Source organism: Nonomuraea sp. NPDC050691 (assembly GCF_040654455.1).
Lineage (GTDB): Bacteria > Actinomycetota > Actinomycetes > Streptosporangiales > Streptosporangiaceae > Nonomuraea.
Map to the genome: position 1 here is coordinate 1 of NZ_JBFAIA010000004.1, position 57,159 is coordinate 57,159.

The following is a 57,159-nucleotide window of genomic DNA, read 5'->3' on the forward strand; positions in this document are numbered from 1 at the left end:
CTGTTGAACACGTAGGGGAGTTGCCTTGCCCTGCGCCCGCCCTCGATCGACCCGGCGGGCGGGTCCACCCGAGACGTGAGGAGTGGGGCATGACCGACGGCATGACCGAGCAGTGGCGCACCACCATGGCCGAGCTGGCCCGCGACCAGGACGTGCGCTGCGTCGTCGTCACCGGGGCCGGGTCCGCGTTCTCCGCCGGCGGTGACCTGTCCTGGCTGGGCGAGCGGAACGTCGAGCCCGTCCCCCGGCTGCGCGACCGGATGCTCGAGTTCTACCGCTCCTGGCTGTCCGTCGCGGCGCTGGAGGTGCCGACGATCGCGGCCGTCAACGGGCCGGCCGTCGGCGCGGGGCTCTGCCTGGCGCTGGCGTGCGACCTCGTGTACGCGGCGGACGACGCCCGGCTGCTGGCGCCGTTCACCTCGCTCGGGCTGCACCCGGGCATGGCCGCCACCTACTTGCTGCCCGCCAGGGCGGGCGTCGGGCTGGCGCGGGAGATGCTGCTCACCGGACGGGCTATTTCGGGCAGGGAAGCGGAGATTAAAGGTTTGGTAAATCGATCATTTCCGCGAGCTGACCTCATGACGGAAGTCTCCGCGGTGGCGGAAGAGATCATCAGGAACGCTCCCGTCGCCACCCGGCTCACCAAAGTCGCTCTGGCCGCCGGCCACCCCGATCTGGAGGCCGCGCTGCGCTGGGAGGCGCTCGCACAGCCCGTGACCATGGCTTCCGCCGACCTGATGGAGGGGCTGGCGGCGCGACGGGAAAGGCGTGTGCCCAAATTCACCGGGTCTTAATCATCTGACCTGGAGAAACAAGCACTCCCCTCTGTGGAATTTCGTCGGTGTCGGCTAACGTGCATATGTGCCCCCCGAGACAGTCGAGGTCCGTCGGAGTTCTCGTCGCCGGCGTACGGTCTCCGCATACCGCGACGGCGACAAGACGATCGTGCTGCTGCCCGCCTGGCTGACCGGTCAAGACGCGGACGAATGGGTGAGCCGGATGCTCGATCGGCTTGCTGCCAGGGAGCAGCGGAGAAGGCCGACCGACGAGGGCCTGCTCGCGCGGGCCAGGGAGCTGTCGGCGAAGTTCCTCGACGGCAAGGCCGATCCGGCGAGCGTGCGCTGGGTCGACAACCAGCAGCACCGGTGGGGCTCCTGCACTCCGGAGAACGGCACGATCCGGATCTCGACCCGGCTCAAGGGCCTGCCCGAATGGGTGATCGACTACGTGATCATCCACGAGCTGGTGCACCTGCTGGTGCCGAGTCACGGCCCCGCGTTCTGGACGCTGGTGGAGCAGTATCCGCGGGCCGAGCGGGCGCGCGGGTTCCTGGAAGGCTTCTCGGCCGCCGCCCACACCCCGCCGGAGGAATGTTGAGGCGGATCGCCGCGGTCCTCGTACGGCACAGCATGTCCGGGGCGGCCCCTGACGGCGTGGACCCGAGGGAGTTCCTGGAGGCGGTCGCCGAGGACGCCTATGAGGTGGTCGCCGGCCTCGACCTGGTGACGCCCGTGCTGGTGACCGGCGTCCCGGGGCTCGACCACCTGGTCTGGCCGGGCACCGAGGTGATCGAGGTGGACGAGGACGAGTCTCTGGCGGGGATCGCGCAGCGGCTGGACGGCGACCAGGCCGTGGTGGTGGCCGCCGACGCGCCCGACCTGCCGCCGCTGCTGATCGGCAAGCTGTTCCGCGAGCTGGGACGGGCTCAGGTGAGCGTGTGTCCCGCCGACGGCGGAGGGGCGGCCGCGATGGCGTTCGGGCTGCCGATGCCCGCGTGGGCGGGCGCCGGGCTCGACGAGGACGACCCGGTCGCGGCGCTGCGCGCGGCGGCTCCGGGCCGACGGATGGTGGCCACGGTGCCGGGCTGGCACCGGTTGCGTACCGCTGACGACCTCGTGCGGCTGGACCCGGGGCTGGAAGGGTGGGACAACACCCGGGCGCTGCTGTCCGGGTCAGGTCTCTCGTCGCTCCGCTGACCCGCCGCTCGCCCTACCGACACGAGCCTCACGATAACGACGCTCACGAGACAAACGAGCGTCACCCACACAACGGTGGCACGACAAACGCCTCACAACACGACGCCTCACGACACGATGCGTCACAACGCGACGCACATCACCACACGACGCGCGTCAAGGTACGGCGAGCTCGGCGAAGACCGCGCGGTGGTCCGTGCCCGGCACCGTGTGGACGCTGACCTCCCGCACCCCCACCCGCCGGTCCACCAGGACGTGGTCGATCGTGATGATCGGCGGCACCTTCTTGTTGGCCGGCCACGTCGGGACCAGCCCGGCCCCCACCTGGTCGGCGGCGTCCTTGTAGCCGCGCGACAACACGCCCCGCATCGCCGCGTGGTCGAGGGAGGCGTTGAAGTCGCCCGCCAGCACGCGTACCGCGTCCTTGGAGGCCGGCGGGAGCTGGCCGAGGGACTGGCTCCACTCCGCGGCCTGGCGGCCCAGCGGCGGGAAGGGGTGGACGTCGACGAACTCGATCGCCTTGCCGCCCGGCAGCGCGATCCTGGCCGCCGGCATGTGGTGGCCGACGGACGGCGCCAGCTCGGGCAGCGCCACCAGCGGATGCTTGCAGAACAGGCCGCTCCCGGTGGCGCTCCACTCGGCCTGCAGCACCCGGTGGGGCATCAGGGTCTTGAGCCCCATCGCGTCGAGCTCCTCGACGGCGCCGGGGGTGAGCTCCTGGGTGTTCAGCACGTCGGGGTCGAGGCGGTGGACGAGTTCCATGACCGCGGCCGGGTCGGCCCTGCCGAACAGCATGTTGAGGGTGAGGACCCGTAGCGGCCGGCCGGGGGTGGCGTCGGCCGTGCCGAGCGCCCGGGGCAGGACGCTGGCGCCGAGCGCGGTCGTCGCGATCAGGGCGACGGCGGTGACGGCGCGCCTGCGGCTGACCGCGGCCATGAGGAGCGGGATCAGTGAGCCCGCCGCGGCGTACGGCGTGGCGGTCATGAGCTGCGTGGGCAGCGATCCGCGTTCGAGGCCGGCGACCCTGGCCACGGCCCACGCCGCGAACGGCGTGACGGCGAGCCACGCCAGCGTGGCGGGCAGCCGGCGGCGCGGCCTGGACGCGGGCACGATCGTGCCTCCGACCGTGCTGTCGGCTGAGATCCCCACAGCTTCCCCTTTTGGAGCGTTCCTAGCTCCAGCCGGACACCGCTGACGCGGTGTGACGACGTGGAACGCTACGGACTCTAGCCGGACATCTGTGAACGCGGTGTAAGGCGTGACAGAAGTACGTCCCTGCCGCGGGCGGCCAGGCGGCGGGTGGCCTCGTCGGACAGCTCGGGGATCTCGTCGACGGGGAACCAGCGCAGGTCCAGCGACTCCTCGCTGATGACCGCCTCGGCGCCGGGCGGCGCCACGGCGGCGTACTCGACGTCGAGGTGCCAGCTGCGCGGCGGGTGGCACCAGACCTCGTGCCGGTCGAGCGCCAGCGGGCCCGGCAGCAGCTCCAGGCCGGGGATGCCGGACTCCTCGGTCGCCTCGCGCAGGGCGACGGCGGCCAGCGAGGCGTCTGACGACTCGCAGTGGCCGCCCATCGGCAGCCACATGCCGGCCTTGGGGTGCAGGGTCAGCAGCACCCGCCCGCCGTCGTGCGACAGCACCGCCGTGGTGGCCGTGAGGTGGCCGGGCACGCAGGCGCGCAGCATCGCGTCGTCGTGGTCACGCAGGTGGCCGAGGAACCCGGTGCGGAGCCGTTCCTCCTCGGCGGTGGGCGCCGTCCAGCCGGACAGGACGGCCACCGCGTCGCCGTGCAGGCTCACTTCTGGTCGTCCTCGCCCTTCTCCTGGTCCTTCGCCTCTCCCTGCCCGACTTCGAGGTGCGAGATGTCCCACGCCGACTCGCCGCGGACGAACGCCTCGGGGGCGTCGAGGTCGTCGGCCGACGGCATGAGGTCGGGGTGGGACCACAGTGCGTCGCGCCCGTCGACGCCGCGCGCCTCGCGGACCGCCTCCCACAGCGCCGCGGCCTCGCGCAGCCGGCGGGGACGCAGTTCGAGGCCCACGAGCGTGCCGAAGGTCAGCTCGGCCGGGCCGCCGGTCGCGCGGCGCCGCCGTACGGTCTCGGCGAGGGCTCCGGCGGAGGGCAGCTTGCCCTCGGCGGCGTGGCCGGCCACGGTGGCGACCCAGCCCTCGACCAGGGCGAGCGCCGTCTCCAGGCGGGCCAGCGCGGCCTTCTGCCGCTCGGTCTCCTCCGGCTTGAGCAGCGCGCCGCCGCTCAGCGCCTCCTGGATGGCCTGGGGGTTGTTGATGTCGAGCCCGCGGATCTGCTCTTCCAGGGCGGAGGTGTCGACCGTGATGCCCCGCGCGTACTCCTCGACCGTGCCCAGCAGGTGGGCGCGCAGCCACGGTACGTGCTGGAACAGCCGGTGGTGCGCGGCCTCGCGCAGCGCCAGGTAGAGGCGGATCTCGTCGGCCGGCAGTTCGAGCCCCTGGCTGAACGAGGCGATGCCGCCGGGCAGCAGCGCGGCCCGGTCGGACAGCGGCAGGCCGATGTCGGTGGTGCCGATCACCTCGCGCGCCAGCGAGCCGAGGGCCTGGCCGATCTGCTGGCCGACCATCATGCCGCCCATCTGCTTGAGCATGCCCATGAGCGGCCCGGCCATCTGCTGGGCCTCGGGTGGCAGGCCCGAGCCGCCGAGCGCGCCGCCCATGGTCTCGACCATGCGTGCGGCGATCGGCTCGCACAGCGTGCGCCAGACGGGGATCGTGTTCTCGATCCACTCCGAGCGGCTCCACGCCTCGGGGGCGCCGACGCCGCTGGGCAGCGTGGTCGCCTCGTTGAGCCACAGGTCGGCCAGGCGCAGGGCCTCGACGATCTGGCGGCGCTCGCCCTCCATGACGCTGGGGTCGCCCTCGGCCACCACGGCGTGACGGGCGATGTTCTTGGCCATGTCCCAGTTGACCGGACCGGATCCCTGAGGAGCCGACAGCATGTCGGCGAACTGGCGCATCGCCTGAGCCATCTGCTCAGGGTCGCCGAACATGGCGAACGGGTTTTCGTTGGGGTCGTTTTCGCGACCTGGCAGGTCAGTCACCGCTCTACCTCGTGCAGGATGGAGGAGTCCACATCCGCCACGTTAGTCGTCCTGCGGCGGATCAGTGCAAAGTGAGGACCTGGTGCCTACCTCGAAACGCCCGCGCCAACCAGTCGTCGCCGTCACCGGCGCGGCCTCAGGGCTGGGCCGCGAGCTGCTCGCAAGGCTCGTATCCTCCGCGGATTTCCGCAGGGTGGTGGCCATTGACGAGGAGCGCGGCGACGTCCGGGAGGCCACCTGGAGAGTCATAGACGTCCGCGATCCGCTCTTGGCGAACCGGATCTCCGACATCGACGTCATCGTCCACCTCGCCGGTGACTACGCGGTCGACTCCGACCCGCGGGAGCGCCGCGCGTACAACCTGAGGGCCGCGCAGACCGTGCTCACGGCCTCCGCCGCGGCGCGCGTGCGGCGGGTGGTGCTGGTCACGAGCGCGATGGTGTACGGGGCGGCGCCGGAGAACGACGTGCCGCTGCCGGAGGACGCCGCGGTGGCGGCCGAGCCCGACACGGGGGTCGTGGGCGACTACCTGGAGATCGAGGCGCTCGCGCGGCGGTCGCTGCGCAGCCATCCCGGCCTGGAGGTGACGGTGCTGCGGCCCGCGGCGGTCGTGGGCCCCGGCGTCGACACGGTCATCACCCGCCATTTCGAGTCGCCGCGGTTGCTGACGGTCAAGGGCTGCTCGCCGCGCTGGCAGTTCTGCCACCTGGACGACCTGGTGTCGGCGCTGGACCTGGCGGCGCGGGGCGTGGTGACGGGCGTGGTCGGGGTCGGCTCCGACGGCTGGCTGGAGCAGGAGCAGGTGGAGGAGCTGTCGGGGCTGCGCAGGTTCGAGCTGCCGGCCGGGCTGACGTTCGGCACCGCGCAGCGGCTGCACCGGCTGGGCATCACCCCGGCGCCGGCCACGGACCTGCACTACGTCGTCTACCCGTGGGTCGTCGACTGCGCCAGGCTGCGCGAGGCGGGCTGGAAGCCGTCGTGGACCAACGAGGCCGCGTTCCGGCAGCTGCTGGAGCTGCGAGAGAAGGCGACGACCGTGGTCGGCAGGCGCCTGCCGGTCAAGGAGGCCACGCTCACCGCGGCGGGCGCGACGGTCGCCGTCATCGGCACGGCCGCGATCGTCCGCCAGGTGCGCCGCAAGCGCCGCCAGTAGGGGTCGGACCGGGTTCGGTAGGCTTTCGTCGTGGACGTCATCCGATTGCTCGGCATACGTGACACCTCGCTCTCCGTGGAGGAGGTGCTCGCCGCCGTGGGCGACCACGCCGCCGGCGGCACGACGCTGTTCGTCGGCACCGTACGCGAGCAGGACCACGGCAAGCCGGTGACCCGCCTGTCCTACTCCGCGCACCCGACGGCCCTTGCCGAGCTGCGGCGTGTGGCCGAGAAGGTCGCGGCCGACCTCCCCGTCACCGCGCTCGCGGCCGTCCACCGGGTCGGCGACCTGGAGCTGGGCGACATCGCGGTGATCGTCGCCGTGGCCGCCCCGCACCGCGGGGAGGCGTTCGCCGCCTCCCGCAGGCTGATCGACGATCTCAAGGCCGAGGTGCCGATCTGGAAACATCAGGTGTTCGCCGACGGCACGGCCGAGTGGGTCGGCGCCTGCGAATAAGCTCGTCCTCATGTCGCGTCGCGCCTTGACTCTGCTGGTTGCGGGCTTCCTCGTGCTCTCGCTCGGTGTCGTGGGCGCGGTGATGAAGGTGCCGTACGTGGTGCTGAGCCCGGGGCCGACCGAGAACACGATCGGCGTGGTCGACAAGAAGCCTGTGATCACCATCACCGGCCGGCAGACCTATCCGACCAGCGGCCAGCTCAACCTGGTCACCGTCGCCTACCAGGGCGGACCGAGCAGCCGGATCGACCTGCTGACGGCGCTGCGCGGCTGGATCGACCCGACCGTCGCCGTGGTGCCCGAGACGACGATCTTCCCCGATACCCGCTCGCAGCAGCAGGTCGAGGAGGAGAACACCGTCGAGATGGCCAACTCGCAGGACTACGCGACGGCCGCGGCGCTCACCGAGCTGAAGATCCCGTACGGCACGGCCGTGGCGGTGTTGTCCACGGAGAAGGGCAGACCGGCCGACGGCAGGCTGCGCAAGGGCGACGAGATCACCGCGGTCGACGGCAAGCCCGTCACCGACGTGGAGAAGATCTCCGAGGCGGTCAAGGCGGTCAAGCCCGGCCAGAACGTGACGTTCGCCATCACCCGCGGGCAGGAGAAGCTCGACGTCACCGTGCCGACCGTGCGGGGCACCGGGGGCAGGACGGTCGTCGGCATGGTGATGCAGGCGAAGTACAAGTTCCCGTTCGACGTCGACATCAACGTGGGCGACGTCGGCGGGCCGAGCGCCGGCCTGATGTTCTCGCTCGGCATCCTCGACAAGCTCACGCCGGGCGAGCTGACCGGCGGCAAGGACATCGCGGGGACCGGCACCATCGACCCGTCCGGCACGGTCGGCCCGATCGGCGGGATCGCTCAGAAGATGGTCGGCGCGCGCAAGGCCGGGGCCACCGTCTTCCTGACGCCGGCCGACAACTGCGCGGAGGCCATGAAGGCCGTCCCCGACGGGTTGCGCCTGGTCAAGGCCACCTCACTGCACGAGGCGGTGCAGGCTCTGGACACCCTCCGCACGGGTAGGGGACAGGTGCCGGCCTGCTCCGCGGGATGACGCCTGATGAAACTTCCGCCGATCGCCGTGCGTTAGTCGAAGGGCTGGCACAGCGGTGTAGGTTGCCAGACACGGACCGTTTGTTCACCACGACGAGGGGTTGGCCTTGAGCTTCCGGACCCCAGGAGCCGGCCGGGCGATGCGCTTGCCCCGCCGGCCGAGATTGCTTCTGCCTGTCGCGATCGCGCTCGTGGCGATCGTGGCGTTGTTCTTCCTCTTCTCCGGCATCTACACCGACTACCTGTGGTTCGACTCGGTCGACTACACCTCGGTGTTCTCCGGCGTGCTGCTGACGGAGATCGTGCTGTTCCTCATCGGGGCGGTGCTGATGGTCGGCATCGTCGGCGGCAACATGCTGCTGGCCTACCGCACCCGGCCGATGTTCGGGCCCGCCGTGTTCGGCGGGGGCAGCGGCGCCGACCGTTACCGGATGGCGCTCGACCCCCACCGCAAGCTGATCTTCATTGTCGGCATGGGCGTGCTCGCGCTGTTCGCGGGCTCCTCCGCCGCCGGTCAGTGGGAGACGTGGCTGGAGTTCGTCAACGGGGTGCCCTTCGGCAAGACGGACCCGTTGTTCGGGATGGACCACTCGTTCTTCATGTTCGACTACCCGTTCATCCGGATGGTTCTGAACTTCCTGTTCACCGCCGTGATCATCTCGATCATCCTGGCGGCGATCACGCACTACCTGTACGGCGGGTTCCGGCTCCAGTCGCCGGGCGTCCACGCCTCGCGCGCCGCGCGGGTGCACCTGTCGGTGCTGCTCGGCGTGTTCGTGCTGCTGAAGGCCGTGGCCTACTGGGTGGACCGGTTCGGGCTCGTGTTCTCCGACCGGGGTTTCGTCGACGGGGCGTCCTACACCGACGTCAACGCCGTCCTGCCGGCCAAGACCATCCTGGCGATCATCGCGCTGATCTGCGCCGCGCTGTTCTTCGCGGGCGTGGTGCGGCCCGGCGGCATGCTGCCCGGCGTGTCGTTCGGCCTGCTGGTGCTGTCGGCGGTGCTGATCGGCGGCGTCTACCCGGCGCTGGTCGAGCAGTTCCAGGTCAAGCCCAACCAGCAGCTCAAGGAAGCGGCCTACATCGACCGCAACATCAAGGCCACCCGTGAGGCGTACGGCGTGGACGGCACCGAGATCATCCAGTACTCCGCCGAGTCCGACCCGGCCAAGGTGAAGACCGACGGCGACGCTTCGGTGAGCGGCGTGCGCCTGCTCGACCCGGCGCTGGTGTCGTCCACGTTCGACCAGACACAGCGCATCCGCGGTTTCTACGGCTTCTCCGACCAGCTCGACGTCGACCGCTACAAGGACGCGAGCGGCAAGCTGGTGGACCACGTCGTGGGCGTCCGCGAGCTGCTCGGCTCCCAGGACGGCACGGCCAACTGGATCAACCAGGCGCTGGTCTACACCCACGGCTACGGCATCGTGGCCGCGCCCGGCAACGAGGTCGACCCCGGCGGCCTGCCCGCCTACGACGCCAAGGACATGCCGGTCACCGGCCCGCTGGTCAGCTCGACGGGGCTGAAGGAGTCGCGCGTCTACTTCGGCGAGCACAACTCCACCGAGTACGTGGTCGTCGGCGGCGCCCCGGGCAAGAAGCCGCAGGAGCTCGACTACCCCGAGACCGGCGGCACCGGCCAGAAGGACACCACCTACGCGGGCAAGGGCGGCGTCCCGGTCGGCTCGTTCGTCAACCGGCTGGTCTACGCGGCCAAGTACGGCGAGAAGAACATCCTGCTGTCGGGCGACATCGACGACTACTCGAAGATCCTTTACGAGCGCAACCCGCGCGACCGGGTCCAGAAGGTGGCTCCGTTCCTGACCCTCGACGGCAACCCGTACCCGGCGATCGTGGACGGACGCGTCACCTGGATCATCGACGGCTACACGACGTCCAACGAGTACCCGTACGCCCAGAGCGAGAGCCTGGGCGACATGACCCGTGACACGGCCGTCGACCGGCGCGTGGTCGCGCAGCAGCCGCAGGACAGGATCAACTACATCCGCAACTCGGTGAAGGCCACGGTCGACGCCTACGACGGCACGGTCACCCTGTACGCCTGGGACGACAAGGACCCGATCCTGCGGACGTGGAGCAAGGCGTTCCCCGGGATCATCCAGCCGGTCTCGAAGATGAGTCCCGACCTGCTGAGCCACGTGCGCTACCCCGAGGACCTGTTCAAGGTGCAGCGCTACACGCTCTCGCGCTACCACATCACCAACGCCGCGGCCTTCTACAGCAACACGGACGCCTGGAACGTCCCGAGCGACCCGTCGCAGGGCAACCAGTCGATCAAGCAGCCGCCGTACTACCTGACCACCACGATGCCGGTCCAGGACGCCAAGCCGTCGTTCTCGCTGACGACGACGTTCGTCCCGAGGCAGGGCAGCGCGAACCTCGCGGCGTTCATGGCGGCCGGCTCGACGGTGGGCCAGGACTACGGCAAGCTGCGCATCCTGCGTATGCCGTCCAACACCGCCATCCCGGGTCCGGGCCAGGCGCAGAACAACTTCCAGAACAAGTTCTCCGGCGAACTGGGGCCGCTGGGCCTGGGCAACGCCAACGTCCGGTACGGCAACCTGCTCACGCTGCCCTACGCGGGCGGGCTCATCTACATCGAGCCGGTGTACGTCCAGACCAAGGCCGGCACCGGCCAGGAGCCGTACCCGATCCTGCGGCGGGTCCTGGTGGCGTTCGGCAACAAGGTGGGCTCGGGCGACAAGCTGGAGGACGCGCTCGCGCAGGTCTTCAGCGAGAGCCAGCAGACCCAGCCCAACCAGCAGCAGCCGCAGCAGAGCCAGCCCAACCAGCAGGCGTCGGCCCTCGCGCAGGCCATCACCACGGCGCAGAAGGCCTACCAGGACGCCCAGAACGCGCTGAAGGCCAACCCGCCGAACTGGGAGGAGTACGGCAAGGCCCAGAAGCGGCTGGACGACGCCCTGCGGGCGCTGCAGGGCATGGGCGCCCAGGCGCCCACCACGACGACGACCCCGGCGCCCACCGGCACTCCGGCGCCGACGCCTTCGTCATCACCCTCGTCCTCGCCGTCGCCGAGCTCGACGCCCACAGGCTCGGCCTCGGCGACCCCGCAAGGGGGGACGTAGACACCACGTAGACACAGCCTGGCTCTGTCGATTTGCCACTGCCCCGCAGTCCCTATAGTCTTTAGACACACACCGACGCGGGGTGGAGCAGTTCGGTAGCTCGCTGGGCTCATAACCCAGAGGTCGCAGGTTCAAATCCTGCCCCCGCTACCAGGTCAGAGGCCCGGAGGATTTCCTCCGGGCCTTCTGCTTTCGCGGATCGGCGGGCTGTCAGGCATGCCGCACGCCCCTGCCAAGCCAGGGACGCCGCGATGGGACTATCTTTCATCGCTTAATGTGAGCTGTCACACAAAAGGCTGAAATTTCGGCCGGTTTCCTGGTCATCCGCGCCCGTAATTACCCGCGGAACCGGCCTCCGCCGGTCGATTTGCCACCACCCAGCCGCCCCTATAGTCTTTAGACACACACCGACGCGGGGTGGAGCAGTTCGGTAGCTCGCTGGGCTCATAACCCAGAGGTCGTAGGTTCAAATCCTGCCCCCGCTACCACGACTGAAGGTCCGGAGGATTTCCTCCGGACCTTCAGCTTTTTGTGCGGCCGACGATTCCCTTGCCGGCCGGGATGTCGTGACGTGGCTGGCCCGAGTTCGCCATTGTCGCCTTTCGGGCGGCGTCATTCCTTTCACGGTCCCGGACGAGAGCCGGTCGGCATTCACTTCGCCCGCGACCGGAATACGCGCGAGGTCAGCTTTCGCCGAAGGTCGTCGCATAGATGTCGCGCGGCAGGCCGTGGTACATGGCCGTGCGCTCCAGGGTGAGCCCCAGCTTCGCGGCCACGCGCTGGGAGGGGACGTTGTCCGGGTGGATGATCGAGATCAGCCGGTCCACCGTGAGGACGTCGCGCGCGTGATCGCGGCAGGCCAGGGCGGCCTCGGTGGCGTAGCCTCTGCCCTGGAGCGCGGGCGGCACCAGGTAACCGACCTCGGTGAAGGTCTCACCCTCCACCTGCTGCCGGGTCAGGCCGCAGTTGCCGGCGAACTCCCCGGTCTCGCGCACGGTGAGCGCCCAGAGCCCGTGTCCGTACTCGGCGTAGCTGCGCTCGCTGGACTCGATCCAGCGCAGGGCCTCCTCTCGCGTACGAGTGCGGGGGTAGTAGCGCATCACCTCCGGATCACCCAGCAGGGCGGCCATGTCGTCGAGGTCGTCAGGCGTCATCTCGCGGAACGAGAGCCGGGCCGTGGGGGCCGGCAGAAGGCGTCGAGTGGTCACGGGCGGCCCTTCGGTCGGAGTTGGTGGGGAACCCCGGGATCTTACGCCGGATTCGGCCGATCGCCAGCGGGCTTACCACCTGACTGTGGTAGTAAAGGTGCCCAATGTTGCAGTTGAGGCAAGAGGGGACATTTATGACTACGCTGAGCCGACGACGCCTGCTCCAGACGGGCGCCGCGGCGGTGCCCGCCATCGCGCTCGGAACCCGGCCCGCGCGGGCGGCGTCCTCCTCCTTGCCGGTCACCGGTGTCGTGCCGAGCTCGATGGCCGGCTTCGACCAGGCGATGCAGAAGTACATCACCGAGCGGGACATCGGCTGCGCCCAGCTCGCGGTCGCCAAGAACGGCAAGATCCTGCTGGCCCGCGGTTACGGCACGTACAGCAAGACCACGGCCACGGGCAGGGTCTTCGCCCGGGTGCAGCCGACGTCGTTGTTCCGGATCGCGAGCCTGAGCAAGAACATCACCGGCGCCGCCATCGCCCGGCTCGCCCAGGACGGCAAGCTGAGCCTCACGGCGCCGGTCACGTCGCTGCTGGGCCTGTCGACCGCCGCCGACCCCCGGCTGGCCCAGGTGACCGTGACGCGGCTGCTCCAGCACCTGGGCGGCTGGGACCGTGGCGTGTCGCCGGACCAGCTCTGGGCCGACCACACGATCGCCGCCTCGCTCGGCGTCTCGCTGCCGATCGACCACGCCGACATCATCAAATGGGCCACGGCCAGGAAGCTCGACTTCGACCCGGGCACGAAGTCCGTCTACAGCAACTACGGCTACATGCTGCTCGGCCGGATCATCGAGAAGGTCTCCGGGATGAGCTACGAGGCGTACGTCAAGCAGAATCTGCTGGCGCCGGCCGGCATCACCCGGATGAAGCTCGGCCGCAGCCGGCTGGCGGAGACCGGGATGAGCGAGGTCACCTACACCTCGAAGTTCACCAACAAGACCGTGCTCGACGACTCGGGCACCGTCGTGCCGTACCCGTACGGCGGGTTCAACATGCCCAACCAGGACGCGAACGGCGGCTGGCTCGCCTCGGCCGTGGACATGGTCAAGTGGGGCTTCGTCTTCGACAAGGCCGGGACGGTGCTGAACGGCACGTCGATCTCGCGGATCTTCGCCAAGCCGGAGATCGGCATGAACTCCAACGGCTCGTGGTACGGCTTCGGCTGGAGCGTGCGCAACAACAACGTGGGCACCCTGAACACCTGGCACAACGGGTCGATGCCGGGCACGTTCAGCTTCTTCGCGCGGATCCAGAACGGCGTCAGCTACTGCGCGATCTTCAACCGGCGCGAGGAGACGGGCAGCCCCGACTTCGACTCGATCGACCCGATCCTGGGGCAGGCCACCGGCACCGTGACGACGTGGCCGACGACGGACCTCTCCCCCAAGTACTTCTGACACCCCCAGCACATTTCTGACACCCCCAGCGCAAAGGGGAAGGGCCGGGCGCGATGGTTCGCGCCCGGCCCCGGTCATTCATGGAGTGGCCCCGCGGGGACGGGAGATCCTGCGCCGGCGGCAGGATCTCCGCGTCACACCTGCCGGCTCAGAGCCCTGCGCAGCCGTTCGTTGGCTCGCTGGACCTGTCGCCGCGCCCGCTGCACACGCTGGACGCTGGCGATCAGCCGCTGCTCCTCCGCCTCGCGGTGGAGGGTTCGTATTCGGTCGTTGACCAAGTCATGGCTGAGATACGGGACTTCGAGGCTGTGGGTGGTTCCGATGCTCATTGCTTCGTCTGCTCTCTGGTGAAGAACTACGGTGCGGAAAGGTGTCAGGCAGCGACCGGGTGCTTGCGGGGACGCCCGCGGGGCCGCTTACGGGGGACGACGACGCCCCGGAGGATCAGTTCGCCGCCCCAGACGCCCCACGGCTCCTCGCGCTCCAGCGCGCGGGCCAGGCAGGCCTTCTGGATGGGGCAGCCGCCGCAGAGTGTCTTGGCGAACTCCACGTCCTGCGGCGATTCGGCGAACCACAGGTCAGGGTCGGTACGACAGGGGATCTTGGCTTCGTCGATCAGGTCCATGATCGTCTTGGCCCCCATCTGTGTCTCCTTTGATTCGATCCTGTTGATCTTGGTCGGGCACCTCGTAGGTGGTCGGGGATCACGGACAAACAAGAAGGCCGCGGATCCTTGGTGCGGATCCGCGGCCTGGGGGCTGCTGTGTGCCGGTCAGGTTGTGACCGGAGCATCCCTCCAGGGTTGCGGACCGCGCATTCCACCCTTGGTGATCTGCTGGGTCGGCACGTCGGCGCCTGCGGCGGCAGCCGGGGCACTCGGGGCGGCGGCGCCCAGGTGGACGCGCGCGTAGACGGGAGCCTGGCTACGGGCAGACTTCTCCTGCCGCAGCTTGGCCGGCCCATCGGCGAGCCTCACCGTGCTACGGCATGCGGAAGCGAGCCACTGCGTGGCCGACATGTTGATGCTGATCACTGGGACTCACCTCCATCTACGGATCGCCGGACAGGACCGTCCGACTTGCTTGACCATGACCCTAAACCGGGAACGCAGAAACCGGCAACCTATTTTCCACCTGCGATTTCACGACTTCGTGACACGGATCATCGCCTCCTGTACGACGGACACGACGAGGTCACCGGACGCGGTGAACATCTCACCGCGCGCGAGCCCGCGGGCCCCTCCCGCCCAGGGCGACTGCTGCGCGTACAGCAGCCAGTCGTCGGCCCGGAACGGCCGGTGGAACCACATGGCATGGTCCAGCGAGGCCCCCTGGATGTCGGAGGCGCCCCAGGCCATGCCGTGGGCGAGCAGGACCGTGTCGACGAGCGTGAAGTCGGAGGCGTAGGCGGCCAGCACCACGTGCAGCAGCGGGTCGTCGGGCAGCTCGGCGTCGTAGCGGAACCACACGTTCGTCTTCGCGCTGCGCAGCTCGGGGTTGCGGTGGGCCTCCCAGGTCAGCGGCGTGGCGTAGCGGGCGTCCACGGGCCTGGGCCGGGAGAGCCAGTCGCGGTACTCCGGCCGGTCGCCCACCAGCGCGTACATGCGGTCCTGGAACGTCGGCAGCGTCGCGGGGTCGGGCACCTCCGGCATGACCGACGCCTGATGCTCCAGCCCCTCCTCGAAGATGTGGAACGAGGCCGACATCGTGAAGATGGCCTTGCCGTGCTGGATCGCCACGACCCGGCGGGTGGTGAAGGAGCGCCCGTCGCGTACCCGCTCGACGTTGTACACGATCGGGACGGACGGGTCGCCGGGCCTGATGAAGTAGGCGTGCAGCGAGTGGACCGCGCGGTCCGCCGGCGCCGTGCGGCCGGCCGCGACGAGCGCCTGGGCGGCGACCTGGCCGCCGAAGACCCGCTGGATGCGCTCTTCGGGGCTGCGCCCGCGGAAGATGTCGAGCTCGATCTGCTCAAGGTCGAGCAGATCGAGCAGCTCCTTCAGCGCCTCGTTCACGGGTCCCCCTCAGGATGAGCCAGTTTGGTACGGCAAGTCTGACTTGTCGCCCATCTCTCGCCAAAACCGGGTCGGCTATGAGGCGGCGCGGCACAAGGACAGGACGGCCTCGCCGTACCGGTCGAGCTTGACCCGGCCGACACCGGCGATCGACAGCAGCTCCTGCTCGGTGCGCGGCGCCCGCTCGGCGATCGCCTGCAGCGTCACGTCCGTGAAGACGACGTACGGCGGGACCTTGCCCTCCTTGGCCGTGGCCGTGCGCCACGCCTTCAGGCTCTCCAGCAGCTCCTCGTCGTAGTCGGCCGGGCAGGTGGCGCAGCGGCCCAGCTTCTGCTCGGCCGCCGCCACGAGTGTCTTCGCGCAGACCCGGCAGCTCACCGGCGCGGCCACCTGGCGGCGCTCGCGCGCCGGGGCCGAGGCACGGGAGATCGCGGCGGAGGCACGGCCGGTCAGGCCGTCGAGGAAGCGGGACGGCCGGCGGCCCTTGCGCCCGCCGGGCGCCCGCGACAGCGCCCACGACAGCGCCAGGTGATGGCGGGCCCGCGTGATGCCCACATAGAGAAGGCGGCGCTCCTCCTCGATCTGCTCGGGCGTCTCCGCGTAGACGATCGGCAGCATGCCGTCGGTCAGGCCCACCAGGAAGACGGCGTCCCACTCCAGGCCCTTGGCGGCGTGCAGCGAGGCCAGCGTGACGCCCTCGACCGGCGGCGCGTGCTGCTCGGAGGCGCGCCGCTCCAGCTCGGCGACGAACCCGTGCAGGTCGGCCCCCTCGGCCGCCATGTCCTCGGCCAGGTCGGCCAGCGCCCTCAGCGACTCCCACTTCTCGCGGGCCTTGCCGCCGCCGGGAGGCGCCGGGGTCAGGCCGAGACCGGCGAGGATGTGGTGGACCTCCGAGGCCAGCGGCTCGCCCGACGCCGACCGAGCCGCCCCGCGCAGCAGGACGACGGCCTGACGCACCTCCGGGCGCTCGAAGAAGCGCTCGCCGCCGCGCAGCACGTACGGCAGCTCCGCCTTGGCCAGGGCCTCCTCGTACGCCTCCGACTGGGAATTGGTGCGGAACAGCACCGCGATCTCGCGGGACGGCACGCCCTGGTCGAGCAGCTTCCTGATCGCCCGCGCGACCCCGGCGGCCTCGGCCGGCTCGTCGTCGTACTCGTGGAAGCCCGGCTTGGGTCCGTCGGGCCGCTGCGCGACCAGCTCCAAGCGGTGCGGCGAGCGGCCCTTGGCGATGACGAGGTTGGCCAGGTCGACCACCTGCGGGGTCGAGCGGTAGTCGCGCACCAGCTTGATCACGGCCGCGTCGGGGTGCTCGACGGCGAACCCGGTCAGGTAGCGGGGCGTGGCGCCGGTGAAGGAGTAGATCGTCTGGTTGGGGTCGCCGACCACGCACACGTCGTCGCGCCCGCCGAGCCAGGTGTCGAGCAGCAGCTTCTGCAGCGGGTTGACGTCCTGGTACTCGTCGACGACGAAGTAGCGGTACTGCTGGCGGATCTGCGCCGCCACCTCCTGGTGCTCGGTCATCACCGCCGCCGTCAGCTCCAGGATCGTCTCGAAGTCGACCAGGTGCCGCTCACGCCTGATCTCCTCGTACGCCTCGTAGAGCCGCGCCAGCTCCTCGGCGGGAACCGGCGGCGTGCGGTTGTACTTGGCCACCGCCGCGGCGTAGTCGTCGGGGCCGATCTGGGTGACCTTGGCCCACTCGACCTCGGACGCGATGTCGCGCAGCTCCGAACGGTCGGCGCCCCGGCGCAACCGGCGGCACGCCTCCGACAGCACCGGCAGCTTGGACTCGATCACCGACGGCGCCTCGCCGCCGATCACCCGCGGCCAGAAGTAGGTGAGCTGACGCAGCGCCGCCGCGTGGAACGTGCGCGCCTGCACCCCGGGCGCACCCAGCGCGCGCAGCCGCTGCCGCAGCTCCCCGGCCGCTCGTGTGGTGAATGTCACGGCCAGCACGCTCGGCGCGTCGACCACGCCGCTGCGCACCGCGTACGCGATGCGATGGGTGATCGCCCTCGTCTTGCCGGTGCCCGCACCAGCCAGAACGCACACGGGGCCGCGCACGGCCTCGGCGACCGCGCGTTGCTCCGGATCGAGGCCGGACAGGACGTCGTCCACACTGCTCACCTGTCAATCCTCCCAGCCGGTGGCGCTGACCGTCCCATTCTGGCAACATGCGGGCCGTCATCCGTTCAACGTCACCGAGATGCAAAGAACTGGTCTTTTCCCTCACAATGGGGCCGACCACGTGCATGGGGGAAAGGGAAAACCGTGCGCACAGCGGTTCTCGTGGGGGCTCTCGCGTTCGCAGCCGTCACCGTCACCACATCGGCCGTCGCCGCGCCCGCCGTCGCCGCGGCCTCCGTCGCCGCGGCCTCCGTCGCCGAAGCCGCCGTCGTGGCCAAGGACCCGACACCGGGCCCGGTCGCCACGTCCGACCCGTCCACGTTCACCAGCCTGTCGTACGAGACCATCCCGTACGGCCAGCAGCGCCGCCAGGACATGGACGTGTGGTGGAACGCGGACGGCACGCAGCGGCCCGGGGTCTTCCTCATCCACGGCGGCTGGTGGTCCGCCGGCGACAAGCGGCAGATGACCACGATCGCCCGCGGCTACGCCGACCTCGGCTACACGGTCTTCAACCTCAACTACCGGCTCTCCGGGCAGGCGGCCTGGCCCGCGCAGCGCACCGACGTGCTCGCCGCCATCCAGCTCGCCCGCAAGCACGCCGAGCGCTGGGGCTTCGACATGAAGAACTTCGTGATCGTCGGCTTCTCGGCCGGAGGTCACCTGGCGGCCTCGGTCGGCACGTACGGCGACGGGATGAGCGGGCTCAAGGGCGTGGTCGGCCTGTCCCCCATCGTGTCGCCGCTGCGCGCCTACACCGACGGCGCCCTCTCCACCGACCCGTACAAGCGCCGGCTGCGCGCCGCCGCGATCAAGCTGGCCGGCGGGTGCGAGCCCAAGGGCCGCTGCTCGCGCGTCTGGGCCAGCATGGAGGTGGCCTGGCACGCCAGCCGCCACGACGCGCCGATGCTGACGGTCCACTCGGACGACGAGTTCGTGCCGCCGGCGCAGAGCCAGCTCCTCAAGCAGATGCTCGGCCAGGCCGGGGTGCCGGTGACGGTCGTCACGGCCCCGGGCACCGCGCACAGCGCGCCGCTGTACCGGCTGCCGGGCATCGCCGAGCAGGTGCACCAGTGGATCGCCGACCGGCTCGGCGGCCAGCTCTGACCTGGGGTTTGCGCCGGCGAGGGACCTGGGGTCGCGCCGGCGAGGAATGAGCGCGGGCCCGGCCGTGTTGAACGGAGCGCCCTGTCTCCTTGACCTTGGAGGGAATCGTCCGACATGGCGCTCACCGTCTACAGCACCACGTGGTGCGGGCCCTGTAAGTGGCTGAAGTCCCAGCTCACCCGTGAGGGCATCCCGTTCACTGAGGTCGACATCGAGCGTGACCCCGCCGCGGCGGAGTTCGTGATGAGCGTCAACAACGGCAACCAGACCGTGCCGACCGTCGTGATCGAGACCCCGTCGGGCCGCGTCGTCCGCACCAACCCGTCGGCCCGCGAGGTCAAGGCCCTCCTCGAAGCGGCCTGACCCCACACTGTCATTCGTCCCTGCCCTGTCGAGGAACGAATGACAGTGGTAGAACTGGTCCTGAGGACCTGGGTGCCAATTTCACCCAGGTCCTCGTCTAGTGGGCGTGACAGTCGATCTTGCGCTCCAGACGGGCGATGTCGCTCCTGAGCTCCCTACGGACGTCCGCGATCTCGCTCTTGAGCTCGGTACGGACGCTCGCGATCTCGCTCTTGAGCTCGATACGCACGCCTATGATCTCTTTCTTGAGCTCCACCACCGCCTCGGTGATGGCGTTGGTGACGGCGTGAATGATGCGCTTCTCGGAAGCCTCGATCTTGACGTCCATGCGCGCCTCAGCCGCGGAGTGCTGGATGGCGATCTTCTGCCGCTCGAGGTCGAGGATCTCCTGCATGTGAGAGTCGTTCATGGCCATGACTTTAGCCTCTCGCTACCGAAGGTGTCTTCGAATCTACGCTAAGTAGCGGCGGCTTACCAGTCGCCCGTGAGGGGTTCGCCGTACCAGGTCTCGATGAGGCGGCGGGCGATGGAGACGGGCGGCGGGAGGCGCAGCTCGCCGGAGGCGAGGGCCTGGGCGAGCTCCTCGCGGGAGAACCAGCGGGCCTCGGCGATCTCCTCGGCGTCGGGCGTGAGCGTGGTCGTCAGGGCGTCGGCGAAGAAGCCGAGCATGAGGCTGCGCGGGAACGGCCAGGGCTGGCTGCCCAGGTAGCGCGGGTTGGCGACCTGGACCCCGACCTCCTCGGCCACCTCCCGGATCACCGCGTGCTCCAGCGACTCGCCCGGCTCCACGAAGCCGGCCAGGATGGACAGGCGGCCCTCCGGCCACTGCGGGCCCCGGGCCAGCAGGCAGCGGTCGTCCTGGTCGCGCACCAGCATGATCACGGCCGGGTCGACGCGCGGGAAGTGCTGGCTGGAGTCGCGGGGGCAGACCCGGATGTGGCCGCCGGCGCGCACCTCGGTGCGGCTGCCGCAGCGGGGGCAGTACTCGTGGGCCGAGTGCCACGCCTCCAGCGCCACCGCGTAGACGAGCAGCCCGGCGTCGCGGTCGCCGAGCAGGCCGCCCGCCTGGCGCAGGCCCGCGGCGACAGTCTCGCCCTCGGGGGTGTCGAGCACGCTCATCGGGACCGTGACCCGGCCGTTGACGTCACCGGCGGCTGCGCCGGGCAGCGGCGCCGCGACCGCGAAGTAGGCCACGTCGCCCTCGACGCCGAGCAGGTAGCGCTCGCCGGTGGGCGCGTCGTCCGGGCCGAACAGCACGGCTCGCACCTCGTCGCCGGTGCGCCGGACCAGGGTCTGGCCGTCCTGGATCACGAGCACCCGGGTCGTCGGGGCGGCCCAGGCACGTTCCAGCCAGGCGGTGTCGGCGCGCAGGGCCGACGACCGGTCGATGGTGCCGCGCGCGAGGAGCAGCGGTCCGATCAGTTGCTCTTCCGCGCTCGTCTCCACGGTCCCACCCTTCCCAGTTCCGGATGTCATCCTATGACCCCGGCGTTAGCCTGAGGTTGCGACGTACCGGCTCGGGGGTGATCTCCGAGGGGCTAGGATCTGCGGTTAGGTTAGCCTTACCTGATCACCCGGGGGTGCCACGCGTTGCGGCTGTACCTGACCGCTCTCAAGCCGACCGACTCGGTGACCGACGGGTTCCTCCCGGCCGCCCGCGCGCTGGGCTGCGAGGTGACGATCCTCACCGACCGCCCCGACCGGCATCCCCGTGCCGTCGGCTGCGACGTGCGCGACCCGCGCGCGCTCATCGACGCGATCGCCGCCCTGGGCCGGCCGGACGCGATCTTCTCCAACTCCGACCACCTCCAGGCCGAGACCGCCCTGGCCGCCGCCTATTTCGGCCTGCCGGGCAAGGACTGGCGGGCCTGCGTGTCGGCCAAGAACAAGTTCCTGACGCGCCGGGCCCTGGCCGAGGCGGGGGTCGAGCGGGTCCGGTCCGTACGGCTGGCCCCGGGCGACCCCGTGCCGGACGGCCTGCCGTACCCTCTGGTCGTCAAGCCCCGCGAAGGGGTGGCCAGCGAGGACGTGCTGCTGGTCGAGAGCGGTCTGGCCGCGGCCGTGGCGGAGGTCAGGCGGCGGCGGCCGGGCGAGGCGCTCGTCGTGGAGGAGTACCTGGAGGGGCCGCTGCGCACGCTGGAGACGCTCGGCGACGGCTCGCGGACGCGGGTGCTGGGTGGGTTCGCGACCACGCTGGGGCCGTTGCCGCACTTCGTCGAGGAGCGGCTGGACTGGGCGCCGGACGGACCGCACGAGCACGTGCTGGCCGCGCTGAGCGCGCTCGGCGCGGGGTTCGGCGCGTGCCACACCGAGTACGTCGTCACCGCGGACGGCCCGCGCCTGGTCGAGGTCAACTACCGGGTGATCGGCGACCACTGCGACTTCCTGCTCGCCGACGTGCTGGGGGTGCCGCTGTTCGAGTGGATCCTGCGGGTCCACCTCGGCGAGTCGCTGTCCGGCCTGCCGCGGATCCCGGCGAGCACCGGGTACGGCAGCGCGGTCAGCGTGGTGGCGGACCGTTCGGGCACGATCACGTCGGCCCCCGTGGCCGAGACCGTCGTCGCGGACGGCGTGCGGCTCTGGCACCGGCCGTTGCGCGCCGCCGGCGAGGTGGTGGAGCGCACCCACACCAATCGCGACTACCTGGGGGTGATCCGCGCCGTGGGCCCCGACCGCGACCGCGTGGAGGCGGCCATCGGCGGCTACCGGGCGACCCGCCCGTGGGTGATCGGGTGAAGGCCGTGCGTGAACGGGTGACACACGACCGGACGAGTGACCCCGGCGATCCCCGTGACGGTCAGGGCCGGGAGGCGGCGCTCGCGGCCCGGGTGCTGAACGCGCTGCTGCGCGAGGACTACGGCCGCATGTCGGCGCGGGTCAGCCGCAACAGCCGTGACGGCGTCGGGCTGGTGATGGTCGGCGGCCGGGTGGTGCGGCTGGCGGCCGGCTCGCTGTTCCAGGACTTCGTGGTCGCGCCCGGCGAGCGGCTGACGCTGGCCGAGGTGCTCGGCACGCTCCGGGTGATCGCCGACCCGGCCGACGCCGAGGGGGTGGCGGTCTTCGCCGAGGAGTGCGCCCACGCTCTGGCCGCCTGGGAGCTGCACGACGAGCGGGCCGCCCAGGTGCTGGCCGGGAGGCCGTCGTACGAGACGCTGGCCGCGTTCGCGGACCACCCGGTGTACCCGACGTCCCGGGCCCGGCTCGGGCTGTCGGCCGAGGAGCTGGTCGCGTACGCGCCGGAGTTCGCGCCCGCCTTCGAGCTGCGCTGGGCGACGGTGCCCCGCTCCCTGCCGGCTCCCGGCTCGGCGGAACTGCCGCCGGACCTGGCGCCGCCGTTCCCCTCCCCCGGCCCGGACGAGACGCTGTTCCCCGTGCATCCGCTGGCCGTGGGCGAGGTGGCGCGGATCGAGGGGGTGCGGCTGCTGGACGAGCCGTGGCTGACCGTGCGCCCGACCCTGTCCATGCGCACGGTCGAGGTGAACCCCCGCACCCATCTGAAGCTGCCCATCCCCACCAGCACCCTCGGGGCGCGCAACCGGCGCTCGATCAAACCGGGCACGCTGGACGACGGGGCGCGGGCCGAGCTGCTGCTGCGGCGGCTGGCGGACCCGGGCGTGCTGCTCGCCGACGAGCAGACCCACGCGCACGCGGGCCACGAGTACCTCGCCTGGATGGTGCGGCGGCTGCCCGAGGGCCTGGTCGTGCCCGTGGCGGCGCTCAACGCGCCGGGCGTCCTGGCCGGGCTGGAGGAGCGGCTGGGCGGCGACGTGCTGCCCGCCTACCTGCGCCTGCTGCTGCGCTGGAACGTGCGGCTGTTCGTCCGCTACGGCGTCGCCCTGGAGGCGCACCAGCAGAACCTGGCGCTCGTCCTGCGCGACGGCCGGCTGGAGCTGCTCGTCAAGGACAACGACGGGCTGCTCGCCTCCCCCTCGCGCCTGGCCGCGGCCGGGATCGACCCGCCCGCCTTCACCGACGAACGCATGCTCACCGACGATCCGCACGCCCTCGCGGACGTCTTCGTCACCATCACGCTCCACCTGGCCGCCGCCGCCGTCGTCTTCGGCGCCCTGCCGCACCGGCAGGCCGCCGTCCTGCTGCGCGACACGCTCACCGAGGCCCTCGACGAGCACGGCGACGACCCCATGGCCCGGCTGCTGCGGGCCCGGACGCTGGAGGCGGCGCGGCTCACCGGCAAGTCGATGATCACCGCCGGCACGCTCGTGGCCAAGGAGCGCTCGGGCGCCCGCGACGTCAACAAGTTCTACGGCACCAGCGGGCCCAACTACCTGAGGAGAGCTTGAATGCACGGTCTGGTCCTCGGCGCGACCAGCTCCCCGGCCGAGGAGGCGACGTTGGCCGCGCTGCTGCGCTGCTGCGTGCGGGAGGTGGCCGGGCCGCGCGGCCTGGTGTGGCCGGCTCCGCCGTACCTGCTGCTGCGGGTGGGGGGCACGCTGCTGCGGGCGCGGACGCGCGGCGGCGCGGCGCTGCGCGTCGACGGGACGCCGGAGCGGCTGGAGCGGGGCGCGTGGCGGCCGTTGACCTCCGGGGAACTGGTCCGGCTGACGGAGGCCGAGCTGCAAGGGACGGCGCCGGACGGCGCGGCCAACGAGGAGTTCGCCGGGCAGGTGGCGGCCAGCCGGGAGGCGGTGGCCGCGATCCTGCGGGCGCGGGCCGAGGCCGAGCCGCCCGCCGACCCGTGGCTGGCCTCCGAGCAGGCGCTGGTGTTCGGGCACCCGTTCCATCCGAGCCCGAAGGCACGCGCCGGTGACCCGGACGAGTGGACGCGGTACGCGCCCGAGACGCACGCCCGCTTCCCCCTCAGGCTGCTCGCGGTGCGCGAGGACGTGCTCGCCGAGGAGGGCGACGTCGCGGCCCTCGACGCGCTGGGCGAGGCGCCGCCGGGGCACCGGCTGCTGCCCGCCCATCCGTGGCAGCTCGACCTGCTGCGTCCCGCGCTGGGCGGGGCGCTGGCCGATCTGGGGCCGGGCCCGCTGGTGTCTCCGACGTCGTCGGTCCGGACCGTGTACGCGGCCGGCGGCGGGGTGTGCCTGAAATTCAGCCTCGACGTGCGGATCACCAACTGCGTGCGGAAGAACGCCTGGTACGAGCTGGCCGGTGCGGTGGAGCTGACCTCGCGGCTCGGGCCGGTGTTCGACGAGGTGAGCGCGGTGTTCCCGGGCACGCGGTGGCTGCGGGAGCCGGGCTACCGCTCGGCCGCCCTGGGTACGCGCCTGCTCGAGGGGCTCGGGGTGATCGTCCGGGAGAGCCCGTGGCGGGTGTGCTCGCCCGGCGTGGTCCCGGTGCTGGCGGCGGCCCTCGCCCTGGACCCGGCGGCGGGCGGGCCGGCCCCGTACGGGGTGGACGCGGTGGAGCGGGATCCGCTCGGGTGGTGGGCGGCGTACGTGTCGGCCGTGGCGCCGCCCGTGCTCGACCTGTTCTTCACCCACGGCGTGGTCCTGGAGCCGCACCTGCAGAACGTCCTCGTCGGCCTCGGCCCCGACGGCGTGCCGCGCGAGGCGGTCTTCCGCGACCTGGAGGGCGCCAAGCTGGTCGCCGGACGCCACGACCTCGGCGGGCTGCCGCCCCGGGTGGCCGAGGCGCTGACGTACGACGCCGAGCGGGGCTGGGCCCGGGTCGTCTACTGCCTGCTGGTCAACCACCTCACCGAGGTGGCCGCGACCGTCGCGGCGCGGGGCGGCGACGAGCTGCTGCGCGAGCTGTGGCGGGCGGCCCGTGCCGTGTTCGCCGCCGAGGCCGACCGGCTGGGCCGGCCGCTGCCCCTGACGGACCTGCTGGCCGGCGCCCCGCTGCCCGCCAAGGCGAACCTCGGGGTCCGCTGGGCCCGCGCCGCCGACCGGGCCGCCGGTTACGTGCCGATCGCGAACCCCCTCGCATGATCCCCGCCCACGTCCGCGAGGCCGCCGCCCGCCTCGGCGAGACCCCCGCGTACCTGTACGACCTGCCCGGCCTGGACGCCCACGCCCGGTCCGTACGGCAGGCGCTGCCCGGCGGCGTCGAGCTGTACTACGCGGTCAAGGCCAACCCCGACCCGGAGCTGCTGCGCGTCCTCGAACCGCACGTGGACGGGTTCGAGGTGTCGTCGGCCGGCGAGCACGCCCACGTGTCGGCCCTGTTCCCGGGCAAGCCGCTGGCGCTCGGCGGGCCGGGCAAGACCGACGCGGAGCTGCGCCTGCCGCACCACCGCCTCCACGTGGAGTCGCCCGGCGAGCTGCGCCGCCTGCTCGCCGCCGGCCTGGAGGCCGACGTGCTGCTGCGGCTCAACCCCGGCCTCCCGGTCGAGGGCGCCGCGCTGACGATGAGCGGGCCGTTCGGGATGGACGAGGCGGGGGTGGAGGAGTGCCTGCCGCTGTTCACCGGCCGTGTACGGCTGCGCGGGGCGCACGCGCACCTGGCCAGCGGCCTGGAGGCGGCCGAGCTGCTGCGCCTGGCCGCCCTGCTGCTCGCGCTCGGCGACGGGTACGAGGAGATGAACCTGGGCGGCGGCATGGCCGTGGACTACGCCGCGCCCGAGGCGAGGTTCGGCTGGGAGGAGTACGGCGAGGGCCTGGCCGGGCTGCGGCGGCCGGGGCAGCGGCTGCGGATCGAGCCGGGCCGGGCGCTGACCGCGTACTGCGGCTTCTACGCGACCCGCGTCGTGGACGTCAAACGGGTGCGCGGCCGGGCGTACGCGATCCTGCTGGGCGGCACCCACCACCTGCGCACGCCCGTCACCAAGGGCCACGACCAGCCGTTCGCGGTGCTGCCGGAGGGCCGGGGGGAGGGCGTGTCGGAGGAGCCGGTGACGCTCGTCGGGCAGCTCTGCACGCCCAAGGACGTCTTCGCCCGCGACGTCGTCACCTCGGTGCGGGTCGGCGACGTGGTGGTGTTCGCGATGGCCGGCGCCTACGCCTGGAACATCTCCCACCACGACTTCCTCATGCACCCTCACCCGGAGTTCCGTCATCTGACGAGCTGACCTGGGCGGCCGGCCTCACCGGCACGGACTCGATGAGCGCCACGAGGCCGTCGGCGTCGAGCAGGTCCACGGGGCGGACGGTCCGGTTGGCGCGCACGTAGTGGAAGGCCGCGCCGACGTGGTCGAGCGGCACCCCCGCCAGGTGCGACCAGGCCAGCCGGTACGCGGCGAGCTGCACCGACGCGGCCCGGGCCCGCTTGCCCCTGGGCGGCTCGCCGGTCTTCCAGTCGACCACCTCGTAACGCCCGCCGGGCAGCTCGAACACCGCGTCCATCCGCCCGCGCACCAACCGGTCGGCGATCATGGTCTCGAACGGCACCTCCAGGTCGAGCGGCCTTCGCTCGGCCCACTCGCTGCGCTCGAACCGCTCCTGCAGCTCCGCCAGCCGCACGTCGGCCTCCTCGACCTCCTCGACCAGGTCGAGGTCGAAGTCGTCGAGCAGCCGCTGCTGGTCCCAGCGGGTCTCCAGCCACTTGTGGAACGACGTGCCGCGGCGGGCCAGCGGGGCGGGCTTGACCGGCACCGGGCGGCGGATCCGGCGGGCCAGCTCGCGGGCGTCGGTGGCGAGCGTGACCAGCGACGAGACGGTCAGCTTCGACGGCAGCTCGACGGTCGTGGCGCCGCGCCGCCGGTGCAGCTCCCGCTCGCGCAGCAGCAGGTCCGTGTCGCGTTCCCAGGCGCGCACCCGCTCCTCCTCGAACGCGCGCAGCGGCTCGTCACCGGCCTGGGCCAGTGTGCCGGCCAGCGCCTCCTCCACCAGGCGGGCGCCGTCGAGGACCGACTCGTAGCGCAGGCCCTCGGGGGTGACCGGCCACACGGCGGCGGCCGGCTCGGCGAGCAGCGGGTTCGTCGCGCCCTCCGCCAGGTCGGGCGCCCAGAAGGCGACCTTGTCGGCGGTGTCGCGGATCTCCAGCAGGAAGTCGGACGGCTCCAGCGGCCTGGTGGCGCTCCCCCACCGGTAGCCGGAGGCGATCAGGTGGTAGTGGGCCCGCGTGACGGCCACGTACGCCAGCCGCCGCTCCTCCATCAGGTCGCGCTCGCGGCAGCTCTCGTCGAAGACCGCCAGGTCCTCCTTGGCCAGGCCGCCCAGCCGGGGCAGGTCGGCGACGTCGCCGCGCAGCGGGTAGGGCAGCTTGCGGGGGTTCTCCGTCCAGCGGCTGTTGGTGACCGGGGTGGCGGGGAACATGCTGCCGGTCGCGATCGTGCCCTTGGAGCTGACGAGCTGCGACAGGCCGGGCACGACCACGATCGGCCACTCCAGCCCCTTGGAGGCGTGCACCGTCATCAGCTTGACGCTGTTGCTGTCGCCGACCCGGCCGGCCTCCAGCCCGAACTCCTCGCTCTCGGCCGCCTGGAGGTAGGCGAGGAACGCGCCCAGCGTCGGGTCCTCCGAGTCGCCCGCGAACCGTGACGCCGCGTCGAGGAACGCGTCGAGGTCGGCCCGGGCCGCGAACGCGCTGACCGTGCCACCCCGCGCCGCGACCTCGATGTCGAGGCCGAGCCGCCGCTCCACCTCGGTGATCAGGTCCGGCAGCGGCTGCCCGGTGTGGGCGCGGAGCTGGCGCAGCTCCTGCGCGAGCGCCACGAGCCGGGTGGCGGCCAGCGGCGAGAACGACTCCAGCCACTCCTCCCGGTCGGGCAGCTCGTCGAGCGCGTCCACCAGGCTGCCGCGCTCCTCGGCCAGGTCGGCCACCACCTGGTCGAGCGGGTCGCTCTCGCGGTGGCCCGCGCGGGTCTCGCGGTTCAGCTCCCGGGCGTACTGGCCGAGGACCCGCAGGTCGGCGGGGCCGATGCGCCAGCGGGGCCCGGCCAGCAGGCGGGCCAGCGCGTCGCCCGCCGTCGGGTCGTACAGGACGCGGAGCGTGGCGACGATGTCGGTGACCTCGGGGACCGTGAGCAGGCCGCCCAGGCCGACCACCTCGACCGGGATGTCACGCTCCTCCAGCGCCTTGCGCAGCGCCGGGAACTGCGAGCGCTTGCGCGCCAGGATCGCCACGTCCTGCGGCTGGATCACGGGCGTCTTCTTGCGCTCGCCCTCGCCCCACGGCATGCCGTCGGGGGCCGTGTCCTGGCCGATCATCCGGGCCAGGCCGTCGGCGATCCACCGGGCCTCGTCCTCGGCGGTCTCGTGGAAGGCGCAGGTGACGCGGCCGCGGTCCACCCGGTTCGGGCCGGGCACGAGGACGGGCACCTCGCGGGCCTCCATGCGCAGGGGGAGCTGGACGCGGGCCGCCACGTCGAGGACCCGGTCGCCGTTGCGGAAGCTGACGCTGAGCTGCCGCACCGGCGCGGGGTCGCCGGCGCCCGTGCGGAAGTCGCGGGGGAAGCGGCGCAGGTTGCCGGCCGAGGCGCCGCGCCAGCCGTAGATCGACTGGCAGGGGTCGCCTACCGCGGTGACCGGGTGGCCGCCGCCGAACAGGCTCCTGAGCAGGACGAGCTGGGCGTGGCTGGTGTCCTGGTACTCGTCGAGCAGCACCACGGCGAAGCGGGAGCGCTCGATCTCGCCGACCTCCTTGTGGTTGGCCGCGATGCGGGCGGCCAGGGCCATCTGGTCGCCGTAGTCGATGACCTCCCGCGCCCTCTTCAGCCGCTCGTACGCCGCCACGAGCGGCAGGAGCTGCTCCCTGGCCGCCTGGACGTTCACCGGCCGGTGCTGCGCCTGCGTGACGCGGCCGGGCAGCCGTTGGTGCAGCTCGCGCAGCCAGTCGCCCACCTGGCGCACGTCATCCGAGCCGCGCAGGTGCTCCGACAGCTCGCCGGCCAGCTCCAGCACGGCGGCCGTCACGGACGGCGGGCCGAGCTCGACGCGGTCCATCGGCCCGTCGTAACCGGCCACCACCCGGGAGGCGAGCTGCCAGGAGACGGCCGGCGTCACCAGCCGCATGGTCGGTTCCAGCGCCTCGCGCAGCGCGTGGTCGGTGACCAGGCGCGCCGCGTAGGCGTGGTAGGTGGACACGGTGGGTTCCTCGTCGAGCATCTCCGGCGTCACCAGGCCCGCCTCGGCCAGGCCGTTCAGCCGCTCCCGGACGCGGACGGCCAGCTCGGCGGCGGCCTTGCGGGTGAACGTCAGGCCGAGCACGTTGCCCGGCTTGACCAGGCCGTTGGCCACCAGCCAGACGACGCGGCCGGCCATGGTCTCGCTCTTGCCGGAGCCGGCGCCGGCCATCACGACCATGGGTTCGAGCGGCGCCTCGATCACGCTGGCCTGCTCGGGGGTCGGCGGCAGGATGCCGAGCTTCCCGGCCAGCTCGGCGGGGTTCAGCACACCTGGCCTCCGCTGTCGTTGACGGGACAGCTCGCCTTGGCGGCGCAGGTGCGGCAGCCGTCGTTCGCCCTGGCCTGGAAGAACGGGCCGGACATGCCGGTCGCCACGGTGTCGACCAGGTCGGCGGCCCAGCCGGGGTTGGAATCGTCGGCCAGCGCCCCCTGCCGCTGCTCCAGCGCCTCGTTGCGGCCGCCCGCCTTCCCGAGCTGGACCAGCGCGGCGCCGCCCGGCTCGGTCATGCCGTGGCGGGCGAACGCGCCGAGCAGCGCGGCGAGCTGGTAGACGCCGAGCTGCGGGTGCCGGTCCAGCTCGCCCGGCCTGGGCTTGGAGCCGCCCGTCTTCAGGTCGATGATCACGGCCCGGCCCTCGGAGTCGCGCTCCACCCGGTCGACCCGGCCCTTGATCTGCACGCCGTCGCCGACCGTGGCGACGAACGCCTCCTCCAGGGCGACCAGCTCCCTCGGGTTCTCCTTGTGCCAGCGCAGGAACTTGCCGATCATCTGCTCGGCGACCTGGCGCTGCTTGCGGTTGAACCAGACGCCGCCGAAGTCCAGCTCGTGCCAGATCTCGTCCAGCCGCCGGCCCAGGAGGTCCTCGTTCGGCAGGTCGGTGGAGGCGAGCACGGCCAGCGCGTGGATGATCGTGCCGAGCCCCTGGGCGCTGCTGGTGCCCGCCGCTCCGACGGCCGTCTCCAGCAGCCAGCGCAGCCCGCACTTGGTGAAGCTCTCGACCGCCGACGGCGAGATGCTGACGGTGTCGTCCGGCCAGCTCAGCGGCCGGTCGTCGGTCATGGTCGTCAGGGCGTACCACTCGTTGGGGTGGGCGCCCCGCACCCCGGCGGCGGCCAGGCGGGCGAGCTGCTGGGCGGCCTTGCGGCGCACCTTCGCGGGCCGGGTCGGGTCGGTGACCGCGCTGCGCAGGTCGGCGACCAGCGCCGCCATGTTCAGCCAGCGCGCCCGGTCGTCCACCGTGGCCGCCTCCACCGCGCCCGGCATGAGCTCGGCCAGGAACCTCGACGGCCGCTCATCGGTGTCCTCGCCGCCCACGGCCGTCACCACGAGCCTGCGCCGCGCCCGCGTCGCCGCCACGTAGAACAGCCTGCGCTCCTCGGCCAGCAGCTTCGAGGCCAGGGACGCCGCGTTCGGCTTCGCCCCCTCCGCCAGCTCCACCAGGTCGTCGGCGCCCAGCATCGAGCCGCGCAGCCGCAGGTCCGGCCAGACGCCCTCCTGCACGCCCGCGACGACCACCACGTCCCATTCGAGGCCCTTGGAGCGGTGGGCGGTCAGGATGCGCACGGCGTCGCCGTCGGGCGCCCGGTCGGCCAGCGTGTCGCCCGGGATCTCCTGCGCGGCCAGGTCGTCCAGGAACACCTCGGCCCCGGCCCTCGGCATCCGGTCCACGAACCGGGCCGCGTGGTCGAACAGCGCCACCACCGCGTCGAGGTCACGGTCGGCCTGCGCGCCGCGGGCGCCTCCGGCCAGGCTCAGCTCGGTCCACCGCTCGGCCAGGCCGCTCCCCTGCCAGATCGCCCACAGGATGTCCTCGGCGGTGCCCTCCTCGCGCACGGCCTCGCCGGCGGTGACCAGGAGCTTGGCGACGCGCTCGGCGGGCAGCGCGATGTGCGGCTCGACACGGGTCAGCTCGCGGGCGTCCCTGAGCGCGGCCACCAGGAGCTGACCGGACGTGCGCGGCCCGCCTGTGTCGTTCTCCGCGTCGTTCTCGGCGGTTTCCCGGGGGTGCTCGCCGAGCGCGTGCGCCTCGTTCTCGGCGATCTTCAGGGCTCTGCGCAGGCGGCGGACGCCGATCATGTCGGTGCCGCCCAGCGGGCCCGTCAGCAGCTCCTCGGCCACCGTCTCGTCCAGCGTCCCCGGGTCGAGGGCCACGCGCAGCGCCGTCAGCAGCGGCCGTACGCCGGGCTCCTCCGCGATCGGCACCTCGTCGCCCGCCACCATCGTGGGCACGCCCGCGCTGACCAGCGCCCGCCGCAGCAGCGGCACCTGGCGGATCGCCGAGCGCACGAGCACCGCCATCCGGTGCCAGGGCACGCCCTCGATGAGGTGGGCCCGGCGCAGCGTGTCGGCCACGACCGCGGCCTCCTGGCTGGTGCTGTCGGCGAGCAGCACGCGCACCTCGCCGGGGTCGGCGTCGGGCAGGGACAGCAGCTCGCGGTGCCCGTGGATCCGGGCCCGCCCCGGTTCCTGTCCCGGTACGGGCGCCGGGTCCTTCGGTGCGGGGGTCGGGTCCTTCGGTGCGGGGGTCGGGTCGGGGAGGGGGGCGGCCGGGAGGCGGGCGGCGACGCGGCGGGTCGCCTCCAGCAGGCCGGCCCCGCTGCGGCGGCAGACCCGCAGCGCCAGCACCGGCGCGTCCCTGCCGTCGAGCGTGTGGAAGCGCTGCGGGAACCCCAGGATGCCGCGCACGTCCGCTCCCCGGAACCCGTAGATCGACTGGTCCGGGTCGCCGACGGCCACCAGGTCACGCCCCTCGCCCGCGAGCTGCCAGAGCAGCAGCTCCTGCGCCGGGTCGGTGTCCTGGTACTCGTCCACGAACACCACGTCGTGCGCGGCCCGTTCCCTGCGCTGGACGTCGGGGTCGGCCAGCAGCCCGGCCGCCGCCCGGATCAGCTCGGCGTAGTCGAGCACCGGCTCGGGGTCGAGGTCGAAGCGGCTCTCGTACCGCCGGGCGAACCCGCCTGCCGCCACCCAGTCGTCACGCCCGTACCGCCGGCCGAGCTCCTCGACGCGCCCGCCGTCGAGGCCGCGCTCGAACGCGCGCGACAGGAAGTCCCGCAGCTCCTCGGCGAACCCCCGGGTCTTCAGCGCCTCCCGCAGCGAGCGCGGCCACTGCGTCGCTCCGTCCTCCAGCTCGCCGTGGAGCAGCCGCCGGATCTCCAGCAACTGCTCGGGCCCCGTCAGCAGCCGGGGCGGCGGCTCACCGGCGAGCACGGCCTCGCGGCGCAGCAGCGCGTACGCGTAGCTGTGGAAGGTCAGGGCCAGCGGCGTGCGGGTGGTGCGCCGCAGCCGGGCGGTGACGCGTTCGCGCAGCTCGCCGGCGGCCTTGCGGCTGAAGGTGAGGATCAGCACGCGCTCGGGGTCGGTGCCGCGGCGCTCGATGCGGTCCACCACCGACTCGACGATGGTGGTCGTCTTGCCCGTGCCCGGACCGGCCAGCACGAGCAGCGGCCCGCTCTCGTGGGCGACCACGGCACGCTGGTGCTCATCGAGCACAGGGGGCTCGACAGGGCTCGCGTTCCCGCGCCGCACCAACCGCCAGGTCTGACCACTCACAGCACTAGATTCCATCAGACCACAGGGGTAGATCGTGCCGTGTTGACCGGTCTCGCGGAGACGATCCGCTCACGGTAGCGACACGGGGCGGGGTCGGCGCGGCGACACGCCGCCGTTCGGGTGGGAGGGCGGTATGTCAGGCGGGCTGCGCCCCGGCGTTCTGGGAGAACGCGGCGGCGGCGGTCCTCGCGAACGTGGTGACCAGAGCGTGGATGAGGCGTGCGAGCAGCGCCTCCAGGACCATGATCGCCGCTTTCGCGAGCAGCGAGGCCAGGAATTCCGACATCAGATACCTCACGGGGGGACACAGGATTTCCTGTCACATTTCACCACAAATCTGGCAGTGGGTGGCATCTTACGTGTCCGACGGGTGAACCTGCGATGACCGGACCGGCACGCGTCCAGACACGCCGGTGGACGGCGGGCCGGGCCCTCAGACAGGCGCGTACCGGGGGCGACACGTCAGGCGGGCGGCGGGCCGCGTTCCAGGACCCGCTCCACGAACACGGCCACAGCGGCGCAGCCGAGCCCGATCCCCCACCCCGGCGGGCCTATCGGGCGGCAGCCGAACAGCCGGCTCAGCCCCGGCACCGAGACGATCACCGTGAGCACGGCCAGCGACGCGAGTGAGGCCAGCAACACCAGTCGGTCCCGCCCGCCCACGACGAGCGTCTGCAGGAGCTGCGCCCCCACCAGCCCGACGAGCCCGATCGTGTCGGCCCGCTCGCGCGTGCCGGTCATCCGGCCGAGCAGCCACGCCGCCGTGGCCGCCGCGGCGGTGGTGACGGCGCGCAGGTAGATGTCCCGGGTGAGGGCTGCGCCCAGCGACGCCTCCGGCCCCTCGGTGAGGAGCCGGTCCGGGTCGGTGGCGCCCGGCGGACGCACCGCCACGGCCATGGCGGGGAGCATGTCGGTGAGGAGGTTCACGAGGAGGAGCTGGCGGGTGTTGAGCGCGCTGCGGCCGGTCAGCAGGCTGGAGCCGAGGGTGAAGACGATCTCGCCGAGGTTCCCGCCGAGCAGCATGCCGATCGAGTCGCGGACCGACCCCCACATCGCCCGGCCCTCCACGATCGCGTCGATGATCGTCTCGATGCGCTCGTCCACCACCACGATGTCGGCGGCGGCGCGGGCCGCCGGGGTGGCGCGGGAGCCCAGGGCCACGCCCACGTCCGCGAGCCGGATCGCGGGCACGTCGTTCGCGCCGTCGCCGGTGACGGCGACCACCCTGCCCATGCGGCGCAGCCCGGCGACGATGCGCGCCTTGTGTTCCGGCGTGACCCGGGCGAACACCGCGACCTCGCTCAGCACCTCGTCGAGCGCGCCGTCGTCCACCTCGTCGAGCTGGGGACCGGTCATGACGCGGCCGCCGTTGACGGCGTTGATCTCGGCGGCGATGGCCTCGGCCGTGCTCGGATGATCGCCAGTGATCATGACGACGCGGACCCCGGCGCGGATCAGGCCCTCCACACTCCGCTTGGCGGTGGGCCGCACCGGATCGGCCAGCCCGAGGAACCCGAGGAAACTCAGCCGTTCGATCCTGGACTCGTCGAGATCGGCGCGGCTGGAGGCCGGCCGCTCGGCGACCGCGAGCACCCGGTACCCCTGCAGCGCCAGCCGCTCGACCTCCTCCTCCAGCTCCCGCCTGGCCGCCGCGTCCAGGGCCACCGTCTCCGCGCCGCGCCGCAGGCCCGTGCAGCGGTCGAGCAGCGCCTCCGGCGCGCCCTTGACGCTCAGCACCTGCCGCGCCGCCTGGCCTTCTTCCTCGCCGTACGTGCCCAGGACGGCGTGATAGCCGCGGGCCGGCTCGAACGGCAGCTCGTCCACCCGCCACCACCCCACGAGCCCGTCCGCCGGGGAGACGCCCAGCCGCTCCGCGCCCTCCACCACGGCGCGGTCCGTGGGATGCGGGATGGCGTGCCCGTCCTCGCACCGGGGGCAGGCCCGCAGCGCCGCGGCGACGACGGCCCGCAGCTCCGGCGTCAGATCCTCCACGGTCCGCTCGATCCGCCCGTCCGACACCCGGCCCAGGCTGATGCGGCCCTCCGTGAGAGTGCCGGTCTTGTCGAAGCACAGGACGTCCACGCGGCCCAGCGCCTCGATCGTGGACGGGTCGCGTACGAGGGTGTCGCGGGCGGACAGCCGCTTGGCCGACGCGAGCTCCGCGACCGTCGCCACGAACGGCAGCCCCTCAGGCACGGCGGCCACCGCCAGGCTCACGGCGGGAGCGACGGCGGCGGCCGTCGGCGCACCCCGCAACAGCTCGGTCGCCATGAGCGCCACCCCCGAGCCGATGGCCACGGGGAGGATGCGGCGGCTCAGGGCACGAAGCCGCAGCTCCACGCCGGTCGGCGGCGAGGCGGTCGCGGCCAGCCTCGCGGTCCGGCCCGCCACGGTCGCCTCCCCGACGGCCACCACCACGGCCAGACCGTGTCCCGCCGCGACGGTCGTGCCCTGGTACACCATCGACGTGCGGTCCGCGACGGCCGGCGCGGCTGTGGGGGCCGCGCTCTTGGCGACGAGCCGCGACTCACCGGTCAGCGTGGACTCGTCCACCTCCAGGCCCGACGCGTCGATCACGCGCGCGTCGGCGGGCACGGCGTCACCGGCCCGCAACTCGATCACGTCCCCGGGGACGAGATCGTCCGCGACCCCGGCCACGACTCCCACCTCTCCACGCTCCTCCACCGCGGGACCCTGTGCAGGAGTGGGCGCGTCAGGGGTGGGCGCGAGAGGGTGTTCTGGGCCGAGCGCGAGGGGACTCTCAGGGCTGGGCGGCGGGCCCGCTTCAGCGGGGGCCTCAGGGGCGGGCGCGGGGCCGGGCGGGCGGCGGGTGTCGGGGGTGGGCGGGCGACGGGTGTCATCGAGGGCGGGCGGGCGGCGTAGGCGTACGCGGGTGGCGGTGATGCTGGTGAGGCGGTGCAGGGTTCGGTCGGCGTGCCAGCGCTGCGTGCCGCCGAGGAGGGCGCCGACGGCCATCACGCCGACGATCAGCCCGGCGTCGAGCACCGAGCCGACCGCGGCCGAGACGCCCGCTCCTGCGGCGAGCACGGGTGTGAGCGGGTTGGCGATCTCCTCCAAGCAGGCATGCGCCAGCGACCGCGGCCCGCTCGCAGCCACGGTCCGCCCGCGGCCATCACCGCCGTTCGCCACGGCCCGCTCCCCGCCACCGCCCACGGCCCGCCGACCGCCGACGCCACCGGCGGCCATGGTGCGCCCGCTGTCACCGCGACCTTTCGGCGCACCGCCGTGCGTCGCGTGCCCTCTGCGGCGTGCCGCCTCGTCCTCCGGGAGCCCCTCGGGGGACGTGCCGAGCCGGGACAGCACGTCCTGAACCGTCATCGCATGCCAGGGCGTGTGGTCCGCGGGCGGTGGGGGCGCCTCCCTGCCCGCGCGGCGTCCCGTCCACTCGCCCGTCACGAGCGCGGCCACCGACGCCGCGTCGCTCACGAGGTGCACCCTGGCCAGCGCCGTACGCGCCGGCCCCAGGAACGCCAGCACCGCCCCCGTCGCCGCCGCGGCCCCCGCCACCCGCACGCTGCGCCTGGCGGCCTTCCTCGCGTACGGCAGGCAGCGCAGCAGCAGGTACGCCCCCTCGAACCCGCCGATCACGTCGGCGTCCCACGGGACCGGGCGGGACCTGCCCAGCACGCCGATCCCCAGGTCAGCCCGGGCCAGCGCGCGCCGTCCCCGTTGCGACACCACCGCCACGCCGTGCCCCTCGGCCTGCATCGCCCGCACCTCGGACGCCAGCCGCGACCCGCCGCGTACGACCCGCTTCACCCCGAGCCGCCCGGCCAGCCGCGGGTCTCCCCCGGCCAGCACCACCTCGCACGCGTTCCCGGGGGCGGCCACGAGGGCCTCGGCGAGCGGGTGCGGCTCCGGCTCCAGACCGACGACGGCGACCACGACGCCCTGCCTGGCGATCGCGACCAGCCGCACCCCCTCTTCCCGCCACCGCCTCACCTCGGCGGGCTCCTCGCTCCCGCCCGTCCCAGGCCCGGCGAACTCGCCGCTGCTCCCACCTTGCCCGCGCCCGACTGAACCGACAGACCCGACAGGCCCGGCGGGCCCGGCAGACTCACAAGGGCCCGCCGTCTCGTCACGGCCAGGCGACTCCTCACGCCCAATCGAGTCCGCACGCCCAGTCGACTCCTCACGGCCGGTCGAGTCCGCACGGGCGGACCGCTCGTAAGGGGCGGCGCTCCAGCCATCGCGCTCACGGCGGGCCTTCGGAGCGGAGCGGTCCGTGAGATCGATGAGCGTGTACAGGCGAGTGTGCAGCTCGTCCAGGTCGACCCCGGCGCCGAGGGGTGCGACGCCGTGCACGGCCCACGCGCCCGTGGTGAGGAGACCGGCGTCCAGGATCACCGTGTCCACGCGGTCCATGCGGTGCAGCGCGTCGCGGTCGAGCACGATGGTGTCCTGACGCCCCAGGGCCCGTATCAGCGCGCTGGTGAACGCGTCCCTGCCCACGCGCGCCGCCTTCGGCACCCCGGCGACCAGCACGGTCAGCCCTCGCTGGTGGTCGCGGCTGAGGAACGTGGTCACCCCCTGTCCGGCCAGGGCCAGCGCGCCGGCCACGTCCGCGTACTTCTCGATGGGCCCGCGCGGCAACGGCGCCACGCGACGCGGCACGGCCGTACGGATGTGGCGGTATGCGCCGTCCCCCGCGGCGAACTCCTCCTCGCGCCGCTCCCATGCGGCGCGCCCGGCGCGGGAGTCCACGTACCGGCCCGCGGCGGCGACGGAGTCGACGAGCAGCGACACGGGCCGCAGCGCGAGCGCGTGCGTGAGGATCCGCCCGGATGCCAGCACCGCGTCCACCACCGGCTTGCCGACACGGTCCTCCAGCTCCCGGCGGACCCGCGGGGTGTGCTCCACCAGGGAGAGCAGGGCCGGCGCGAGCGGGGGCAGCCTTGGCAGGCGGGCGGCCTGTCCGGCCAGCGCCGCGCCCGCGCCGAGGAGGTGCAGGCCGAGGCTCACGGCGGCGCGCGCCTGCTGCTCCACGCCGTCGAGCGCACGAGGAGCGCCGGTGCGCCCGTCCTCCTCCCCGTCCCCGTAGCCGGCTCCGTTCTCGTCCTCGCGTCCGTCGCCCTGCTCGCGTTCGTCCTCGTCGTCGCCGACGGCGGCCTCGATCGAGCGGATGTCGTCCAGAACCTCCAGGACCTCCTGGACACGGGCGTTGCCGGGCCGCCGCCCCTCCCGGCCGCCTGCCGCCTCCTTCTCCTCCTCGAAGCCGGCCCCTGCCACGGAACCCGCCGTTCCCTCCGCAGAGCCGGCGTCGTCCTCGCCCGGCTCCTGGACGTCCAGCTCCTCGATGATCGCCACGAGCTTGTCCACGTCCGTCGTGGCGGGGTCGCAGGCGACGTACACGGACCAGAGCGCGCCGTTGACCTCGGCGCGTTCGACGCCGGCGGCGAGCAGGCGGTCCTCCAGGAGGCGCGCCAGCCGGCCGGTTCCCGGCCCGCCCACCACGCGCAGCTCGACACGCACGCCGCCCGGGCACGCGCGGACCACCCGAGGGCGTGGGAGGAGACCGCGCACCGGCTCGGGAAGCATGCCGAGCAGGACGCCGGCAGCGGCGTGTACGCCGGGCAACCGCATGTGGTCTCCCTCTCCCATCGAACGGGTGTGTCCTGCGGGGGAGGTGGACAGGCGGGCTTGTCGGGCTTCGGATCAGTCGGTGCGCGGCCGGGCCCTCCGGGTCGCATCGGTGTGTCGGGCCCGGCCGGCGCCTCCGGCTCGCATCGGTGTCTCGGGTCCGGATGGCGCCTCCGGCTGGCAGGAGGATCGTGTCTCCGGCTTGGACGATGTCTCCCACTCGGACGGACCGGCCGACGAGGTCGCCGGGAGTGGCCGAGGAGATCCGCCGACGGGCCGAGGATCGCGGGCGGCCGCTCGCGCGACGCGAGCGGCCGTGGGTCTCATGCGCGCGGCTACGTGCTCATCCGGGTGGCTACGTGCCGGCGGACGCGGGTTTCGACCGCGCCCGCGGGGAGGACGCCCTGGTGGAGGCGGCCCGTGTGGAGGACGCCCCACCGGACGACGCCTTGATCGAGGACGCCCGCGTCGACGACGCCCGTGTGGTGGACGCGCTCTGGGACGCTCCCCTCCGGGACGATCCGCTCTTGGGCGCCTCCTCGGCCTTCATCGCCGCGCTCCTGCGGGCGCCGGACGCCCCGCCGCCCGCGCCACCGCCGCGGGCCGCCGTGGCCGTGCGCGCCGTCACGGTCGCCCTCTGCCCGCCGTTCCCCATGGAGGTCCGCCCCGAACGGGCCCGTTGCGCGATGATCGCTCCGGCGCCGATGGCCGCGGCGACGGGCCACTCGATGACGCCCATGACCGCGAGCGCCCCCAGGGCCCCGTAGTAGGCGACGCGCTCGGGCGGCGGCAGCATCGCCCGCGCGACGTCGGCGGCGTGCCCCACCTCCTGGCGGCTGATCTTCGGGAGGGGAACGTGCGGCAGGGGAATCCGCGGCATGCGCACCTGTGGAGGGCGGACCTCGATGGTCATCATCGGCAGGTCCAGCGTGAACCGCCTGGCGGAGCCGGCCTCCGTCCCGGCGGTGGCGGTCGAGCGGGTCTGGGCCACGGTCATGACTTCCCCTCTGTACTGAGGAATCCTCTCCGTGTCCTTATCCCAGCCCCGAGTGGTTCATGCCCGATACGGCCGTTTTGACGCTTTCCCTACCACCCCATGCATCTCACCGTGCCGGTCACAGAAGGTCATGGGCCGACTACTCTGGCGCTCCGGCTGCAGTCATCCCTGGAGGCCCTCATGACCCCACACCAGGCGATCACTGGCTTCTCGGGCTCCGACCTCAGCCCGAACCCGTCACATCAGAGGACTACGATCTCCTTCCTCCGGAGACCAAAGCGCTGACCGTCGGCACCGACATCGGGCGCTACCGGCTCGACCCCACCACGAGGCTGTACAAGCACGGCGCTGGAGTTCGACGCCCTCGGCCAGCGCCCAGGGGCCGGGTCAGCGCTTGCGGGCGATGCCGCCGTACATGAGGCGCTGGCCGACCGTCAGCTCCGACGGCACAGGACCGTCCGGGCGCCACAGCGGCAGCGGGACGACCCCCGGCTCCAGCAGTTCGAACCCGTCGAAGAAGCCGGTGATCTCCGCCTCGGTGCGGAAACGGCCGGTGCCGAGCAGGGCGAGGAACTTCTTCTCCGCCTCCCGGGAGTCGTCGCTGGAGGCGCAGAAGTGGGTGATGAACAGGTAGCTGCCGGACGGGATCGCGTCCATGTACGCCTCGACGATGCCCCGGGGGTCCTCGTCGTCGTGCAGGTGGTGCAGGATGCCGACCAGCATCAGCCCGACCGGCCGGTCGAAGTCGATGAGCCGCGTGACGTCCTTGTCGGCGAGGATGGCCTTGGGGTCGCGCAGGTCGGAGGTGACGACCGCGGTCCGGTCGTTCTCCGCGAGCAGCGCCCTGCCGTGGGCCAGCACCATGGGATCGTTGTCGACGTAGACGACGCGCGACTCGGGGTTCGCGCGCTGGGCGACGTGGTGGGTGTTCTCGACGGTCGGCAGCCCCGACCCGAGGTCGATGAACTGCGTGACGCCCTGCTCCACGAGGTACCGCACGCCTCGGCCCAAGATCTGCCGGTTGTACGTGGCCACGTCGTAGATCTCGGGGACCACCTTCACGATCTCCGCGACGAACGCGCGGTCGACCTCGAAGTTGTCCTTGCCGTTGAGCACCACGTCATAGGCGCGGGCGATGCTGGGGCGCGTCGTGTCGATGGCGCTGGTCCACTGGTTCGGCGTCTCGGCCACGGCGTTCCCTTCGTGCCTTCCTGGCGGTCCGACAGGCAAGATCCTAGTGCCGCGAATGTGAGAGTCGTACGCGTTTCGCGGCATCCTGAGGGACATGTCCACCACCTCCGCCCGCCTGCTCACGCTCCTGTCCTTGCTGCAGAGCTCGCGCGAGCGGCCCGGCAGTGAGCTGGCGGAGCGGCTCGGCGTCACCACCCGGACGATCCGCCGTGACGTCGAACGGCTGCGCGACCTGGGGTACCCGGTGGAGGCCGGCATGGGCGGCGCGGGCGGCTACCGGCTGGTGGCGGGCACGGCCATGCCGCCGCTGCTGCTCGACGACGAGGAGGCCGTGGCCATCGCCGTCGGCCTGCGCACCGTGACGCGGCACGCCGTGGACGGCATCGACGAGGCGTCGGTACGTGCCATGGCCAAGCTACGGCAGGTGCTGCCGTCCAGGCTGCGGGCCCGGGTGAGCGCCCTGAGCACCGCCACGGCCGCGCCGTCTCCCGCGGCGGGGCCGAGCATCGACCCCGAGGTCCTGACGGCGCTCGCCGCGGCCGTCGCGTCCGGCGAGCGGCTCCGTTTCGGGTACGTCCCGGGCACGCCGGGCGCCAGGACCGCGACCGATTCCGGGCCTGAGACCGGGACCGGGGCGGGGCGGCACGTGGAGCCGTACGGCCTGGTGACCTCGGGCCGCCGCTGGTACCTCGCGGCGTACGACTGCGACAGGAAGGACTGGCGTGTCTTCCGCGTGGACCGCGTCCGGCGGCCTCGGGCGACGGGGGCGAGGTTCGCGCCGAGGCCGCTGCCGGCCGAGGACGTCGCCTCCTTCGTCACCGCCCGGCTCCACAGCCTGGCCCCCACCTACCGCGCGGTCGTCACCGTGCACGCGCCGGCGGACCAGGTGCGCGTCCGCCTCGGTGACGGCGCGGATGACCTGGTGCCCGTCGACGAGCGCACCTGCCGGCTGGACGGCCGCAGCGACACCCTGGAGTGGCTGGCCTTCCGGCTGCTCACGCTCGGCTGCGAGTTCGAGGTGCACGAGCCGCCGGAGCTGCTGGAGCACCTGCGCGACGTGGGCGCCCGCGCCCTCCGCGCCACCGGTGACGGTACGACCGGCCGCGCCACCGGCGACCGTACGACCGGCCGCGCCACCGCCGACCGTACGAACGCCCGTGCCGTCGGCGACCGCAGGAACGCCCGAACGGCCGATGGCCGTACGAACGCCCGCAGATTCCCGACCGTGTAGGACAGAAAGCGTCCTACACCCGCCCTAATGTCGTCGACGACCGGACGTTCCGGAAGACACAGGAGGCAGGAACATGGCCGTCAAGCCCATCCCCACCGGCTACACCACCGTCACGCCGTGGATCATCTCCCGCGACACCGCCGGGGTCATCGACTACCTGCGGGAGGCGTTCGGGGCCGAGGAGCTGGGCCGGGTCGTCGTCGACGACCACGGCCGCATCGGGCACGCGGAGGTCCGCATCGGGGACGCGATCGTGATGCTGTTCGACGCGGAGCCGAGCTGGCCCGCGACGCCCGCTTTCCTACGGCTGTACGTGGAGGACGCCCGCGCCGTCCACCGCCAGGCCGTCGCCGCCGGGGGCACGTCGATCTCGGAGGTCACGCACCTGGCCTTCGGCGACCTGGTGGGACGGGTACGCGACCCGTTCGGCAACGTGTGGTGGATCCAGACGCGCATCGAGGACGTGACGCCGGAGGAACTGGAGCGGCGCTGGAGCGACCCGGTGTTCACGGCGGCCATGGAGTACATGCAGCGGCCGGAGACCGAGATCTTCCCGCCCGCCGGCGAGCGAGCCGGGGCCTGACCGGCCGGCGCCTCCGTCGAAGCTCGATAAGCGCTCCTGATGCGGCGGTCAGGAATCTTTGTTGGCCTTCGAGCGGCTCACTCCCTCAGAGTGGCCGCATGTCTGAGTCCACGCATCTTCACCATGACCACGCGGCCACCCCTTCGCCAGCGGCCTTCCGCCTCGCCCGCGCGGAGGGGAACGAGCGGCTGCGCGGCAGTGGTGAGCTGTTCGAGTCGTTCTTCGCCCTGGACGCCGCCGCCTACCAGGCGGGCGCCCTGCCCGTCACCACCAAGGAGCTGCTCGGCCTCGTCGTGTCCGTGATGAAGGACTGCGAGGAGTGCGTCTACTACCACCTGGAACGGTGTGACGAGGAGGGGGTCGGCCGTGACGAGGTGCTCGAGACCCTGCAGATCGCCCTGGTGGCCGGCGGGTCCGTGACCGTCCCGCTCCTTCGCCGGGCCATGAGCTTCATGTCCCAGCTACCCCGCCTGGGAGCGAGCTGATCCGTCACCACTTCTTCACCGGCTTCGCCCGCCACGCTTCCGGGGTTCCCTCTCTGTGTGATGCCTCCAGGGGCCGGGACTTGGCCCGGCTGGAAGAGCGGCTGAGTTCAAGGCGCGAAGCGCCGCACGCGAAGGTCTTCGGCCTGCGGGCCCACGCGAAAGGGCCCCGGCGTTCGAGTACGCCGGGGCCCTTCGACCGCTCGCCTACGAGAAGAGGTGGTCGACCACGCGGGCCGTGGCCTTGCCGTCGTCCTTCGGGGCGTAGGTGGCCCGGAAGGCGTCGTAGCGGTCGCGGTGGGCGGCAGCCACCTGGTCGATCGAGCGGAGCGCCTCGACGACCTCGGCCGAGGTGGACAGCACCGGGCCGGGGGCGATCTCGGGCAGGTCCACGTACAGGCCCCGCTTGGAGGAGTACTTCGCCAGGTCGTACGCGTAGAAGACCATCGGGCGGCCCGTGGCCGCGAAGTCGAACATGACCGATGAGTAGTCCGTGACCAGCACGTCAGCCACCAGCAACAAATCCGCCATATCGGGATAAGTCGTGACGTCGTGGGCGATGTCGGGGACGGCGGGCATGGCCTGCATCGGGTGGGCCCGGACCAGCAGCTCGTGGTCGGCGCCCAGCTCCTCCCGCGCCTTGGCCAGGTCGAGCTTGACCATGGCGTTCTTGCGGTCGTAGTCGCGGTACGTCGGCGCGTACAGCACCACCCGCTTGCCCTCGGCCAGCCCGAGCCGCGCCCGCACCTCGGCGGCCAGCCGCTCGCGGTCGGGTGAGGTGAGCACGTCGTTGCGCGGCAGCCCGCTCTCCAGGATCTCGCCCTGGTAGCCGAACGCCTTGCGCAGCAGCGTCGTGGCCGCCGGCGACTGCGACAGCAGCACGTCCCAGCCGCGCACCTCGGCCGCCTGCCGGTGCCAGATCGGCGGGCGCGGGTCGCGGTTCATGTGCGGCTGGTCGTTGCCGATGTGCTTGGCCGGGGTGCCGTTCCAGGTCTGCAGCACCACCTGGTCCTCGCGGGCGCGGAACCAGACGGGCAGGAAGGAGTTGGTCACGATGTAGCGGGACCGGGCCAGCGCGGCGTGGTGCTCGCGGCTGCCCGCGCGTACGGCCGTGGCGCCGGCCGGCGGCGTGAACGCGCCGTCCTTGACGATCCAGATGTGCTCGCGGTCGTCGCCGCGCCGCAGCCGCTCCTCGTACACGGCCCGGACGCTGTCGGCGTAGAGGCGGCCGTCGTTGACCACGTACACGGTCGCGTCGTTGAGCGGCTCGGTGCGCTGGGCCGGATAGAAGACCCGCCGCAGCACGTGGGTGCCGGCCACGCCCTTCTCGTCGGCGGGCCGCACCTCCTCGACGGTGATCACCGGCACGTCGAAGCGGGTGGAGATCATCCGGAACGCGTGCCCGCCCAGCTCGCGCGGCTCCTCGTCCAGCCCCGGCAGGGCGGCGTGGTCCATGCGCAGCGGGACGATCTCCCCCGACGGGTGGCGGGTCGACATGTTCCAGGTGCCGGACGACAGCGGCACGCTCTCGCCGAAGCGGTCCAGGGCCGAAGGCGTGATCCGTGCGGTGAACTCCTCGCCGTCGCGCTCCATCGGGATGCCGTAGCAGAGGCCGGAACGGTGGCGCAGCGTGAGGACGCGGTGGCCGGGGGCGTCGGGGTAGCGCCCGCGCAGGACCAGCGCGGAGCCCTCCCACACCGCCGAGGAGATCACCGGACGGATGCGGTGGGCCGAGACGATGACGCGGTCGCGCCGGTCGCCGAGCACGGTGATCTCGCGGTCGCCGACGGTGGCCCGGGTCGCGACCGAGTCGCCCAGCATGACCGAGGCCGCCGGGTCGCCCTTCGGCTCGACCCAGAGCCGCCGCCCGTCCTTCTCCTGCAGGAGCGCGGAGACGGCCTGGACGACCACGACCTCGGTGCCGCCCTGCTTGGGCGTGAAGTCGGCCGCCATGCGGTGACCGCCCAGCCGGGCGTGCCCCTTGGTCACGGTACGGCCGGGCAGGAAGATCCTCAGCTCCAGGCGGTCGCCCTCGACGGTGACGCCGGTCAGCTCGGCCCGGTTGGGCTGGAGCACCACCTGGAGGGCCCGGTCGGACGTCCAGACGGGCCGGACCCACCAGCCGGGACGCAGCTTGAGCCCGGCGGGACGCTCAGGACGGCCCACCGAGGAGCCGCGCAGCAGGCCGGTGGCCCGGGCGCCGCGGCTCCAGAACACGATCTCGGCCCGCCATGTCGTGGCGTCGGCCACGGCCGGCCGGTGGCGCATCCGGCGGCGGACGGCGTGGACGGTGCCGCGGACCGCGCCGCGCCAGCGCAGCGCCCAGGGGCTCAGCTCGGCCGAGAAGCCGGACCAGTCGTAGTTGCAGCCCGGCTCGCGGGCGCCGTGGGTGGCCTCCGGCTCGAACGTCCGCTTGGTGCGCAGACGCACCGGCGGCAGCCAGCGGGGGCCGCGCAGCACGACGGTCGCCCAGTTGGCGCGGCGGCTGCGCACCGACAGCCCCGCGAGGTAGGCGAAGCCGGTGATCCGCAGCTTGCCGTCCACCCACTGGATGTCGTCGATGTGCGTGACGGGCACCAGGTCGGAGCGCCGCAGCCGGTACAGGTCGGCCGGCAGCTCGTCCTGGAAGGGCAGGTCGGCGTACCAGCTCAGGCCCTTGCGGATGCGCTTCGACGGCTCGGCCGCGGCGGCGACCGCCTTCGTCAGCGTCTCGCCGTCGATGAGCTCCGCGTCGGGACGGTGCTCGATGAGGTGGCAGATGAGCCGGCGGGCGACGGGCAGGTCGCGCTTGACCCGTTCGTCGACGTTGGCGAGGTAGGGGCGCAGCAGGGCGACGAGCTCGCGCCGGCGCGCGGGGCCGCGTTTGACCGCGACGTCCATCCGCGCGCCCAGCGGGCCGCTGAGCACTTCCGCGTCGAATGCCGCATCCTGTCCTCCAGGACCGACCGCCCGCATGATCGCGTCCAGGGGTTCGCCGCGATCACAGAGATCTTGGACGACCTTCAGACGGTCAGCGGCCGGATCGCCGCCCGGGCTCTGGGCTGGGACGCCGGTGGCCATCGGGGGGCACCGCCTTTCGGACCGCCATCACCTGTTTTGCCCATGCTAAGGGGAGTCTCATACCGCGCATGCACCGTCGCGGCGAATTCCCCAGCTCAAACGTTTTACTGAGAATCCACTGAACGTCCGTCCCAGCGGGCGGCGCGCATGTCGGCCCTCTCGCCGCGCGTGGGGGTGCCCTCGGCGCGCCAGTTCGCCAGGCACTCCTGGAGGTGGCCGGGCGAGGCGGCGGTGCCGTCGGCGTGGACGACGCGCCACCACGGCACGCCGCCGCCCCACGTGGACATCACGGCGCCGACCTGGCGCGGGCCGCCCTCGCCGAGGTACTCGGCGACGTCGCCGTACGACATGACACGGCCCGGCGGGATGCGCTCCACCACCTGCAGGACGCGCTCGGCGTACGGGTTCACTGCCGGCCCTCCAGGGTCAGGGGCCCCACGCGGCGGGGCCGGCGTCGATGATCTCGTCGAACTTGCCCAGGTCGGTCGTCGTGCCGCCGGCCGTCACCTGGACCACGCCGCCGCGCACCGTGTAGCTCTCACCGTCCTCGCCGACCAGCCGGGCGCCGAGCAGGGCGGCCAGCCGGACGAGCTGTGCCACCTGCCAGTCGGAGCCGGGCTCGCCGACCACCTGGCCGGTCCAGCGTGCCACGGTGTGCATGCCGCCGCCGTACCTGGCGACGATCTCCTGCGACCCGCTCAGCTCGAATCCGGCCGGCGCGATCGCCTTCGCGAGGTCGGCGTAGGCGATCGGCGCCTCCCGGACCACGCGCAGCTCGTATCCCATGACGCGGGACCATAGCGGATCTTTTACCTTCTACGCTGATTGAGCGCCATGATGGCCCCGCTGAACGTGACCAGAGCCACGAGCGCGGCCCCGCCGAACAGCCAGAGCCGCCACGGCTCGGGCCCGGGCCGCGCCGGCACCGGGGAGTCCACACCCTCCCCGAAGTGGAGGTCGTCGGGCACGTCCGGCCCGGGCCTGGCCGCGGCCAGCCGGTCGGCGGCGTTGAGCGCGGCGCCCGCGTCGACCACCCCGAAGCCGATCTTGTCGTCGTACCCGGCCGCGGGTCGGCCCCGGGCGCTGGACGACAGCGCCTGCGCCACCTGCTCGGGCGGCAGCGCCGGATGACGGGCCTTGATCAGCGCGGCGACGCCCGCGACGAGCGCGGCGGCCGGGCTGGTGCCCTCGGACGGCTGGTAGCCGCCCCCGCGCCTGGCCACGGGCACGCCGACGCCGGGCGCCGCGACGAGGACGGACAGGTTGTCGCTGCTGAACGCGGCCCGCCTGCCCTGCTTGTCCACGGCGGCCACGCCGATGACGCCCGGGTAGCCCGCGGGGAAGTTCCAGAAGGAGGTGCCGTTCGTCTGCGCGTAGCGGGTCTGCCCGTCGTTGCCCACGGCGGCGACCAGGACCACGCCCTTGCTCAGCGCGTACGAGACGGCCTCGCGCTCGGACTTGAGCGGGCCGTAGCCGCCGACCGACATGCTGACGACCTGGGCGCCGTGGTTGGCGGCGTAGCGCAGGCCCCTGGCCAGCGGGCTCTCCAGGCCCGACTCCTCGCCGGGCCGGGGGGCCGGCTGCGGCTCGATGGAGCCGGCGCCGGGCTCCTCGTCCACGGCCAGCGGCACGGACAGGATCCGCGCGTCGGGCGCGATCCCGATCAGGCCGTCCTTGGCGCCCGTGCCCGCGATGAGCGCGGCCATCGCGGTGCCGTGCTCGCCGGGCCGGGCCTCGCGTTGCACGGACGACAGGCTCATGTCGGGTCCGGCGGTCACCTTGCCGCGCAGCTCCTTGAGGCCGGGGTCCACGCCGCTGTCGATGACCGCGACGGTGACGCCCCGTCCCTTGGTGACGGTCCACGCCTGCTCGGCGTTGAGCGCGTCCAGCACCCACTGCTGCTGGTCCCGTACGGGGACGCTCGCGGGGGACTGCAGGACGCCCGTGAGCGAGAGCGCCGCGGCGGCGAGCACGCGGACCGCGGCGGTCAGCACACGTTCCCCTGGGTGCAGGGCGGGACCTTGGGCGGGTCGGCGAGGAAGTAGGCGATCTGGTTGCCGATGGACCGGGCGGCCGGCCACAGCTCGCTGTGCAGGATCTCCTCCGGCGGCACGGCCGCGCGTGTGCGCCCGTCCGCGTAGCCCGCGGTGGAGAACACGATGTACGGGCCGGCGCCCACCCAGGCGGCGCGCTGGCGCTGCTCGGTGCCGAACCGCTCGGTCACCGTGCCGGGGAACGCCACGGGCAGGACGCCCACCCGGTCGTCCTGGGTGAGCTGCTCGGCCGCCGACACCCGGGACTCCTCGTCCTTCAGCACGGCCACGCCGACCGTGAACACGAACATGGCCGTCTGGTCCACGTAGGTGGCCCGCAGCATGCTCACGCAGCCGTGGTCGTCGAGGATCGCGGCCACCGAGGCGTCCACGCCGTCGCGGCACGCGGTCTCGGGGGCGATGCCGACGCGCCGGGCGTACTGCTGGGCGCTGTCGAGCCCCTGGTACTTGACCTCCTCGGGGAACACCCCGGTCGCCGGCCACGCCTGCCAGCGGCGGGCGATCTCCTCCTGCTTGTAGCGGCTCTGCTCGGCGGGGGTCAGGGGGCGGGAGCGGGTCTCGGCGAGCAGCCCGACGGTGCCGAGCAGCACGACGACGGCCGACATGGCCATGACGGCGCCCACGAGCACGACGAACCAGCGGCGGTAGCGAACGCCACGCCGCAACGCCTCCCGCTCGGCCCGCTCGCGGGCGGCCGCGGTGACACGGGTGCCGGCCGCCGGCCAGCCGCGCACACGCGAACGGCGGCCGGATCGGGCGCCGAGGGGGTTGGACCGTCCTGGCGCCCCTCCGGCGCGGGGCAGCCCCGAAGTCGTCCTACGTGCCTTCACCACCGCCTCGTTCCCAGGATCGCTCCGTGTGTATTTCGTCCCCCTTGGCACGCGGATCATGCGTCCTGGGGATTCTGTGCGCGGCGCACGCGCCTGACCAGGAGGTACATGGTGGCTACGGAGGCCAGTGCTCCACCCGCCGCCGCGGCGGCCAGGACGCCGTAGACCTGGGCTCTGCCCCGGTCGCGGGCGACCACATGGATGGGGGCCGCCGCCCCTCCCCCGACGGGAGAGGCGGGGTCCTGGGCCTGGCCGCCGGTCGCGGTCTCGGTGTGGCGGGCCAGCCGGCCCGCCTCGGCCAGCGCGCGGCGGGCGTTCACGACGCCGAACCCGGTGCCCGTGTCGTAGCCGCCCGGAGGGCGGTCGGTGGCGCTCACGGCGAGCGCCCGGGCGACCAGCGGCGGCGACATCCGCGGATGTCTCGCTTTGATGAGGGCGGCCACCCCGGAGACGAGCGCGGTCGCCTGCGAGGTGCCCCGGCCCACCCAGTACTGGTCGCCGGGGCCCGCGCCCATGATGTCCACGCCCGGCGCGGCCACCACCACCGACGAGTTGCCGTTCGAGAACGTCGCCCGCCGCAGCCGCCTGTCCGTCGCCCCCACCGCGACCACGCCGGGGAACGCCGCCGGATAGGAGTACGGCGCCGCGCGGCCGGGGCGGCGCGCGCCGTCGTTGCCCGCGGCGGCCACCAGCACGACGCCCTTGGCGATGGCGTACCGGATCGCGGCGCGCTCCTCCCTGCTCGGCAGCTCCTTGGACAGCGACAGGTTGATCACGTCCGCGCCGCGGTCCACGGCGTAGCGGATGCCCCGCGCCATCACGTCCTCGAAGCGCGGGTCGGTGTTGAACACCCGGAACCCCCGCTCCTCGTCCTCCAGGATCACCCGCACCGACAGGATCTCCGCCTCGGGCGCGACGCCTATGACGCCGCGCGAGCCGCCCGGGCCGTGCCCGTGACCGGCGATCAGCGAGGCCATGTACGTGCCGTGCAGCCGGAGGGGGCGCACGCCCGGGGGGTTCGCGCCCTTGGTGAAGTCCTTGCCCACGGTCACCGAGCCGGCCAGGTCGCGGTGGAGCGGGTCCACGCCCGAGTCGAGCACGGCCACGGTGACGCCGCCGCCCCTGGTGGCCCGCCACGCCCTGGGCAGTTCGAGGGTGTCGAGGACCGGCTGCTGGCCGCCGCGCACGTCGTCGGCCAGCGCGGGGCCGGCCAGCGCGGGTGACCCGCCGAGGAGCACCGCTCCGGCCGCCGCCACCCCGGCCACCCGTGCCATCGACGGGCGGGCCGTCGAGGAGCGGCCCAGCGAGGGCCGGGCCGGCGGAAGACGGGTCAGCCGGGGGCGTTTCAGCACTGCCACTCCGGCGCGGCGCAGTCGGGCAGGCGGGGCGTGGTCAGGCGGTGCAGGACGTGCGCGGCCAGCTCGCCGGCGAACGCGAAGACGGCCGGCCGCTGCTCCCCCGCCGTGCTCGCGGGCCGCCCGTCGGCCTGTCCCGCCGTGGTCAGCACGACGTACGGGCCGGCCTGCCGTACGGAACCGGCCTGCCGTACGGACGGGGTGAACCGGTCGGCGACCGTGCCGCGGAAGGCCAGCGGCCGCAGGCCCGGCACCGGCTCGCCCGCCTGGGGGAAGGCCGCCGTGGCGCGGGCGGCGGCGCGCTCGTCGGGGAACGCCGCGACGCCCACCGTGACCAGCACGCCGCGCAGCGCGTCGATGTAGGTGGCGCGCAGCACCGCGCGGCAGTCCGCCTCGCGCAGCGCGCCGTCCGCGGCGGAGTCCACGACCCCGGCACAGCTCGTCCGCGGGGAGATGCCGATCCGGCTGGCCTGCTCGGTGCCGCCCTGCTCGGCGGAGTACGGCAGGCGGGCGGGGAAGACGCGACCCGCCGCCCAGGTGCGCCAGCGCTCGGCTGTCTCCCGCTGGACGGCGGCGCGCAGCTCGGCGGTGTTCGGCCCGCGGGTCAGTTCGGTGCCCGCCGCCCCGGCCGCCACCCCGGCGGTCACCGCGCAGACGAGCGTCAACGCGGAGGCCGCCACGAGGGCCGGCCAGCAGGGGCGGGCGATGTCCACGACTTCGACCTTAATGCGGGCGACCCGGTGTCATCCCCGGAAACCGGACCGGCAGGCGAAACCGGTCTATCACCGGAACACCCCGCACAAGATCCCCCATCGAAGCGGCCCCTCTACGGCCGTCCAGGTGCCCGCATGCGAGCGGACCGGCCGCCCCGAGGGGACGGCCGGTCCGGTGAGGTGGGCGTCGGTCAGTAGGACGGCAGGCTGGGGTCGACGCTCTTGACCCAGCTCAGCACGCCACCACCGACGTGGACGGCGTCGGAGAAGCCGGCGTTCTTGACGATCGCCAGCGCCTCGGCCGAACGCGCCCCCGACTTGCAGTGGAGCACGATGCGCTTGTCCTGCGGCAGCCGCTCCAGCGCCGAGCCGTTGAGGAACTCGCCCTTCGGGATGAGCGTGGCGCCGGGGATGGAGACGATCTCGTACTCGTTCGGCTCGCGGACGTCGACGAGGAAGATGTCCTCGCCGTTGTCCTGCATGGCCTTGAGCTCCAGAGCGGTGATCGTGGAGCCGGTGGCGGCCTCGGCGGCCTCGTCGGAGATCGCGCCGCAGAACGCCTCGTAGTCGTCGAGCAGCGCGGTGACGGTGGGGTTCTTGCCGCACAGCACGCACTCGGGGTCCTTGCGGACCTTGACGTCGCGGTACTTCATCTCCAGGGCGTCGTAGATCATCAGCCGGCCCACCAGCGGGTCGCCGATGCCGGTGATCAGCTTGATGGCCTCATTGACCTGGACGGAGCCGATGGACGCGCACAGCACGCCGAGCACGCCGCCCTCGGCGCACGACGGCACCATGCCGGGAGGCGGGGGCTCCGGGTAGAGGCAGCGGTAGCAGGGGCCGTGCTCGGCCCAGAACACGCTCGCCTGGCCGTCGAAGCGGTAGATGGAGCCCCAGACGTACGGCTTGCCGAGCAGGACCGCCGCGTCGTTGACCATGTAGCGGGTCGCGAAGTTGTCGGTGCCGTCGACGATGAGGTCGTAGCCGGAGAAGATCTCCATCACGTTGTCGGTGGTCAGCGCGGTGTTGTGGACGACGACGTCGACCAGAGGGTTGATCTCGCGGACCGTCGCCGCGGCGCTCTCGGCCTTCGGCCGGCCCACGTCGGACTGGCCGTGGATGATCTGGCGCTGCAGGTTGGACTCGTCGACGATGTCGAAGTCGATGACGCCGAGCGTGCCGACGCCCGCGGCCGCGAGGTACATCAGCGCCGGCGACCCGAGGCCGCCCGCGCCCACACAGAGCACCTTGGCGTTCTTCAGCCGCTTCTGCCCGGCCATCCCCACGTCGGGAATGATCAGGTGGCGTGAGTAGCGGCGCACTTCGTCAACGGTCAGCTCGGCGGCCGGCTCGACCAGAGGTGGCAACGACACTTTCTACGCTCCCGTTCCAGGGGGACCCATCTCACGTTCCTCAGGTTGGAACCTAGCCGGTGACCGGGGCATTCCCCAATCGCGTCTCACCGATCAGACGGCGGGCCTCGGCGGCGACCACCGAGGGCATCTCCATCATCGCCACGTGCCCGGCGCGCGGCAGCAGCACCAGCCTGACCTGCGGGAACGTACGGGCCGCCTTCGCGGCCATGGCCGGGCGGACGAGCCGGTCGTGCCGGCCGTGGACGATGAGCGTGGGCGCCTGGACGCGGGCGGCGCACCGCCACAGGGTGTCCTCGCCGCGCCGGAAGTACTCGGCGACGATGCCGCGGGCCGAGCCGATCATGGCGGCCACGGCGTACGGCAGGCCGTCGCGCCAGCGCAGCTCCTCGACGGCGTCGCGCAGCCGTACGGGATGGACGGCGGTGACGTCGGCCCACACCATCGCGAACGAGGCGTTGATGCGCTGCTCCGCCGGGAGGAGCCGGAGCTTGTCGATGAACCACTCGCCGATCCGCGGGGTCGCGGCGGCGGCCACGCGCACCGGCCCGTACCGGGGCAGCAGGTCGGGCAGCGCCGGCGAGACGAGCGTGAGCGAGCGCACCAGGTCGGGGCGGTCGGCGGCGACGCGGACGGACACCGCCCCCCCGAGCGAGTTGCCGAACAGGTGGGCCGGCCCCGTGTGCTCCAGCAGGCCGATGACGGCCCGGGCGTGCCCGGCGACGCTGTAGTCGCCGTCCTCGGGCGCGGGCGAGTGGCCGGCTCCCGGCAGGTCGACGGCGTGGCCGGTGACGTCGTCCTTGAGCTCGTCCATCAGGTCGGTCCAGTTGGTGGCGGACCCGGCCAGCCCGTGGACGAACACGGCCTGCTCGGGGGCACCTTCGGGGGTGGATCTGACGTGCACCGAGCCCACCATGCGTCCTGGCCAGTGCGGGATCGGCTCTCGTGTCATACGCCCTCCTCGTTCGCCGCTCCACGATAGCGACCCACCCAGACATCATGCCATTCCGGGTCATAACGGGATTTAAGAGCATTTTTCGGAATTAGCGCCTTTATGGCTGCGCTCGCCGCCCCGAATGTCCGGTACAAAACGGACATATCATGGCAATTCATTTCATAAACACTTAATAACAGCAATGGGACCGCTAGGGTATAGCAAAACGGCCAGAGTCCCGTTTGCCGCGCCCGGACGCCGGAAATGAAAAGCCACGGATGAGGCTTTTGGCCAACATCCACGGCATATTCCGTTAGCCACGAAAAATGCCGAAGAACCAGGGCAACCGATCCTTTAGGGGGGAACTCAATGCCCACGTTCAAGAGCGCAATCGCAAGCCTCGCGCTGGCCACCGCCGCGACCGGTGGCGTGGTCTCCGTCGGCGCGCTGACCACGGCGTCGTCCGCCGGCGCCACCACCGTCACCAGCACCTCGGGTGACTTCAGCATGGGCTGCTGGCGTCGTTGGGGCTGCGGCTTCCGCGGCTGGGGCGGCCACCGTCGCGGCCACAACCGCGTGAAGATCCACATCCACATCCACAACAACAACGTCAACGACAACGACAACCGCGCTGACGCCGACGCCGTCGCGGTCAACCGCAACGACGACCGCCGCGGCGGTGGCGACGACGACTGAGCCTCGGCCGAAGGCTGAAGCGCTCGACCGGAGCGCCAGGCCGGCCGGGCACGTGATCCGTGCGGCACTTTCCGGCCGAGGCGCGCTCCGCGTTCACCTTTCCTGAGCGCCCGTGCTCATCGGGGTCGCCGTTCGCTCGAGGCGGGCGGCGACCCCCTCGCCGAAAAGCGCAGCGCAGAAGAGACGCACGACCCGTAGCTGGAACGGAGAAAACTCCAGCCCGTCTTTCCGCGCCTTCGGCGTACCACCGAAGCGCTCCCACTGCCTTATCCGTAGCGCGAGCAGAGCGCACGGATGGCGCGTTCACTCACCATTCTTCGGGGGAATTCCATGTTCAAGCGAGCGATCGCCGGCCTCGCGGCCGCCTCGGCGCTTTCCGGCGGCTTCGTCACGCTGGTCGCCGCCACGACCACGTCGAGCGCCAGCGCTTCCGTCGGCACGACCGGCGCCTCCACGGGCTGTGGACACAGCTGGGGCTGCGGCTGCCGCTTCCGGTGCGGCGGCTGGGGCGGCTGGGGCCGCGGCGGTCACGGCCGGCAGAAGGTGCGGATCCGCATCCACATCCACAACAACAACGTCAACGACAACGACAACCGCGCCGACGCGGACGCCGTCGCGGTCAACCGCAACGACGACCGCCGCGGCGGTGGCGACGACGACTGACCCACGGGATCAGCTCGCCGTAGCGAGCAACCGCTCGGCTCTTGAGTGCCTGTGACGCCAAGGTCGCCGCGGGAGGGTCCGCCCTCCCACGGCGCACCGACGCGGCGCAGGCACTCACCTTGTACGCGCAAATAAGTCATCACACTTCAAGGAGTACTTCCGTGTCCAGCTACAAGCACGCGATCGCCGGTGTCGTCACCGCCGTCGCGCTGACCGGCGGCGCCGTCGTGGTAGCCGCCACCACCATGTCGAGCGCCTCCGCCACGACCCCCGGCTTCCAGGCCGACGGTCACCGCAACCGGGTGAAGGTGCGCATCACGCTGCGCAACGACAACAGGAACGACAACGACAACCGCGCCGACGCCGACGCCGTCGCGGTCAACCGCAACGACAACCGCTTTCGCCCGCGCCCGACGATCACGGTCACCACGGTGACCCCTGCCCCGAACTAGGAGGCCCCGGAACGCCCCATGAGGATCGGCGTTCCGGCGCGTCAACCGCGTGTCCGTACCAGAGGGCCCCGCACTTCGGCGAAGAGCGTCGTCCACGGACGGCACCTCCCGGAGCGCGGGCTCTCGCAAGGGCCGAACAGGCCGGGGCGGACCCGGGCGACGTCGTGGCGACCTGACGACTCGGCACCTACCGGCACGAGCCGCCGCGCGTCCGGCCGAGTCCGGCCGAGTCCTGCCGGGGACGGCGGTCAGGCGGACTTGCGGGTCTTGCGCTTGGGCGCGGCCTTCTCCTCGGGCTTCTCCTCGCCCTTGCGCGTGCCCTTGCCCGCCCCGGACGCGGCCTTGGCCGCCGGCTTCCTGCCCTTGGCGGGCTCGCCGCCGCGTTCCCGCTTGGCGGCCTCCACGCTGGCCCGCAGCGCGGCCATGAGGTCCACGGCCGGGCCGCCCTCCTCCTCGGCCTCCTGCGGCGCGACGACCTCCTTGCCCTCCACCTTGGCCTCGATCACCTGCTGGAGTGCCTCGCGGTAGGCGTCACGGTACTCCGTGGGGTCGAAGTCCGACTCCATCGTCGTGATGAGGGACTCGGCCATCTTGAGCTCCTGGGGCCGTACCTCGATGTCCTCCTCCAGGAACTCGAAGTCCGCCTTGCGGATCTCGTCCGGCCAGAACATCGTCTCCAGGACGAACACCCCGTCGCGCACCCGCAGCGTCGCCAGCGACTCGCGCTGGCGCAGCGCCACCTTGACGACCGCGACCTGCCCCGAGCTCTCCAGCGCGTCGCGGAGCAGCACGTACGGCTTGGCGCCCTGCGCGTCCGGCTCCAGGTAGTACGACTTGGCGAAGTAGATGGGGTCGATCTGCTCGGCGGGGGTGAACTGGAGCACGTCGATGCGGCGCGACGTGCTGAGCGGCAGGTCCTCGAAGTCCTCGTCGGTCAGCACCACGATCTCGCCGGTGGCCAGCTCGTACCCCTTGGCGATGTCGGAGTAGGGGACCTCCTCGCCGTCGGTCGTGCAGACCCGCTTGTAGCGGATACGGCCGCCGTCCTCGCGGTGGACCTGGTGGAAGGTGACGTCCTTCTGCTCCGTGGCGGAGAAGAGCTTGACGGGGATCGTGACCAGCCCGAAGGAGATCGCACCCTTCCAGATGCTGCGCATGGTCACTCCTCAAGCGATGAAGCGATAACAGGTAACTGGCCAATGGGCACATACCCGTCACGGGGCAACCAATGCCAGCGGCGGTGCCGGCAGGCGCACGCGCCAATCCCGTGCCGCGGGACGACCGGTTGGGTTAGACCTGATCTCGCCGGGGAGATGGCCTACATGAGCAAGGTCCCCGTCCGCGTCGACGGGCGCGAGCTGGTGCTCAGCAACCTCGGCAAGGTCCTCTATCCCGAGGACGGCTTCGCCAAGGCCGAGGTCATCGACTACTACAGCCGCGTCGCGCCCGCCCTCCTCCCCCACCTGCGGGGCCGCCCGCTGACCGTCAAGCGCTACCCCAACGGCGTAGAGGGCCCGTTCTTCTTCGAGAAGAACGCCCCCGAGCACACCCCGGACTGGGTGCGCAGGGTCCGGCTCCCGGTGCCCGGCAGCACCAAGAACCGCGAGACCATCGACTTCGCCGTCGTCGACGACCTGCCCACGCTCGTGTACTACGCCAACCTGGCCGCGCTGGAGCTGCACGTCCCGCAGTGGCGGGTCTCGGACGACGGCGAGGCGCTGCCGCCCGACACGCTGGTCTTCGACCTCGACCCCGGAGCCCCGGCCACCGTCGTCGAGTGCTGCGAGGTGGCGCTCCTGCTGCGCGACGTGCTGCGCGCCGAGGGGCTGACCGCCCGGCCGAAGACCAGCGGCAACAAGGGCATGCAGCTGTACGCCGACTGGGACTGCCGCGAGGAGCCGTCCGCGTACGCCAAGCGGCTCGCCCAGCTCCTGGAGAAGGAGCGTCCGGACCACGTGGTGAGCGTCATGGCGAAGAAGGCGCGCCCCGGCAAGGTGTTCATCGACTGGAGCCAGAACAACCCGGCCAAGACGACCGTGGCGCCCTACTCGCTGCGGGCCCGGCAGCACCCGACCGTCTCCACGCCGCTGCTCTGGGAAGAGGTCGAGGGCTGCGAACACCCCGATGATCTGGTGTTCACCGCAAACGATGTACTCGACCGCGTCGGGGAACACGGCGATCTGTTCGCCCGGGCGTAGTCTGGTGACGGTCCATACCTGGAAGGGGACTTCTCATGTCGGAGATCGACACGGACGACGACGACCGGACCTTCGAGGAGGAGGACGAGATGTCGATCGAGGCGCCGGAGGCCGACGCCCTGGATCAGCAACGTCCCACCCGCGAGGACGCCGGTGGTCCGCGCCCCTACCTTCCGCTGGA

General features: G+C 72.4%; 49 protein-coding genes and 2 tRNA genes (1 of these 51 only partly in view). 24 read left to right on the forward strand and 27 right to left on the reverse strand.

Going from position 1 to position 57,159, the window contains the following annotated elements; translation table 11 throughout:
• Nucleotides 1-89 precede the first annotated feature (89 nt).
• The 3 genes from AB0H81_RS02570 to AB0H81_RS02580 all read left to right on the forward strand — a co-directional run bounded on the left by AB0H81_RS02570 (nucleotide 90) and on the right by AB0H81_RS02580 (nucleotide 1,976).
• On the forward strand, nucleotides 90-794 hold the full coding sequence (locus AB0H81_RS02570) for an enoyl-CoA hydratase-related protein (RefSeq protein ID WP_358368170.1): 705 nt from the start codon (nucleotides 90-92) through the stop codon (nucleotides 792-794).
• 67 nt (nucleotides 795-861) lie between these two features.
• Nucleotides 862-1,377, forward strand: a complete 516-nt coding sequence (locus AB0H81_RS02575; protein WP_358368173.1) for a M48 family metallopeptidase — start codon at nucleotides 862-864, stop codon at nucleotides 1,375-1,377.
• Nucleotides 1,371-1,976, forward strand: coding sequence for a hypothetical protein (locus tag AB0H81_RS02580; RefSeq protein ID WP_358368176.1), 606 nt, complete (start codon nucleotides 1,371-1,373; stop codon nucleotides 1,974-1,976). Before AB0H81_RS02575 ends, AB0H81_RS02580 begins: the two co-directional genes overlap by 7 nt.
• A gap of 156 nt (nucleotides 1,977-2,132) precedes the next feature.
• Here the strand turns inward: AB0H81_RS02580 and AB0H81_RS02585 are convergent, their stop codons facing one another.
• The 3 genes from AB0H81_RS02585 to AB0H81_RS02595 all read right to left on the reverse strand — a co-directional run bounded on the left by AB0H81_RS02585 (nucleotide 2,133) and on the right by AB0H81_RS02595 (nucleotide 4,998).
• Complete coding sequence (locus AB0H81_RS02585) at nucleotides 2,133-3,125, reverse strand: endonuclease/exonuclease/phosphatase family protein (protein WP_358368179.1); 993 nt, start codon at nucleotides 3,123-3,125, stop codon at nucleotides 2,133-2,135.
• Between the two features lie 77 nt (nucleotides 3,126-3,202).
• Nucleotides 3,203-3,775: an NUDIX hydrolase gene (locus AB0H81_RS02590; protein ID WP_358368182.1), complete on the reverse strand. Its 573-nt coding sequence runs from the start codon at nucleotides 3,773-3,775 to the stop codon at nucleotides 3,203-3,205.
• Nucleotides 3,772-4,998, reverse strand: coding sequence for a zinc-dependent metalloprotease (locus tag AB0H81_RS02595; RefSeq protein ID WP_358368475.1), 1,227 nt, complete (start codon nucleotides 4,996-4,998; stop codon nucleotides 3,772-3,774). Before AB0H81_RS02595 ends, AB0H81_RS02590 begins: the two co-directional genes overlap by 4 nt.
• Nucleotides 4,999-5,128: 130 nt before the next feature.
• On the opposite strand from AB0H81_RS02595, the gene AB0H81_RS02600 reads away from it, so the two are divergent.
• From AB0H81_RS02600 to AB0H81_RS02625, 6 genes are all read left to right on the forward strand, one after another.
• Nucleotides 5,129-6,202 carry an NAD-dependent epimerase/dehydratase family protein gene (locus tag AB0H81_RS02600; RefSeq protein WP_358368478.1) on the forward strand — a complete coding sequence of 358 codons (1,074 nt, stop codon included), beginning with the start codon at nucleotides 5,129-5,131 and terminating at the stop codon, nucleotides 6,200-6,202.
• 30 nt (nucleotides 6,203-6,232) lie between these two features.
• Nucleotides 6,233-6,658 (forward strand): molybdenum cofactor biosynthesis protein MoaE, encoded by a 426-nt coding sequence (locus tag AB0H81_RS02605; RefSeq protein ID WP_358368184.1) that lies wholly within the window; start codon nucleotides 6,233-6,235, stop codon nucleotides 6,656-6,658.
• Between the two features lie 25 nt (nucleotides 6,659-6,683).
• Complete coding sequence (locus AB0H81_RS02610; protein WP_358368187.1) at nucleotides 6,684-7,715, forward strand: PDZ domain-containing protein; 1,032 nt, start codon at nucleotides 6,684-6,686, stop codon at nucleotides 7,713-7,715.
• A 139-nt stretch (nucleotides 7,716-7,854) separates the two neighbouring features.
• Entirely contained in the window at nucleotides 7,855-10,821 is a 2,967-nt protein-coding gene (locus AB0H81_RS02615; RefSeq protein ID WP_358368190.1) for a UPF0182 family protein, read from the forward strand.
• A gap of 76 nt (nucleotides 10,822-10,897) precedes the next feature.
• Nucleotides 10,898-10,974 (forward strand) — tRNA-Met (locus tag AB0H81_RS02620).
• A gap of 258 nt (nucleotides 10,975-11,232) precedes the next feature.
• A tRNA-Met gene (locus AB0H81_RS02625) sits at nucleotides 11,233-11,309 on the forward strand.
• A gap of 195 nt (nucleotides 11,310-11,504) precedes the next feature.
• On the opposite strand, the gene AB0H81_RS02630 is transcribed toward AB0H81_RS02625, so the two are convergent.
• Nucleotides 11,505-12,029: a GNAT family N-acetyltransferase gene (locus AB0H81_RS02630; protein WP_358368192.1), complete on the reverse strand. Its 525-nt coding sequence runs from the start codon at nucleotides 12,027-12,029 to the stop codon at nucleotides 11,505-11,507.
• 134 nt (nucleotides 12,030-12,163) lie between these two features.
• Between AB0H81_RS02630 and AB0H81_RS02635 the strand changes: the two genes are divergently transcribed.
• Complete coding sequence (locus tag AB0H81_RS02635; protein ID WP_358368195.1) at nucleotides 12,164-13,429, forward strand: serine hydrolase domain-containing protein; 1,266 nt, start codon at nucleotides 12,164-12,166, stop codon at nucleotides 13,427-13,429.
• 134 nt (nucleotides 13,430-13,563) lie between these two features.
• Here AB0H81_RS02635 and AB0H81_RS02640 read toward each other — a convergent pair whose 3' ends face one another.
• The 4 genes from AB0H81_RS02640 to AB0H81_RS02655 all read right to left on the reverse strand — a co-directional run bounded on the left by AB0H81_RS02640 (nucleotide 13,564) and on the right by AB0H81_RS02655 (nucleotide 17,561).
• Nucleotides 13,564-13,758, reverse strand: coding sequence for a hypothetical protein (locus AB0H81_RS02640; RefSeq protein WP_358368198.1), 195 nt, complete (start codon nucleotides 13,756-13,758; stop codon nucleotides 13,564-13,566).
• 44 nt (nucleotides 13,759-13,802) lie between these two features.
• Nucleotides 13,803-14,072, reverse strand: a complete 270-nt coding sequence (locus tag AB0H81_RS02645; protein WP_253772440.1) for a WhiB family transcriptional regulator — start codon at nucleotides 14,070-14,072, stop codon at nucleotides 13,803-13,805.
• A gap of 498 nt (nucleotides 14,073-14,570) precedes the next feature.
• Nucleotides 14,571-15,443, reverse strand: coding sequence for an acyl-CoA thioesterase II (locus tag AB0H81_RS02650; protein ID WP_358368202.1), 873 nt, complete (start codon nucleotides 15,441-15,443; stop codon nucleotides 14,571-14,573).
• 75 nt (nucleotides 15,444-15,518) lie between these two features.
• Nucleotides 15,519-17,561 carry an ATP-dependent DNA helicase UvrD2 gene (locus AB0H81_RS02655; protein WP_358368480.1) on the reverse strand — a complete coding sequence of 681 codons (2,043 nt, stop codon included), beginning with the start codon at nucleotides 17,559-17,561 and terminating at the stop codon, nucleotides 15,519-15,521.
• A 153-nt stretch (nucleotides 17,562-17,714) separates the two neighbouring features.
• On the opposite strand from AB0H81_RS02655, the gene AB0H81_RS02660 reads away from it, so the two are divergent.
• The gene (locus AB0H81_RS02660) at nucleotides 17,715-18,677 is read left to right on the forward strand and encodes an alpha/beta hydrolase (protein WP_358368205.1); all 963 of its coding nucleotides are present in this window, start codon (nucleotides 17,715-17,717) and stop codon (nucleotides 18,675-18,677) included.
• A 114-nt stretch (nucleotides 18,678-18,791) separates the two neighbouring features.
• Nucleotides 18,792-19,040, forward strand: a complete 249-nt coding sequence (locus AB0H81_RS02665) for a mycoredoxin (RefSeq protein WP_253772432.1) — start codon at nucleotides 18,792-18,794, stop codon at nucleotides 19,038-19,040.
• Nucleotides 19,041-19,137: 97 nt separating this feature from the next.
• Here AB0H81_RS02665 and AB0H81_RS02670 read toward each other — a convergent pair whose 3' ends face one another.
• The gene (locus AB0H81_RS02670) at nucleotides 19,138-19,449 is read right to left on the reverse strand and encodes a hypothetical protein (RefSeq protein WP_358368208.1); all 312 of its coding nucleotides are present in this window, start codon (nucleotides 19,447-19,449) and stop codon (nucleotides 19,138-19,140) included.
• A 62-nt stretch (nucleotides 19,450-19,511) separates the two neighbouring features.
• A complete protein-coding gene (gene nudC / locus AB0H81_RS02675; protein WP_358368211.1) occupies nucleotides 19,512-20,486 on the reverse strand; it encodes an NAD(+) diphosphatase in 975 nt (324 codons plus the stop codon).
• Nucleotides 20,487-20,630: 144 nt separating this feature from the next.
• On the opposite strand from nudC, the gene AB0H81_RS02680 reads away from it, so the two are divergent.
• Genes AB0H81_RS02680 through AB0H81_RS02695 form a run of 4 tightly spaced genes read left to right on the forward strand, consistent with a single transcriptional unit; the run spans nucleotide 20,631 to nucleotide 26,016 of the window.
• The gene (locus tag AB0H81_RS02680; RefSeq protein WP_358368214.1) at nucleotides 20,631-21,776 is read left to right on the forward strand and encodes a siderophore biosynthesis protein; all 1,146 of its coding nucleotides are present in this window, start codon (nucleotides 20,631-20,633) and stop codon (nucleotides 21,774-21,776) included.
• A 5-nt stretch (nucleotides 21,777-21,781) separates the two neighbouring features.
• Nucleotides 21,782-23,341: an IucA/IucC family protein gene (locus tag AB0H81_RS02685; protein WP_358368217.1), complete on the forward strand. Its 1,560-nt coding sequence runs from the start codon at nucleotides 21,782-21,784 to the stop codon at nucleotides 23,339-23,341.
• The gene (locus tag AB0H81_RS02690) at nucleotides 23,342-24,937 is read left to right on the forward strand and encodes an IucA/IucC family protein (RefSeq protein ID WP_358368220.1); all 1,596 of its coding nucleotides are present in this window, start codon (nucleotides 23,342-23,344) and stop codon (nucleotides 24,935-24,937) included. It begins immediately after the preceding gene.
• The gene (locus AB0H81_RS02695) at nucleotides 24,934-26,016 is read left to right on the forward strand and encodes a type III PLP-dependent enzyme (protein ID WP_358368223.1); all 1,083 of its coding nucleotides are present in this window, start codon (nucleotides 24,934-24,936) and stop codon (nucleotides 26,014-26,016) included. The genes AB0H81_RS02690 and AB0H81_RS02695 overlap by 4 nt, the downstream gene beginning before the upstream one ends.
• Here the strand turns inward: AB0H81_RS02695 and AB0H81_RS02700 are convergent.
• The 6 genes from AB0H81_RS02700 to AB0H81_RS02725 all read right to left on the reverse strand — a co-directional run bounded on the left by AB0H81_RS02700 (nucleotide 25,976) and on the right by AB0H81_RS02725 (nucleotide 40,354).
• A complete protein-coding gene (locus tag AB0H81_RS02700) occupies nucleotides 25,976-29,281 on the reverse strand; it encodes an ATP-dependent DNA helicase (RefSeq protein ID WP_358368226.1) in 3,306 nt (1,101 codons plus the stop codon). The genes AB0H81_RS02695 and AB0H81_RS02700 overlap by 41 nt on opposite strands.
• A complete protein-coding gene (locus tag AB0H81_RS02705) occupies nucleotides 29,275-32,505 on the reverse strand; it encodes an ATP-dependent DNA helicase (RefSeq protein WP_358368229.1) in 3,231 nt (1,076 codons plus the stop codon). The genes AB0H81_RS02700 and AB0H81_RS02705 overlap by 7 nt, the downstream gene beginning before the upstream one ends.
• Nucleotides 32,506-32,701: 196 nt before the next feature.
• Nucleotides 32,702-32,851: a hypothetical protein gene (locus AB0H81_RS02710; RefSeq protein WP_358368231.1), complete on the reverse strand. Its 150-nt coding sequence runs from the start codon at nucleotides 32,849-32,851 to the stop codon at nucleotides 32,702-32,704.
• Between the two features lie 176 nt (nucleotides 32,852-33,027).
• Nucleotides 33,028-38,169 (reverse strand): HAD-IC family P-type ATPase, encoded by a 5,142-nt coding sequence (locus AB0H81_RS02715; protein ID WP_358368234.1) that lies wholly within the window; start codon nucleotides 38,167-38,169, stop codon nucleotides 33,028-33,030.
• Nucleotides 38,170-38,521: 352 nt separating this feature from the next.
• Nucleotides 38,522-39,163 (reverse strand): hypothetical protein, encoded by a 642-nt coding sequence (locus tag AB0H81_RS02720; RefSeq protein ID WP_358368237.1) that lies wholly within the window; start codon nucleotides 39,161-39,163, stop codon nucleotides 38,522-38,524.
• Nucleotides 39,164-39,550: 387 nt separating this feature from the next.
• Nucleotides 39,551-40,354, reverse strand: coding sequence for an SAM-dependent methyltransferase (locus AB0H81_RS02725; RefSeq protein ID WP_358368240.1), 804 nt, complete (start codon nucleotides 40,352-40,354; stop codon nucleotides 39,551-39,553).
• A 94-nt stretch (nucleotides 40,355-40,448) separates the two neighbouring features.
• Between AB0H81_RS02725 and AB0H81_RS02730 the strand changes: the two genes are divergently transcribed.
• The 3 genes from AB0H81_RS02730 to AB0H81_RS02740 all read left to right on the forward strand — a co-directional run bounded on the left by AB0H81_RS02730 (nucleotide 40,449) and on the right by AB0H81_RS02740 (nucleotide 42,653).
• Nucleotides 40,449-41,585, forward strand: a complete 1,137-nt coding sequence (locus tag AB0H81_RS02730) for a WYL domain-containing protein (protein ID WP_358368242.1) — start codon at nucleotides 40,449-40,451, stop codon at nucleotides 41,583-41,585.
• 73 nt (nucleotides 41,586-41,658) lie between these two features.
• Complete coding sequence (locus AB0H81_RS02735; protein ID WP_358368244.1) at nucleotides 41,659-42,168, forward strand: VOC family protein; 510 nt, start codon at nucleotides 41,659-41,661, stop codon at nucleotides 42,166-42,168.
• Between the two features lie 98 nt (nucleotides 42,169-42,266).
• Nucleotides 42,267-42,653: a carboxymuconolactone decarboxylase family protein gene (locus tag AB0H81_RS02740; protein WP_358368246.1), complete on the forward strand. Its 387-nt coding sequence runs from the start codon at nucleotides 42,267-42,269 to the stop codon at nucleotides 42,651-42,653.
• Nucleotides 42,654-42,857: 204 nt separating this feature from the next.
• Here AB0H81_RS02740 and AB0H81_RS02745 read toward each other — a convergent pair whose 3' ends face one another.
• From AB0H81_RS02745 to AB0H81_RS02790, 10 genes are all read right to left on the reverse strand, one after another.
• Complete coding sequence (locus tag AB0H81_RS02745) at nucleotides 42,858-45,605, reverse strand: CDP-glycerol glycerophosphotransferase family protein (RefSeq protein WP_358368249.1); 2,748 nt, start codon at nucleotides 45,603-45,605, stop codon at nucleotides 42,858-42,860.
• Between the two features lie 209 nt (nucleotides 45,606-45,814).
• Nucleotides 45,815-46,120, reverse strand: coding sequence for an MGMT family protein (locus AB0H81_RS02750; protein ID WP_358368251.1), 306 nt, complete (start codon nucleotides 46,118-46,120; stop codon nucleotides 45,815-45,817).
• 16 nt (nucleotides 46,121-46,136) lie between these two features.
• On the reverse strand, nucleotides 46,137-46,496 hold the full coding sequence (locus AB0H81_RS02755) for a hypothetical protein (protein ID WP_358368254.1): 360 nt from the start codon (nucleotides 46,494-46,496) through the stop codon (nucleotides 46,137-46,139).
• 23 nt (nucleotides 46,497-46,519) lie between these two features.
• On the reverse strand, nucleotides 46,520-47,704 hold the full coding sequence (locus AB0H81_RS02760; RefSeq protein ID WP_358368257.1) for a S8 family serine peptidase: 1,185 nt from the start codon (nucleotides 47,702-47,704) through the stop codon (nucleotides 46,520-46,522).
• The gene (locus AB0H81_RS02765) at nucleotides 47,698-48,498 is read right to left on the reverse strand and encodes a hypothetical protein (RefSeq protein ID WP_358368259.1); all 801 of its coding nucleotides are present in this window, start codon (nucleotides 48,496-48,498) and stop codon (nucleotides 47,698-47,700) included. Before AB0H81_RS02765 ends, AB0H81_RS02760 begins: the two co-directional genes overlap by 7 nt.
• Before the next feature lie 152 nt (nucleotides 48,499-48,650).
• Nucleotides 48,651-49,946: a S8 family serine peptidase gene (locus AB0H81_RS02770; protein WP_358368260.1), complete on the reverse strand. Its 1,296-nt coding sequence runs from the start codon at nucleotides 49,944-49,946 to the stop codon at nucleotides 48,651-48,653.
• Nucleotides 49,940-50,662 carry a hypothetical protein gene (locus tag AB0H81_RS02775; protein ID WP_358368263.1) on the reverse strand — a complete coding sequence of 241 codons (723 nt, stop codon included), beginning with the start codon at nucleotides 50,660-50,662 and terminating at the stop codon, nucleotides 49,940-49,942. Before AB0H81_RS02775 ends, AB0H81_RS02770 begins: the two co-directional genes overlap by 7 nt.
• A 191-nt stretch (nucleotides 50,663-50,853) precedes the next feature.
• Nucleotides 50,854-52,035 (reverse strand): adenylyltransferase/sulfurtransferase MoeZ, encoded by a 1,182-nt coding sequence (moeZ, locus tag AB0H81_RS02780; RefSeq protein ID WP_358368266.1) that lies wholly within the window; start codon nucleotides 52,033-52,035, stop codon nucleotides 50,854-50,856.
• Between the two features lie 52 nt (nucleotides 52,036-52,087).
• Nucleotides 52,088-52,987, reverse strand: a complete 900-nt coding sequence (locus AB0H81_RS02785) for an alpha/beta hydrolase (protein ID WP_358368269.1) — start codon at nucleotides 52,985-52,987, stop codon at nucleotides 52,088-52,090.
• On the reverse strand, nucleotides 52,984-53,346 hold the full coding sequence (locus AB0H81_RS02790) for a hypothetical protein (protein ID WP_358368271.1): 363 nt from the start codon (nucleotides 53,344-53,346) through the stop codon (nucleotides 52,984-52,986). The genes AB0H81_RS02785 and AB0H81_RS02790 overlap by 4 nt, the downstream gene beginning before the upstream one ends.
• Here AB0H81_RS02790 and AB0H81_RS02795 point away from each other — a divergent pair.
• From AB0H81_RS02795 to AB0H81_RS02805, 3 genes are all read left to right on the forward strand, one after another.
• Nucleotides 53,339-53,665 carry a hypothetical protein gene (locus tag AB0H81_RS02795; RefSeq protein ID WP_358368274.1) on the forward strand — a complete coding sequence of 109 codons (327 nt, stop codon included), beginning with the start codon at nucleotides 53,339-53,341 and terminating at the stop codon, nucleotides 53,663-53,665. The two genes, AB0H81_RS02790 and AB0H81_RS02795, sit on opposite strands and share 8 nt — an antisense overlap.
• Nucleotides 53,666-53,995: 330 nt before the next feature.
• On the forward strand, nucleotides 53,996-54,328 hold the full coding sequence (locus AB0H81_RS02800) for a hypothetical protein (RefSeq protein WP_358368277.1): 333 nt from the start codon (nucleotides 53,996-53,998) through the stop codon (nucleotides 54,326-54,328).
• Between the two features lie 161 nt (nucleotides 54,329-54,489).
• Complete coding sequence (locus AB0H81_RS02805) at nucleotides 54,490-54,780, forward strand: hypothetical protein (protein WP_358368279.1); 291 nt, start codon at nucleotides 54,490-54,492, stop codon at nucleotides 54,778-54,780.
• Nucleotides 54,781-55,028: 248 nt separating this feature from the next.
• On the opposite strand, the gene AB0H81_RS02810 is transcribed toward AB0H81_RS02805, so the two are convergent.
• Nucleotides 55,029-55,937 (reverse strand): Ku protein, encoded by a 909-nt coding sequence (locus AB0H81_RS02810; RefSeq protein WP_358368282.1) that lies wholly within the window; start codon nucleotides 55,935-55,937, stop codon nucleotides 55,029-55,031.
• Nucleotides 55,938-56,102: 165 nt separating this feature from the next.
• On the opposite strand from AB0H81_RS02810, the gene ligD reads away from it, so the two are divergent.
• Both ligD and AB0H81_RS02820 read left to right on the forward strand, forming a co-directional pair.
• Complete coding sequence (ligD, locus tag AB0H81_RS02815) at nucleotides 56,103-56,978, forward strand: non-homologous end-joining DNA ligase (protein ID WP_358368285.1); 876 nt, start codon at nucleotides 56,103-56,105, stop codon at nucleotides 56,976-56,978.
• A 35-nt stretch (nucleotides 56,979-57,013) separates the two neighbouring features.
• On the forward strand, nucleotides 57,014-57,159 hold the 5' portion of the coding sequence (locus tag AB0H81_RS02820) for a hypothetical protein (protein ID WP_358368287.1). 67 nt of this gene lie beyond the right edge of the window; the window shows 146 of its 213 coding nt (coding positions 1-146); its start codon is at nucleotides 57,014-57,016; the stop codon falls past the right edge of the window.

What these genes read in the sequence shown, in the direction of transcription:
- AB0H81_RS02595 (WP_358368475.1), bottom strand. Translation starts at nt 4,998, where the DNA reads ATGTTCGGCGACCCTGAGCAGATGGCTCAGGCGATGCGCCAGTTCGCC.
- AB0H81_RS02635 (WP_358368195.1), top strand. Translation starts at nt 12,164, where the DNA reads ATGACTACGCTGAGCCGACGACGCCTGCTCCAGACGGGCGCCGCGGCG.
- AB0H81_RS02745 (WP_358368249.1), bottom strand. Translation starts at nt 45,605, where the DNA reads ATGCGGGCGGTCGGTCCTGGAGGACAGGATGCGGCATTCGACGCGGAA.
- AB0H81_RS02690 (WP_358368220.1), top strand. Translation starts at nt 23,342, where the DNA reads ATGCACGGTCTGGTCCTCGGCGCGACCAGCTCCCCGGCCGAGGAGGCG.
- AB0H81_RS02800 (WP_358368277.1), top strand. Translation starts at nt 53,996, where the DNA reads ATGTTCAAGCGAGCGATCGCCGGCCTCGCGGCCGCCTCGGCGCTTTCC.
- AB0H81_RS02670 (WP_358368208.1), bottom strand. Translation starts at nt 19,449, where the DNA reads ATGAACGACTCTCACATGCAGGAGATCCTCGACCTCGAGCGGCAGAAG.
- AB0H81_RS02735 (WP_358368244.1), top strand. Translation starts at nt 41,659, where the DNA reads ATGGCCGTCAAGCCCATCCCCACCGGCTACACCACCGTCACGCCGTGG.
- AB0H81_RS02710 (WP_358368231.1), bottom strand. Translation starts at nt 32,851, where the DNA reads ATGTCGGAATTCCTGGCCTCGCTGCTCGCGAAAGCGGCGATCATGGTC.
- AB0H81_RS02640 (WP_358368198.1), bottom strand. Translation starts at nt 13,758, where the DNA reads ATGAGCATCGGAACCACCCACAGCCTCGAAGTCCCGTATCTCAGCCAT.
- AB0H81_RS02645 (WP_253772440.1), bottom strand. Translation starts at nt 14,072, where the DNA reads ATGGGGGCCAAGACGATCATGGACCTGATCGACGAAGCCAAGATCCCC.
- AB0H81_RS02715 (WP_358368234.1), bottom strand. Translation starts at nt 38,169, where the DNA reads ATGCGGTTGCCCGGCGTACACGCCGCTGCCGGCGTCCTGCTCGGCATG.
- AB0H81_RS02755 (WP_358368254.1), bottom strand. Translation starts at nt 46,496, where the DNA reads ATGGGATACGAGCTGCGCGTGGTCCGGGAGGCGCCGATCGCCTACGCC.
- AB0H81_RS02665 (WP_253772432.1), top strand. Translation starts at nt 18,792, where the DNA reads ATGGCGCTCACCGTCTACAGCACCACGTGGTGCGGGCCCTGTAAGTGG.
- AB0H81_RS02795 (WP_358368274.1), top strand. Translation starts at nt 53,339, where the DNA reads ATGCCCACGTTCAAGAGCGCAATCGCAAGCCTCGCGCTGGCCACCGCC.
- AB0H81_RS02695 (WP_358368223.1), top strand. Translation starts at nt 24,934, where the DNA reads ATGATCCCCGCCCACGTCCGCGAGGCCGCCGCCCGCCTCGGCGAGACC.
- AB0H81_RS02740 (WP_358368246.1), top strand. Translation starts at nt 42,267, where the DNA reads ATGTCTGAGTCCACGCATCTTCACCATGACCACGCGGCCACCCCTTCG.
- AB0H81_RS02580 (WP_358368176.1), top strand. Translation starts at nt 1,371, where the DNA reads ATGTTGAGGCGGATCGCCGCGGTCCTCGTACGGCACAGCATGTCCGGG.
- AB0H81_RS02615 (WP_358368190.1), top strand. Translation starts at nt 7,855, where the DNA reads ATGCGCTTGCCCCGCCGGCCGAGATTGCTTCTGCCTGTCGCGATCGCG.
- AB0H81_RS02785 (WP_358368269.1), bottom strand. Translation starts at nt 52,987, where the DNA reads ATGACACGAGAGCCGATCCCGCACTGGCCAGGACGCATGGTGGGCTCG.
- ligD (WP_358368285.1), top strand. Translation starts at nt 56,103, where the DNA reads ATGAGCAAGGTCCCCGTCCGCGTCGACGGGCGCGAGCTGGTGCTCAGC.
- AB0H81_RS02720 (WP_358368237.1), bottom strand. Translation starts at nt 39,163, where the DNA reads ATGACCGTGGCCCAGACCCGCTCGACCGCCACCGCCGGGACGGAGGCC.
- AB0H81_RS02810 (WP_358368282.1), bottom strand. Translation starts at nt 55,937, where the DNA reads ATGCGCAGCATCTGGAAGGGTGCGATCTCCTTCGGGCTGGTCACGATC.
- AB0H81_RS02570 (WP_358368170.1), top strand. Translation starts at nt 90, where the DNA reads ATGACCGACGGCATGACCGAGCAGTGGCGCACCACCATGGCCGAGCTG.
- AB0H81_RS02730 (WP_358368242.1), top strand. Translation starts at nt 40,449, where the DNA reads ATGTCCACCACCTCCGCCCGCCTGCTCACGCTCCTGTCCTTGCTGCAG.